At 62.8% G+C, this 57671-nt stretch carries 55 protein-coding genes and 1 pseudogene (1 of these 56 running past the window's edge); 21 read left to right on the forward strand and 35 right to left on the reverse strand.

The genetic code is table 11. The annotated features are described in order from the left end of the window. Positions 1 to 604, forward strand: a 604-nt coding sequence (locus ATN37_RS02015; RefSeq protein ID WP_218694657.1) for a hypothetical protein, incomplete at its 5' end; no start/stop codon positions are given. 353 nt (positions 605 to 957) lie between these two features. Here ATN37_RS02015 and ATN37_RS02020 read toward each other — a convergent pair. Beyond that, entirely contained in the window at positions 958 to 1302 is a 345-nt protein-coding gene (locus tag ATN37_RS02020) for a hypothetical protein (RefSeq protein ID WP_218694658.1), read from the reverse strand. Positions 1303 to 1725: 423 nt separating this feature from the next. Between ATN37_RS02020 and ATN37_RS02025 the strand changes: the two genes are divergently transcribed. After that, on the forward strand, positions 1726 to 2526 hold the full coding sequence (locus ATN37_RS02025; RefSeq protein WP_218694660.1) for a hypothetical protein: 801 nt from the start codon (positions 1726 to 1728) through the stop codon (positions 2524 to 2526). 451 nt (positions 2527 to 2977) lie between these two features. On the opposite strand, the gene ATN37_RS02030 is transcribed toward ATN37_RS02025, so the two are convergent. Continuing rightward, complete coding sequence (locus ATN37_RS02030) at positions 2978 to 4054, reverse strand: DUF3644 domain-containing protein (RefSeq protein ID WP_218694662.1); 1077 nt, start codon at positions 4052 to 4054, stop codon at positions 2978 to 2980. A 141-nt stretch (positions 4055 to 4195) separates the two neighbouring features. Next, a complete protein-coding gene (locus ATN37_RS02035; RefSeq protein WP_218694664.1) occupies positions 4196 to 5308 on the reverse strand; it encodes a DNA cytosine methyltransferase in 1113 nt (370 codons plus the stop codon). 128 nt (positions 5309 to 5436) lie between these two features. On the opposite strand from ATN37_RS02035, the gene ATN37_RS02040 reads away from it, so the two are divergent. From ATN37_RS02040 to ATN37_RS02050, 3 genes are all read left to right on the forward strand, one after another. After that, positions 5437 to 5694 carry a helix-turn-helix domain-containing protein gene (locus tag ATN37_RS02040; protein ID WP_218694666.1) on the forward strand — a complete coding sequence of 86 codons (258 nt, stop codon included), beginning with the start codon at positions 5437 to 5439 and terminating at the stop codon, positions 5692 to 5694. Between the two features lie 236 nt (positions 5695 to 5930). Next, the gene (locus ATN37_RS02045; protein WP_218694668.1) at positions 5931 to 7304 is read left to right on the forward strand and encodes an McrB family protein; all 1374 of its coding nucleotides are present in this window, start codon (positions 5931 to 5933) and stop codon (positions 7302 to 7304) included. 7 nt (positions 7305 to 7311) lie between these two features. Beyond that, a complete protein-coding gene (locus tag ATN37_RS02050; RefSeq protein WP_218694670.1) occupies positions 7312 to 8559 on the forward strand; it encodes an McrC family protein in 1248 nt (415 codons plus the stop codon). A 491-nt stretch (positions 8560 to 9050) separates the two neighbouring features. Here the strand turns inward: ATN37_RS02050 and ATN37_RS02055 are convergent, their stop codons facing one another. Beyond that, positions 9051 to 9425: a hypothetical protein gene (locus ATN37_RS02055; RefSeq protein ID WP_218694672.1), complete on the reverse strand. Its 375-nt coding sequence runs from the start codon at positions 9423 to 9425 to the stop codon at positions 9051 to 9053. A 605-nt stretch (positions 9426 to 10030) separates the two neighbouring features. Here ATN37_RS02055 and ATN37_RS02060 point away from each other — a divergent pair. From ATN37_RS02060 to ATN37_RS02075, 4 genes are all read left to right on the forward strand, one after another. Then, positions 10031 to 10252, forward strand: coding sequence for a hypothetical protein (locus ATN37_RS02060; RefSeq protein ID WP_218694674.1), 222 nt, complete (start codon positions 10031 to 10033; stop codon positions 10250 to 10252). Next, a complete protein-coding gene (locus ATN37_RS02065; RefSeq protein WP_218694676.1) occupies positions 10249 to 11157 on the forward strand; it encodes a Fic family protein in 909 nt (302 codons plus the stop codon). The genes ATN37_RS02060 and ATN37_RS02065 overlap by 4 nt, the downstream gene beginning before the upstream one ends. Continuing rightward, a complete protein-coding gene (locus ATN37_RS02070) occupies positions 11154 to 11726 on the forward strand; it encodes a recombinase family protein (RefSeq protein WP_218694678.1) in 573 nt (190 codons plus the stop codon). The genes ATN37_RS02065 and ATN37_RS02070 overlap by 4 nt, the downstream gene beginning before the upstream one ends. Before the next feature lie 463 nt (positions 11727 to 12189). Then, positions 12190 to 13170 carry a DUF4192 domain-containing protein gene (locus tag ATN37_RS02075; protein WP_218694679.1) on the forward strand — a complete coding sequence of 327 codons (981 nt, stop codon included), beginning with the start codon at positions 12190 to 12192 and terminating at the stop codon, positions 13168 to 13170. Between the two features lie 143 nt (positions 13171 to 13313). Here ATN37_RS02075 and ATN37_RS02080 read toward each other — a convergent pair whose 3' ends face one another. The 3 genes from ATN37_RS02080 to ATN37_RS02090 form a co-directional block, all read right to left on the reverse strand. Next, on the reverse strand, positions 13314 to 13508 hold the full coding sequence (locus ATN37_RS02080; RefSeq protein ID WP_218694680.1) for a hypothetical protein: 195 nt from the start codon (positions 13506 to 13508) through the stop codon (positions 13314 to 13316). A 19-nt stretch (positions 13509 to 13527) separates the two neighbouring features. Then, positions 13528 to 13701, reverse strand: coding sequence for a hypothetical protein (locus ATN37_RS32325; protein WP_256933104.1), 174 nt, complete (start codon positions 13699 to 13701; stop codon positions 13528 to 13530). 528 nt (positions 13702 to 14229) lie between these two features. Continuing rightward, entirely contained in the window at positions 14230 to 14649 is a 420-nt protein-coding gene (locus ATN37_RS02090; RefSeq protein WP_218694682.1) for a hypothetical protein, read from the reverse strand. Between the two features lie 277 nt (positions 14650 to 14926). On the opposite strand from ATN37_RS02090, the gene mobF reads away from it, so the two are divergent. Then, on the forward strand, positions 14927 to 19492 hold the full coding sequence (gene mobF / locus ATN37_RS02095) for a MobF family relaxase (RefSeq protein ID WP_193595858.1): 4566 nt from the start codon (positions 14927 to 14929) through the stop codon (positions 19490 to 19492). Between the two features lie 48 nt (positions 19493 to 19540). On the opposite strand, the gene ATN37_RS02100 is transcribed toward mobF, so the two are convergent. Next, positions 19541 to 20338, reverse strand: a complete 798-nt coding sequence (locus ATN37_RS02100) for a DUF5710 domain-containing protein (RefSeq protein ID WP_218694683.1) — start codon at positions 20336 to 20338, stop codon at positions 19541 to 19543. A gap of 100 nt (positions 20339 to 20438) precedes the next feature. Continuing rightward, a complete protein-coding gene (locus ATN37_RS02105) occupies positions 20439 to 20621 on the reverse strand; it encodes a hypothetical protein (RefSeq protein ID WP_063316347.1) in 183 nt (60 codons plus the stop codon). 90 nt (positions 20622 to 20711) lie between these two features. Here ATN37_RS02105 and ATN37_RS02110 point away from each other — a divergent pair, with 90 nt between their 5' ends. After that, a complete protein-coding gene (locus tag ATN37_RS02110; RefSeq protein WP_083059662.1) occupies positions 20712 to 21023 on the forward strand; it encodes a hypothetical protein in 312 nt (103 codons plus the stop codon). Continuing rightward, the gene (locus tag ATN37_RS02115; protein WP_193595859.1) at positions 21020 to 21340 is read left to right on the forward strand and encodes a type II toxin-antitoxin system PemK/MazF family toxin; all 321 of its coding nucleotides are present in this window, start codon (positions 21020 to 21022) and stop codon (positions 21338 to 21340) included. The genes ATN37_RS02110 and ATN37_RS02115 overlap by 4 nt, the downstream gene beginning before the upstream one ends. A 72-nt stretch (positions 21341 to 21412) precedes the next feature. Here the strand turns inward: ATN37_RS02115 and ATN37_RS02120 are convergent, their stop codons facing one another. The 18 genes from ATN37_RS02120 to ATN37_RS02205 form a co-directional block, all read right to left on the reverse strand. After that, a complete protein-coding gene (locus ATN37_RS02120) occupies positions 21413 to 21646 on the reverse strand; it encodes a hypothetical protein (protein ID WP_218694684.1) in 234 nt (77 codons plus the stop codon). Positions 21647 to 21866: 220 nt separating this feature from the next. Then, positions 21867 to 22493, reverse strand: a complete 627-nt coding sequence (locus tag ATN37_RS02125) for a hypothetical protein (protein ID WP_193595860.1) — start codon at positions 22491 to 22493, stop codon at positions 21867 to 21869. Then, positions 22493 to 22765: a hypothetical protein gene (locus ATN37_RS02130; RefSeq protein ID WP_193595861.1), complete on the reverse strand. Its 273-nt coding sequence runs from the start codon at positions 22763 to 22765 to the stop codon at positions 22493 to 22495. The genes ATN37_RS02125 and ATN37_RS02130 overlap by 1 nt, the downstream gene beginning before the upstream one ends. Beyond that, complete coding sequence (locus ATN37_RS02135; protein ID WP_193595862.1) at positions 22762 to 24525, reverse strand: type IV secretory system conjugative DNA transfer family protein; 1764 nt, start codon at positions 24523 to 24525, stop codon at positions 22762 to 22764. The genes ATN37_RS02130 and ATN37_RS02135 overlap by 4 nt, the downstream gene beginning before the upstream one ends. Next, positions 24522 to 24776, reverse strand: a complete 255-nt coding sequence (locus tag ATN37_RS02140; RefSeq protein ID WP_193595863.1) for a hypothetical protein — start codon at positions 24774 to 24776, stop codon at positions 24522 to 24524. The genes ATN37_RS02135 and ATN37_RS02140 overlap by 4 nt, the downstream gene beginning before the upstream one ends. After that, positions 24773 to 26275 carry an ATP/GTP-binding protein gene (locus ATN37_RS02145; RefSeq protein WP_193595864.1) on the reverse strand — a complete coding sequence of 501 codons (1503 nt, stop codon included), beginning with the start codon at positions 26273 to 26275 and terminating at the stop codon, positions 24773 to 24775. The genes ATN37_RS02140 and ATN37_RS02145 overlap by 4 nt, the downstream gene beginning before the upstream one ends. Before the next feature lie 7 nt (positions 26276 to 26282). Next, on the reverse strand, positions 26283 to 27869 hold the full coding sequence (locus ATN37_RS02150) for a hypothetical protein (RefSeq protein ID WP_193595865.1): 1587 nt from the start codon (positions 27867 to 27869) through the stop codon (positions 26283 to 26285). After that, a complete protein-coding gene (locus ATN37_RS02155) occupies positions 27869 to 28159 on the reverse strand; it encodes a hypothetical protein (RefSeq protein ID WP_063316339.1) in 291 nt (96 codons plus the stop codon). Before ATN37_RS02155 ends, ATN37_RS02150 begins: the two co-directional genes overlap by 1 nt. Next, positions 28159 to 30459 carry a hypothetical protein gene (locus ATN37_RS02160; RefSeq protein ID WP_193595866.1) on the reverse strand — a complete coding sequence of 767 codons (2301 nt, stop codon included), beginning with the start codon at positions 30457 to 30459 and terminating at the stop codon, positions 28159 to 28161. Before ATN37_RS02160 ends, ATN37_RS02155 begins: the two co-directional genes overlap by 1 nt. A gap of 16 nt (positions 30460 to 30475) precedes the next feature. After that, positions 30476 to 31207, reverse strand: coding sequence for a hypothetical protein (locus tag ATN37_RS02165; protein ID WP_063316337.1), 732 nt, complete (start codon positions 31205 to 31207; stop codon positions 30476 to 30478). Positions 31208 to 31256: 49 nt separating this feature from the next. Next, the gene (locus ATN37_RS02170) at positions 31257 to 31676 is read right to left on the reverse strand and encodes a hypothetical protein (protein ID WP_193595867.1); all 420 of its coding nucleotides are present in this window, start codon (positions 31674 to 31676) and stop codon (positions 31257 to 31259) included. A gap of 44 nt (positions 31677 to 31720) precedes the next feature. Beyond that, positions 31721 to 33124 (reverse strand): ParA family protein, encoded by a 1404-nt coding sequence (locus ATN37_RS02175; RefSeq protein WP_193595868.1) that lies wholly within the window; start codon positions 33122 to 33124, stop codon positions 31721 to 31723. A gap of 50 nt (positions 33125 to 33174) precedes the next feature. Then, positions 33175 to 33786, reverse strand: coding sequence for a hypothetical protein (locus ATN37_RS02180; RefSeq protein ID WP_063316336.1), 612 nt, complete (start codon positions 33784 to 33786; stop codon positions 33175 to 33177). Further along, a complete protein-coding gene (locus ATN37_RS02185) occupies positions 33783 to 34430 on the reverse strand; it encodes a hypothetical protein (protein WP_193595869.1) in 648 nt (215 codons plus the stop codon). Before ATN37_RS02185 ends, ATN37_RS02180 begins: the two co-directional genes overlap by 4 nt. A gap of 81 nt (positions 34431 to 34511) precedes the next feature. Next, a complete protein-coding gene (locus ATN37_RS02190) occupies positions 34512 to 36155 on the reverse strand; it encodes a peptidoglycan DD-metalloendopeptidase family protein (protein WP_193595870.1) in 1644 nt (547 codons plus the stop codon). A gap of 151 nt (positions 36156 to 36306) precedes the next feature. Then, positions 36307 to 38385 carry a cutinase family protein gene (locus tag ATN37_RS02195; RefSeq protein WP_193595871.1) on the reverse strand — a complete coding sequence of 693 codons (2079 nt, stop codon included), beginning with the start codon at positions 38383 to 38385 and terminating at the stop codon, positions 36307 to 36309. Then, entirely contained in the window at positions 38382 to 38882 is a 501-nt protein-coding gene (locus ATN37_RS02200; RefSeq protein WP_193595872.1) for a hypothetical protein, read from the reverse strand. Before ATN37_RS02200 ends, ATN37_RS02195 begins: the two co-directional genes overlap by 4 nt. Positions 38883 to 39093: 211 nt before the next feature. Beyond that, a complete protein-coding gene (locus ATN37_RS02205) occupies positions 39094 to 40287 on the reverse strand; it encodes an insoluble domain protein (protein WP_193595873.1) in 1194 nt (397 codons plus the stop codon). Positions 40288 to 40786: 499 nt separating this feature from the next. Between ATN37_RS02205 and ATN37_RS33100 the strand changes: the two are divergent. The 9 genes and pseudogenes from ATN37_RS33100 to ATN37_RS02245 all read left to right on the forward strand — a co-directional run. Then, positions 40787 to 40915 (forward strand): annotated as a pseudogene (locus ATN37_RS33100) (helix-turn-helix transcriptional regulator); the annotation flags it as partial. Between the two features lie 18 nt (positions 40916 to 40933). Beyond that, a complete protein-coding gene (locus tag ATN37_RS32330) occupies positions 40934 to 41203 on the forward strand; it encodes a helix-turn-helix transcriptional regulator (RefSeq protein WP_050655185.1) in 270 nt (89 codons plus the stop codon). A gap of 485 nt (positions 41204 to 41688) precedes the next feature. Further along, positions 41689 to 45327, forward strand: a complete 3639-nt coding sequence (locus tag ATN37_RS02215; RefSeq protein ID WP_193595874.1) for a WD40 repeat domain-containing protein — start codon at positions 41689 to 41691, stop codon at positions 45325 to 45327. Positions 45328 to 45384: 57 nt separating this feature from the next. Next, entirely contained in the window at positions 45385 to 46359 is a 975-nt protein-coding gene (locus tag ATN37_RS02220) for an asparagine synthase-related protein (protein WP_193595875.1), read from the forward strand. A gap of 121 nt (positions 46360 to 46480) precedes the next feature. Further along, positions 46481 to 46681: a hypothetical protein gene (locus ATN37_RS02225; RefSeq protein ID WP_128638045.1), complete on the forward strand. Its 201-nt coding sequence runs from the start codon at positions 46481 to 46483 to the stop codon at positions 46679 to 46681. Between the two features lie 334 nt (positions 46682 to 47015). Beyond that, entirely contained in the window at positions 47016 to 48215 is a 1200-nt protein-coding gene (locus ATN37_RS02230) for a replication protein (protein ID WP_256933105.1), read from the forward strand. Continuing rightward, the gene (locus ATN37_RS02235) at positions 48212 to 48631 is read left to right on the forward strand and encodes a hypothetical protein (RefSeq protein WP_193595838.1); all 420 of its coding nucleotides are present in this window, start codon (positions 48212 to 48214) and stop codon (positions 48629 to 48631) included. The genes ATN37_RS02230 and ATN37_RS02235 overlap by 4 nt, the downstream gene beginning before the upstream one ends. A 130-nt stretch (positions 48632 to 48761) precedes the next feature. Next, positions 48762 to 49025, forward strand: coding sequence for a hypothetical protein (locus tag ATN37_RS02240; protein ID WP_225330463.1), 264 nt, complete (start codon positions 48762 to 48764; stop codon positions 49023 to 49025). A 78-nt stretch (positions 49026 to 49103) separates the two neighbouring features. Next, positions 49104 to 49682 (forward strand): site-specific integrase, encoded by a 579-nt coding sequence (locus tag ATN37_RS02245; protein ID WP_202916944.1) that lies wholly within the window; start codon positions 49104 to 49106, stop codon positions 49680 to 49682. A gap of 371 nt (positions 49683 to 50053) precedes the next feature. On the opposite strand, the gene ATN37_RS02250 is transcribed toward ATN37_RS02245, so the two are convergent. The 8 genes from ATN37_RS02250 to ATN37_RS02285 all read right to left on the reverse strand — a co-directional run. Beyond that, positions 50054 to 51589 carry a class I adenylate-forming enzyme family protein gene (locus ATN37_RS02250; protein WP_011331209.1) on the reverse strand — a complete coding sequence of 512 codons (1536 nt, stop codon included), beginning with the start codon at positions 51587 to 51589 and terminating at the stop codon, positions 50054 to 50056. A 28-nt stretch (positions 51590 to 51617) separates the two neighbouring features. Continuing rightward, positions 51618 to 52379, reverse strand: a complete 762-nt coding sequence (locus ATN37_RS02255; protein ID WP_011331210.1) for an enoyl-CoA hydratase — start codon at positions 52377 to 52379, stop codon at positions 51618 to 51620. A gap of 4 nt (positions 52380 to 52383) precedes the next feature. Continuing rightward, positions 52384 to 53538: an acetyl-CoA C-acetyltransferase gene (locus ATN37_RS02260; protein WP_011331211.1), complete on the reverse strand. Its 1155-nt coding sequence runs from the start codon at positions 53536 to 53538 to the stop codon at positions 52384 to 52386. 21 nt (positions 53539 to 53559) lie between these two features. Beyond that, the gene (locus tag ATN37_RS02265) at positions 53560 to 54060 is read right to left on the reverse strand and encodes a MaoC family dehydratase (RefSeq protein ID WP_011331212.1); all 501 of its coding nucleotides are present in this window, start codon (positions 54058 to 54060) and stop codon (positions 53560 to 53562) included. Next, complete coding sequence (locus tag ATN37_RS02270) at positions 54057 to 54815, reverse strand: 3-hydroxyacyl-CoA dehydrogenase (protein ID WP_011331213.1); 759 nt, start codon at positions 54813 to 54815, stop codon at positions 54057 to 54059. Before ATN37_RS02270 ends, ATN37_RS02265 begins: the two co-directional genes overlap by 4 nt. 91 nt (positions 54816 to 54906) lie before the next feature. Continuing rightward, positions 54907 to 56067, reverse strand: a complete 1161-nt coding sequence (locus ATN37_RS02275) for an acyl-CoA dehydrogenase family protein (protein ID WP_011331214.1) — start codon at positions 56065 to 56067, stop codon at positions 54907 to 54909. Positions 56068 to 56075: 8 nt separating this feature from the next. Beyond that, complete coding sequence (locus ATN37_RS02280) at positions 56076 to 56864, reverse strand: enoyl-CoA hydratase/isomerase family protein (RefSeq protein ID WP_011331215.1); 789 nt, start codon at positions 56862 to 56864, stop codon at positions 56076 to 56078. Then, positions 56861 to 57671: the final stretch of a long-chain-fatty-acid--CoA ligase gene (locus ATN37_RS02285; protein WP_011331216.1), read on the reverse strand. The gene runs 857 nt beyond the window's last position; 811 of the gene's 1668 nt are visible here — the last part of the coding sequence; the start codon falls outside the window, past its right edge; it ends in the stop codon at positions 56861 to 56863. The genes ATN37_RS02280 and ATN37_RS02285 overlap by 4 nt, the downstream gene beginning before the upstream one ends.

Raw genomic sequence — 57671 nt, forward strand, 5'->3', positions numbered from 1 at the left:
CCCGCATCGCCGACGCAATCACCGCCCACCTGACACCGGCCAGCCAACACAAAATCCCGGCAACACCCTAAACCCACCTGAAACACTGAACGCCACACACCAAACAAGGACGGGCATGCCGAACCAGGGACACGACATCACCGTCGAAGAGCTGAACAACCTAATCCGAGAAACGGGCAGCACACTGCACTGTCGCACCACTGCCGACCTATCCCCGCCGGAAAGAGCCGAGTTAGCCAGGCTAATCCGCGAAACCCACGGCGCCGACGACGAAACCGATAGCGAAACGAACGCCCGAATCGAGCGTTTCATCGACCGCCACCTACGCGCCGGTAACCTCGTCTTCGACCGACACATCCCCGAAGACGAACTCACCGCAAATTATGCGACGCTCCACAAAACGACAAAAGCCATGCTCCACGCCATCGACGAACACGCCACCAAAATCGACATGACCAGAGGCCGCCGGAACGACCCAGACAAACGACAGATATTCGCCGCCGTTCCGATACCCGACAAAGGCATACTCCGGCGCACACACCACCGCAAACACATCGTCGCACTAGCGAAAAAAGCTGGATTCACCCAGATTCACACCTGCTGACCACAAACCCGAACTCACTGAACCTGTCAGACCCTCGAACTACCATCAAAATCGCGACGAGCACCAGGTCGCCACACTGACCCGACCGAAGCGAAAGCCAAGGTCCTGACCTGCAAGAACCCTTGCAGATCGGTCACATGTGGCGACCTGATTTTCATTCACAACCACAAACTAGAGCTACCGCGACACCAAAGCGGACGCGGCCTCCGTCGCTCCCGCACAATCACCACCCAGCCAAGCAAGTCGAGGCACTCACCTCGAGTGCTCGTCGACGGACGAAGCCCCAATCCGAGCAGAAGGGCCTGGAACACCCAAAAGCCGGGGTCCAGGCCCGTAACCTGCGACTACATCAACTACAAACGCTGTTGGCGAGCCAGCCAGAGTTTCCTGCCCAAGCACGCAACAAATACCAACAACGCACAAATAACCAATGGCACAGCATACATAAAACCTGCACTGACCAGCGCTAATGCGCCGTGGCCGACCCAGTCAGGCCCAAGAAACGTCAGCGTTTCAAAAAAGGACTGAACAACGGGCTGAATCCACGGCCAAATGCAGGAAAGCAGCAGGTCAATCGCTTGAAGCGTATGCTTGCCGCCAGGAACTACCCTTGCCCACTCTTTTTTGGACCACCAACGAGTCCAACCCATTCGGGCAGGCACATTCTGATTAATATCTTCTCTATAATCTTCTGACATACTTTCTCCTTATCGTATTGATCCAATGGAATTGGCTGTTGACCGAAAAAGCGCACATCTGTGGCTCACTCTCCATTCAATCTGGGTTTAAACCGGCCACGCTTTTCGTGACTGGGAACTCACCATAACAGCATCAAGGCGATTTCGGTACCCTTACTACGCTGACACCTAACCGCCTGACTACTGCTTTGGCATAACCGATACTCTACTGCATGAACAGCATTCTCGGGCCGCTGCCGAAATACGAAGTAATATTAAAGTTATTTACTTTGAAAGGGAAAGAATTCATTCGATAAGTAATTAAGAATGTTTATCTAGAGATGAGTGCGTCAGTGTGGCGAGAACTGCATCCACCAGGCAATGATTCGAACGTATGAGCGAGTAATGTGGGGGGAGATCGCGGAAGCTGGAGGAGGGAATCACATGGCCGCACCGTCCCCACCAGCGGAAACCTCACTCAGCAAGGCTGAGAAGCTCGAACAGCTCCGCCGAAAGATGGCGTCGATACCGGCCCGATCCGACGGAACCGAACCGGCCACACCTTCGGTGATGCTGCACCCCGTCGGCGAGCGAGAGCCGACACCCATCGTGGCCACCGCGCAGTCGACGCTTCGAATGCTCCCGGTGCCATCCCCGATGGCAGACCTACTTCCACGCGGAGGCCTTACCCGCGGGACGGTCGTCAGCGTCGACGGCGCCGCATCCGTCCTCATCGGACTACTCGCCACTGTCACCGCAGGTGGGGGACATGCCGCTGTAATAGGAATGCCAAAACTCGGACTACTTGCCGCCGCCGAGCAAGGCGCCGACCTCGCGAAAATCGGCCTCGTGCCCAAACCGGAAGCATCCGCGGTCGAAGTCGCAGCAATCCTGCTCGAAGGCCATGTCTTCGTTGTACTCGAACTATCCGGAGAATCGGTCAGCCCCTCACGCGCCCGCGCCGTGATCGCCCGGGCACGCTCGAAAGGTGCCGTATTAGCCGTAACCAACGGGCACTGGGACGGCCCGGACCTGCGCATCGAATCTCGCGTAGTCGGATACTCCGGGCTGGGGCAAGGACACGGACGTGTAACCGCGGTGCAGCTCGAAGTCGCGGCCGCCGGGAAAGGATTTCAACGGAGAACAGGGCGCATGGAGATCAGCGGCGACGCCGGATCAGTCACCTGGCGAACCATCCCCGACATCCGTACCAGCATCACCGGATCCCTGCGAGCAGCACAGTGATCAACACCGACCACTGGTCCGAGCGCTGGCCAGACCACCCCGTGATCAGGACTTACGACCCCCCAAGACCCGTCAGGTTCGATATGGGACGGGTTCTACCACTCGGACGCGGGGGAGCCGGCCGCGCCGATCGCGTGAGTATGCGCGTGAAAACCTCCGCACTATACGTATCCGGATACATACCAGCGGTTCAAAATTTCTGGATACTCCTCCACGACGGCCAATGGCTAGCTGGAATAACCGCTTACATCACCGACGCAGCCGGGAAAAATAGCGTGGAAATCGACATTCTCGTCACCGCAGATGCAATTACCGAAGTGCCGGTCACTTAGATCCTCTTTGCGCACTACGTCCGTCGTTTAGCTTCCGAACAAACGCTCTTTTCATAGGTAAGGGTTGTCGGTATCGGCGAAATTTAGCTGCCAAATAAATTGTGTGGGGGACGAACTTTCTAATTATCCGAAGAAGGCTTTGGTTTGGGTTGAATGCCAGTCACAGATTTGAACCCTTCAGCTGTCGCGCACTTCTTCTGTAGATGCTTTACGAAGGCGCGGGTGTATCTGTATGACCCCGTTGGTTCGTCGTACTCGCACCAGTCAGGGTTCGTGTGCTCGGGGTTCTTTGCACCGTTTAATGGCCTCGCCTGGAGGTTCTTCCATGCAGCAGTGAAATGGGTTTGGTTGAAGGCATATGGAACTCCATCTTGCACTTCGGCTGCCGCAGCCTTGGGCATGAGCCGCCCCAACCCAGAAACAGGTTGCTTTCGATCACGGACTATAACCTGTCCCTTGCGTCCCATCTCTTCAACCGCAGCGCGCTCTTCACTGGTCATATCGTTGTAGTGAGTGAATTGGACTGCGACAGCATCAGGGTCTTTTGGGGCAAGCTCAACCGTGGCACGAAGTCGGAATTCGTAACGAGGATCTTTCACAACAGCATCGTCGAGTCCTGCCTCGTAATTGGTTAGGAAGCCTTGAAGGTCTTTTGGAAGGGTCTTCCGGAGGCGCCGTAGTGCCTGCTCACCTTGGGGGCTAAAGGTTCCTACGAACAGTGGGATGCGTAAGCGAAGGGCAAGTGATTGTTCATCGCCGAACTGGCTGGTCATCTCATCTTCGAAGTTGAGTAGCAATGCATGGGCCTGGCCGGAAAGGTTCAGCATTAAGGCTTCGTCAGCATGTGCGTGACGGTGTTCGAGCCTGTTACGTAGACGGATGAACAGGGAGAGATTGGCACGTATGGGATCATTTTCGTCCGGCCACCGTTCGCGAAGACTGCGTTCCAACTCCCAGCACTTGGCTTCGCCGTCGATTTTCAGTAGTCGACTCTTGTATCGTTTATCCCAATAGCGGAAATCCTTTCCGTCACGGATAAACCCTGCGTGCAGCAGGTAGAGCCACGCGAGATGCATGTGTATGACGAAAGCTTCGAATGATCGCGACTCGGCGGCGTCGTTGTACATCCGAACCGCGAGGCACGCTTCTGCTGCGCTCGCGTCGAGAGTGGATTGCCAGCGGGGTGGGCGTGCCATGTTAATGATACTAACTCTGCTGACGTGGCGGCTGTGTAAGGGGCCACTTAAACTGATAAAACCGTTCTGTCTTTCGGAGAAAGCGCTGGCTCCTAGTGGAGTTTATCGGTGTTCGCTGGACGGCTGGCGCTGCATTTCGATTTAGACCGATGGAACCTCTAAGCCCAGCACTGGTCCATTTGGAGAAAAATCTTCGTACCCGAGATGAGTTCGTAGATGTTTAGCGACGGCATATCCTAGCAGTGGGGGTACGGCATTTCCGATTTGTCGATATCGGGCAGATTGAGATCCCTGCCATGGCATCAGAGGAGGGAAGGTTTGAATAGCAGCGGCTTCTTGTACGGTGATGCGCCGTAGTCTGGCCGGAACCTTCGAAACTGGAGAGCCGCCTTCCCATAATTTGGCATGATATTTCTCAACCCAAGGAATATCTTGGCCATCCAGTTGATGCTGATCGATGATGGGGGTCCTATTTCCTCCCATCGACGCCGGAAGGGTGGGAGCAGGTGCATCGAGATTCATCGGTCGCCCTTGACCGTTGAAAAGCATTCCAGCCCAAGGTGACTTCCTCAGTACTGGTTGTTTGGCAGGGGTAACGCGTGCTGTACATAGATCATCGTTGCCTTCGTCGCCCCAGCTTGGAAGGTTCGACAATGCCGACCGCACGCTCCGGACCGGGCCGTCCGATACTTCGGGCCGCGACATTGCCGGCCCGCCCAATACTCCTACGAAGAACATTCGCTCCCGCGCCTGAGGAACTCCGTAGTGAGAAGCATTCAGTACATGAAGACTCGTCGCATAGCCCATTTTTTCTGCAGCGACCGTGATCTCGTCGACGATGCCTGACCAACGTCGGTTCATCGCGAGCGCCTTTACGTTTTCCATGACGAATGCGCGAGGCTGAACTCGCTTCACAACGCCAAGAAAGTCGAAGACGTGCCGTGATCGCGGGTCGTTGGGGTCCATGCGTCCAGCCACAGAAAACCCCTGGCATGGTGGACCGCCAACCACCAAATCAGCAGATCCCTTACCGGGAAGATTTTCTATCGTGCGGATATCACCTGTCGTGACTCGGTGTTCGTGCTCCTTGAGTTGAGGGAGTCCGCCCGCCGCAGCTTCCATAGCCCGCCTGTAGGTCTCAGTTGCGTGTCCGTCGATGTCATTGGAAAAGACGGGAGCGAACCCGGCCAGCGCGAGGCCGAGGTCGAGGCCACCCGCGCCTGAATACAACGAAACGAAGGTGGGACTTGGCATCTGATCTACCTCCAGCATGTAGCGGGCTCATGAGAATATTGCATGAACTGCCAGTAATTAGAACATCTGTGACGCCGAAACGCCCAAAGGTCAGCTAGGCGCGTCGCCCGAGTCAGTAGGTTCACAGGGTGGAATTCGATCAAAAGCTGGGTCAGCTGATTGCAGCGTGGCGTTCTGGGGCAGGTCTCTCTCAGGAGGCGCTTGGTGAGGTCATTGGTCTGGACCAGGCCTCGGTCTCCCGGATGGAATCAGGCAATCGCCAGGTTTCAGTCGAACTGCTCTTGAAGATCCTCAATGCGTTGGGGTCTGACCTGGCGAGGAAATCTCAAGAGATTTCGGAGATGTTTCCCCAAAGCCAGAGTTCCTCGTTGTGGACAGGTCCCTGAGTCCAAGGCATGAGCGGACACCCAAGTTCTCGACCTAGCCGATATTTCTACAGGTCTCAGAAGTCGAAGCCGAGGATCTTCCCTCTTGCCCGAAGCGTCTGAAGCATCAATTATGATCCAGTATTCAACTACTAGTTCAGGGGTTAAGCCGTTCCAAGAAGCGGCCATAAATCACGACAGTTCAATCCTGGAGAGCCATCGCCGTGTCGCAGTGGCATCTCGACAAAAGTAAAGAGATGACTGATTTGGACAGCAAAGAAGCCTTCAACATCGGCCGCGACAAGTTGCAGCAGGCATGGGACGAAGCACAGCAGATAGCGTCCGGCCTTTCGGGGCCGTTGGCCAGCGCCGTCGCCACCGTGATGTCAGCGAAGTCGCAGAGTTCCCAACGCTATGCACTGGTCACGCAACTGTTGCTCAAGGAGGTCTTGGACGTTCCTGACTCACGTGGTTTGGTGGGCTTTGGGGACGACAAATTCAGTGCCCGAAATTTTGCCCGAAACACGACACGCAGGGTTCCTCCGATTTCTCGCCGTTTGGGCGATTCCGACGATCCCTATGTTTCCAACCCTCTACGTAGACAGCGGTTGGAAGACTCGTTACTCGACGGACGTGGTGGCGAGACGTGGCGCGCATTGTTCTCTGTTCTCGAGGCAGTTGATCAGGATCCGGCGCTGACGCATGACACCCTCGTTCACTCTCTGACATGCATCAAAGATTGGCCTGAGACAGACGCAGTCAAGAAGGTCACACCTTCCGCGCCATCAGTGGTATCCAATCTCGCTTCGCTCGAGGACGGCGCAAATCTGCCCAGTGATCTGCTGCAAGATCTGATTGAAGTTCTTGAAAGCGACCAGCCTCAGGTGATCTTGGCCGGGCCACCGGGAACATCGAAGACACACACCGCTCAGGCGCTGGCGGCCTACTTGACGGATAACAATCCCAGTCTGACTACGACTGTTCAATTTCACGCCACCTATGGATACGAAGACTTCGTGGAGGGCCTCAGACCCGAAATTGGCAAAAGCGGGCTATTGACCTTCACAGTTTCACCAGGGGTGCTACGTCAGGTCGCGGATGAGTGCATCACAGGTCAGCCGCGGGTTCTGATCTTGGACGAGATCAATCGCGCCAACCTGCCACGAGTATTGGGCGAGTTGCTGTTCGCGATCGAAAGACGAGGCGAACCCATTGATCTCCTGTATACCAAGGACTTTCGTCTCCCGGAGGAAATCGCTTTCATCGGGACTATGAACACCGCAGATCGCAGCATCCGCAGCATCGACGCGGCCGTTCGGCGCAGATTTCAAATCTTCGAGCTGCCGCCTTCGCCGTACGTCCTCGGCCAGTTCTACACATCTCACACAAACGAGGTGCCTGAACTGATCGACGGATTCATCCAACTGAACGCAGAACTCGAAGCGCTCTTGGACCGTCATCACACCGTCGGGCACACATTCTTAATGGACGAACGCGGAATGACATCCGGCAGGCTCAACCAGATATGGCTTCGCCAGATCTATCCACTGCTTGAGGAGTATCTGTTCGATATGCCTGATGAGCTTGCCGCGATAACGGCGGACCGGTTTTGGCCGTCGGTGAGAACATGAGCTGCCGATGACACAGGACCTGTACATCACAGAGTCCCTCACGGCCTATCTATCCTTGACCTCCGAGCAAGCTCGACGCCTCCAAGAGCTAGGCCGCAAACTCACCAGCCAAAGCCAACGTCAGATCGACCAAGACGACGCGGCATCGACTCGGACTGCGATCGAATGCGTCACCTCCGACGGCTCAACCTGGAAAGTGCGGGTAGCGAACGCGATCGGGGTGATCGGATTACCAGAGGCAAGGCTCGTCGTACAGCCGAAGATCCCTTTTGCCCATCTTGCCTACCTGCTTCGCGCCGGCGTGCCGACACCTCGACTGGCACAAGGCCCGATCAAGCAGGCTTCGAGTGAAAATTTTTGGGAGCTACTCGCGTCGTGGTTCCTCGGTTCACTCGAAGCGCTCTTGAACAGCGGTCTGAGCAGTACCTATGTCCCAGCATGCGACGACCTGGCTCATGTTCGCGGACGGATAGACCCGATGACGTCCGCGATGAGCTTTGCCCGCGGGCGCCTGTCGATGACGTGTGAGTATGAAGAGTTCAGTGTCGACACCCCGTTGAACCGAGTGCTTCGAGCTGCGGCGCGACTCGTGGCACGAAGTCGGGTGCTGCCCGCCAAGTTGCGCAGCCGGGCACGTCGAGCACTGATTCATCTTGACGGGGTAAGCGAGCTGCGTAGAGATGACCTCCGCATCACGCTAAATCGTGACACCTCCCGGTACGGGTCGGCGATCGCAAATGCTCACATGATCATCAAAGGCCACGGCATGGCGCTTGAAAGTGGAACACTCGCCGGCTCAACATTTCTCCTACCGACTCCCGACGCTATCGAGGACGCGATGCGCCAAAGAGTCCGTCACGTGCTCGCCGCCGAGACGACCGTCGTCAAAGGACGTAGGTCATTGGCGGGGACCTCATTGACCATCAACCCGGACCTGGTCATGAAAGACATAGCAATCGGAGACGTGAAGTACAAAATTTGGGACGGTACATGGAAGCGTCCAGATCTCTACCAGCTGACTGCCTTCGCGACCGGCTACCGCATCACCCAGGCTCTCCATATCGGATTCACCCGATCGAATAGAACCACGGATGATTTGACCGTAGGCAGCGTGAGCATTCGTTCGGTGCTCTGGCTGGCCAGCCCTGAGATAACGCCCGAACATGCCGATGAAATCTTCCAGAATGAAACGCGAACGTGGTGGAACAGCGTGATGGAATTTGCAGAACTTGAGGCTCGGAGCCAAGATTCGTAATTGCGCCTAGGAAACCGCCGCACTGTCCGCGATGGCCTCTGCAATGGGGAAATTGCACCATCGTCATGATGAATTCGTGGGTGCGACCATTCCTGCATAGATCGCGGTCGAGGAGGACCGTCGCAAACGTGGATACCACGGTGCTGGAGGCAGGCGTAGGTATTTAGGTACGACGTCGCCATTTCGTTTGGTTCTGGAGCATCAGAAATTGTCGAGAATTGATCGTTATTCGGCATCTGGTCGGCCGCGGGGATTGTGCAGGTCGAGTTTGTCGATAACCCGTGTCGAGAATCAATGTCGAATTGTTGTGGTTGCCAGGATTTCTCGACGGTATTGAGCACGATGGAAACTCGGTCGCTGGGACTGTCGATTGCATATCCGTTGGCAAGCCGGCGCGCAGCGGTGGCGCGGCAGCTATGGGCAGACAAGATTGCCTCAAGCGGACATCCTCCATCGGAGTTTCGGGTGGCCGTGGTGCTTTTGATCGAGCCTCACCACAGTGCAGGTTGCACGGGGGATCCATCGGATATGTTTCGGCTCTTACGTTTCCGTGACCGAGGGCGCACTCCTTGTGCACGTTCGATCACGTCCTGGGGGATGCCCATCTGTCGGGCTAGCTCGATGTCCGTGCGTGGGGTGATGTGAGCGGAAGCCGCAAGAGCAATTCTGAGGAGCAAGTGTTGACGGGCGCGGACACGTCCCGCATCGGAATCGCGGTCATTCCATTCGCTGAGCCATTTTGGTGAGCCTGCTTTGGGTGCGAATTCCGGTCGGCTGGCTACACGTTCGAGGAGGACGTCGAGAGAATCGAGCACCAATTCTCCTGCATCCTCGATGAGGTGGTCGTCGATACCGTCCACTCGCATTTACCCAGCGTAGACAACAACATCGGATTCGTCAGGACTTGTAGCTCGGTGTTTTGACCAGGCGCGCACGTATTGGAGTGCTCGCAACGATCTGCTGCACCATCAGAAGTGCTGGCTGGGAGCACTGTCGACCAGATGCCATGACATTCGACCGGCCACCGGTCACGTATGGCAGTATGACGATTCCTCGTGAGATGAGCGATTCCCTCCCGAGTGAAGGATGCCCCCAATCTGGTTCAGGTCGGGGGCATCACCCTATCGGGCAACAGTCTCGCAACTTACGGCGTGTCACGCCGCGGAATGGTCAGTGTCGATGAATCCACTATCCAGCGATTGCTTAGATGCTTCGACCGCAATCGAACGTATTCGGCCCGCGAATCGACCCAAATCAGCGCGATCGGGTGACCACGCGAAATCGTCGACCGAAACTCATCCCGAAACTAAATCAACCGAAACTGTCGAATAGACCGTTTTCGGTCGGTCCGATAGCATCACTCTCAACACAGAACGACGAACATGCCGCCAGTGACCTCCGACAAAGGGTCGGTGGCATCGAAACCGCAGAAACGCGTACAGCCGCAAAACGACGACCGGGGGACCAGACCATGGCGAGGCGAGACGCGATTCCGCGCAAACCCACGCGAATCCTGACCGCTGGTGAGATCGAACGGGAAATAGCAGGCATCCGCGTCGGCCTCGAAATGGGGGGCGTCCCCTTTACCGCGAAGGCGGAAGCAGCAGCGCGAGCAGTCCTGAACGGCGAAATCACCGGAGACGAAGCAATCGCCTGCGGACTCGCGGAACTGAACGCCCGCACCGCTCAGTGAACAACGACTACCACTATCCGGGCACGACGGTCCTGCGAAATCGGCTCGGATACACCGACCCTCACACGCTCGCGCAGGCCGAAGCCCTCATTGCCGCAACACGAATGGCGGAGCTGGCCGCGAATCCGATCGATGGACACTTCGACTTCGCACACCTGCAAGCCATCCACCGCCACTTACTCGGTGACCTGTACGAATGGGCCGGTGAAATCCGCACTATCGACACCGCGCCAGGCGATCTCGGCATCCTCCACGACCCACCCGCCGCCATCTCCGCCGAACTCGATCGAGTATTCACCGACATCAACAGCGGCGTCTACCTCAACCACCACAGCCACGAAGCTTTCGTCAACGACCTCGCCGGACACTGGGGAGACCTGACCAGCGTCCACCCGTTCGTCGACGGAAACTCCCGTACCCAAAGGGTTTTCTTCGACCAACTCGCCCGCGATGTCGGGTGGTCCATCGAGTGGCGCGAACTCAGCGTCGCCGCCGTCCAGGCCGCCCGCAACTTCGCCTACATCGATGGCGGAACCATCCTCGCCGACGTCCTACGACCCGCGATCAAACCCGTCACCGAAGTACCCGCAGACTCCATCGCCACCGCACCCCGCGAAACCACCATGACCTTCCCGCAGCACTGGCAGGCCATGATCGAGCACTACGACACCATGCCCGACCGGACCTACACGTGGGAAAGTCAGATCAAACATGAAGCACCACAACCAAACCCGACGCCGATCGAGATCCGGCCAACTCCCAAGCCAGCCGCTCCGGAGCGAGAACTAGCCGACCTCGACACCACCAAGTTCCACACCCACTGGAACCCCGAAATCGACCACCGGCTCATCAACAGCCGCACCATCCCACAACACAGCAGCAGACCAGAAGGACCGAGACTGTGAGCATCATCGGATACGCCCGCGTCTCCACCCTCGAACAAAACCCCGAACTGCAGCAGCACGCACTCCACCAAGCCGGCGCGATCCGCATCTTCACCGACTACGAATCCGGCTCCAAAGCGCAGCGCCCCCAGCTCACTGAATGCCTGAACTACCTACGCGATCATGACGGCGATGTCCTCGTCGTCTGGAAACTCGACAGGCTCGGACGATCCGTCCGCCACGTCATCGACACCGTCCACACCCTCGGTGAACGCGGCATCGCATTCCGTTCCCTCACAGAAGGATTCGACACCACCACCGCAGGCGGCGAGTTCCTATTCCACATCATGGCAGCCCTCGCCCAAATGGAACGCCGCATGATCGTCGAACGCACCCATGCCGGCCTCGAAGCCGCCCGCCGACAAGGCCGACACGGCGGCCGGCCGACCGTCATGACCCCCGAACGCACCGAACTTGCTCGTGCACTACGCGAACAAGGGAAAAGCCTCGACGTCATCGCCTCGACACTTCGAGTCGGTAGATCCTCCGTCAGTCGCGCCCTCACGGCCGAGACTGGGTGCACAGAATGAAACGCCGCTAGCGCGCGGGCGCAGCGACGATCCTCACACGAACCGAACAATAACCAAACCTGTGCGAGGAGCGCCGCACCTGCACCCGTGGGGGCGGCCAGTGGGAGTGCCGCACATGCACTCTGCCCGCGGAAGGTTGACGCCTGCCCTGAGGCCGGCCACCTCCGGTGTCCCCCGAAATGAGCTCCGCTGCGCTCCGCTCTGCGAAAAGCATTCATTTGTTTTCACTTCTGGCCTTCCGACTCTAATCGACGGTGACCTCCGCACAACCCCTGGCGGCGCGAGCGCCGGCCGATGGCTCCGAGAAATTTTCTCAAAGAGACTCGCTGCGCTCGAAGAGAAATTTTCCCGGCCCAGAAGTTGCACTCCGGTCCCCTCATGCCGATTCGATTCTCCTTTGCCAGAAGGCGAAAAAAATTGGCGGGGCACCCGGCCCGGCCGCTCTTACCGCAAGGGGAACGATATGCAGAATATCCGTTTGACCAGCGCCACCGACGTATTGGCTGCTATCCCGGCATTGCTCGGATTCGTTCCGGCCGATTCCGTTGTCATGGTTGCGTTGACCGAACCGGACGGAGAACCGGCCACGCTCGCTTTCGTTGCGCGCACCGACGCTGTCGGCGGCGCACCGATCGACCGATACAGCGAGGCCATCACACGCGCCAACGTCGCGGCAGTGATCTGGATTGTCGTCGGTGTCGACCACGTCGCAGCCGCCGGACTCGATCACATCGAGGAAGCACAGCGAGAACTCGACAGCTTGGGAGTTCGCAGCGTCCGGATTCTCGTTGCACAATCACTCGAGGCCGGTGCTGGATGGTTCGACATGAGCGGCCAGGAGAACGGACTCACCGAAGACCCGGCCCTGTCAGACACGAGCCTTGCACGAACGATCAACGGCCACAAAATGTCGAGCAGTCGCGCAGAAATCGAAGCCCGCTACATCGAAGATCAGGCCGCCGACATGGATGCCGCCCACGCCGCAGCGCGAGAGGAGGGCGACGAGTTCGCACAAACGACAATCGCCGAGTTCGCCGCTGTAGTACGCAACTTCGAGGCCCCGAACCTCGACCTTGCTGCCCGCGTCGGCCTATGCGCAGCGATGGACGCGAGCCATAGGGACGCGCTTACCGGAGTCGTCATGATCAGCGCCGCCGCCGCCATGGACGCCTTCACCACCACCGCCGCATACCTACGCGGAAACTACCGGGCGCAGATCCTCACTCTCGCAGGGTTGGCCGCATACGTCAGCGGAGATGGAACAGTCGCAGGAATCGCATTCGATGCGGCCCACAACATCGAGGTAGACCCGAGCAAAACGACCCTGCTACAGCTCTTGGAAAAGTCCCTCACCGCCGGAATACGGCCCGAAGCAATCGCCGAACTCGTCACCATCGGTGTAGAGGTAGCGCGATCACTGGGAGTCGACTTCGACACCGAATAGGAACGCATAAGGAGCGGCCCCGACTCAACTCGAGAGAGTCGGGGCCGCTCCCGTATGCGGTGGTGGTTGCTCGAGCATCGAGCCCTTACAACCACTGCGCCGAAGTGCCGAGACAAACAACCATCACACGCGTCGCACGTCGATCAGTTGAACAGACCCCTCGTGACATCGGGGTCAGGAAAGACGATGTCCATTCCCGTCGACGGTGCCGATTCGACGGGGAATCCTTCGACTACTGCGACGAGATCCGCATCGGTGATCACGCGCGTGTGCTTCGTCGCCTGATACGCGGCGGCCTCGATCGTCGACCGCTTACGTGGAGCGTTGTTCTCGCTCATCTCTATGCCTTTCGCTCGATCAAAAGAGTGTTGGAGTGTCGGTCCGGAGCAATGCTGCTTGTACCGCGTCCGCGTCCCAGCCGTTGCGTAGCGCTTCGCGCAAAGCCTGCGATCGAGCTGCACGCGCTGCTCGATCAGGTCCGTACCAATGCCAGCTCTGGCCCCTACCGCCGCCGCGGCCTTTGGCACTCATCCCCGCGAGATTCTGCGATTGCGTGCCCGCGACGACGTGCGGTCGGCCGGCGACGCTTGTAGTGGCCCGAACACAGATCGGGTTGTCACACACCTCGTGAATCGCAAACTCTGAATCAGCCAGCGGCCGCCCGAGTTCAAGCATCAGTGCATACCGGTGTGGCCGAACTACCCGTTGCCTACCGTCGCGCATCAACCAAAACCTGCCGTATCCGTCATCGGAAATACTGCCAGTCCAAAAATGACAATCTCGCTCGCCGGGGCCGCGCACAATGAACCGCTCGAAACGTTCACGTTCCGGATCGCCAAACGCCGGAACCGTTAGGAGGTCCGCCATCAGAGCACGCCCCTAGCGGTTGTGATGGCGGACGAGGTAGCCGCAGTTTCCCCCAACCGGGGACGGCGATTTCCCTCATATGGATGCCCGAGATTTCTGTTCCCGCTCCGCTCGATCTCAGGCAACACACAATCGGTCGCTGACACCCAACTGGGGAAAAACACGTAGGCCGACACAGGTTCGCTTATCGCGCTACGACGCCAACTTGGAAGATTCATTCGCCGATCCGGCCGAAGGCTCGACCGGTGATTCCTCGGTTGCTTTCGGCTTCATCGAACGCGCCGACCGCAGGAGCTTGTTGACCTCGGTGGTCGTGAGTCCTGTCAGTTGCGCGATGCTCGCCACGGACTCGCCGCGAGCTTTCAGGTCCGAGATGGCAAGCGCACCGTTGCGGTCCGCGTCGGCAAGCTTGGTTTCCGTCTCTTCACGGATACGAGCGATACGAACTTGCGCATCGTCCGCAATCTTCTCCCGCAACTCTTGAGCCTTGAAGAATCGGACGAGATCGTCCTCGACCTTCTTCAATCGCTCTTGCTCTTCCGCGAGACGGGCGGCATTCGCAGCGCGTGCCCGATCCCTCGCGCTGATCGTAGATGTGTTTGAGGACGCCATGTCGCAAACCTTACCGCCGGCAGCGGCGATTCGGCCATCAATAGTTTCCCGCCCACCTAACGGTTCCCGGCTCAAAAACTCGGGCCAACCAATGCAACTCCACTGAACCTTTTCACACATCACCATGTCAAACCATCTATCCACCCATATCACCCACATTTTCCAACACTTCGCTTCCCTCAGTACAGACGGTTCGTCCCTCACCAAATGCACTTCGTTTCACTCAGCCCAACCCCCAAATTCAGACACACCTCTTGCTGAATTTCAGACTTTGGGGGTGTCTGCCCTCCACCAGGCCGCCTGCGGCGACTATGGTGGCCTTGTGATGACGCTCCACGTACTGCACGCGGGCGATGGCTACGAGTACCTGACAAAGCAGGTCGCCACCGCAGACCGCGAGCTGGAGCACGGGCAAGAACTCACCGACTACTACACCGCCCACGGCACCCCGCCCGGTACGTGGTTCGGCGGCGGACTCGAAGATCTCGCACGAATGGATGCCGACACCGAGATCGCCGACCAGCATCGGATCACCGACGGCGCCACAGTGTCCGAACCTCAGATGAAGGCACTCTTCGGGGAGGGCATGCACCCCAACGCAGACCCCATGGTTGAGGAATCGATCAAGGGTGGGATGGACCCGAAGAAGGCCGTCAAAGAGGCTCGACTGGGCCGCAAGTTCCCGGACTTCGCCAACGACATCCCCCTCCTGAAGGCCCACCGCGCCGCCCTGGAGCAGTTCGCCGTCGACAACGCCCGCCGGCCCTCCAAAGCGGAGTCCGGGGCGTTGATGGAGAAGGTCGGAACCGCACTGTTCGAGGAGACACACCAGCGTTCCGCACAGGACCCGCAAGAGCTGTGGTCCTGGATTTCGGCGCAGAAGAACCGTGTCCGGCAACCCGTCGCAGGACAAGATCTGGTGTTCACACCGCCCAAGAGCGTGTCGACGATGTGGGCGCTCGCCGACGATGATCTGCGCCGCCAGATCGAACGAATCCACCACGAGACCGTCAAGGGCACGCTTGGCTGGATCGAGAAGGAAGCATGCTTCACCCGCACCGGCGCGACGAGCCAAGAGCACCAGGACACCACCGGCATGGTCGCCACCCTCTACGACCACTACGACTCCCGCGCGGGGGATCCGAACCTGCACACCCACGCCGTTGTGTCCATCAAGGTATGCACCGAAAAGGACGGTAAGTGGCGAGCTCTCGACGGTGCCACCCTGCACCGCTACGCCGTCGCGGCTTCGCAGCGCTACAACGCAGCGATCATGTCGAAAATGCACACCGAGCTTGGGTTCGGACTGACAGAGCGCAGCACCGGACGTGGTCGGCAGAACGTCGTCGAGATCGCCGAAGTGCCGCAGCAGCTGTGCGAAATGTTCTCCTCGCGGCGCACTCAGATCGAGACCCGGCGCGATCAGCTGGTCGCCGAATACCGCCAAAAGCACGACCGGATGCCCAGCGCAAAGGCGATGTACGCGCTCTACCAGCAAGCGAACCTCGACACCCGCGCCGGGAAACAGGAACCGCAAACCCTGCGCGAAATGCAGAACAACTGGATCACCCGATCTGCGCAGATCCTCGGCGACGACACAGCTGTGGGAGCCCTCGCCGAACAATGGCGCGGCGTGCAGCGCGAACACGCCGCTGGAGTGCGTGAGCACCAGGCGATGCGCAAGGCCGGAACACCGGCCGAGGAAGCGAAACGTGTCGTCGAACACCTCGAGAACGGCCGCGCAACGTGGGCGATCACCCACATTCACAGCGCCGTCGAAGCGAACTTTGCAGCCGTCTCCTTCCCCGACGAAGCCGCACGCACGGCCGCAGTGAAAGCCGTCACCGAACACGTACTGGGCGCGTCCGTGCACCTGCCGGCGGCCGAACTTCCCCCCGCACCGGAGGCTCTCAGACGCCGTGATGGTGAGTTCATCCTCACCAACCATGGCACCGCACTGCATACCTCCGCGAGCATCATCACCGCCGAACAGTTCATGCTCGACGCCACTCGGACACCGACCGCCTACATCGCGGCACAAGCCGGACTCGACAAGGTCGTTGAAAAAATCGCCCGTACCAGCGATCACCCGCTCAACGCCGGACAGCGCGAACTTGCCGAGCATTTCGTCGGCGCCGGAACGCTCCTCGCCGTCGGTGTCGGGCCCGCCGGCACCGGCAAAACGACGTCGATGAAAGCGGTCACCGACACCTGGCGCGCGACCGGACACGAAGTCATCGCGCTCGCACCATCCGCAGTTGCGGCCGAAACCCTGGGCGAAGAAATCGACGTCACCGCCCACACCCTCGCAACCCTGACGTACCCGTGGCGCGGCCTCGAAGGCCACGAACCACGCAGCCTCCCCGATCACATCGAGATCCCCGCCGGGGCGATGCTCCTCGTCGACGAAGCGTCCCTGGCATCGACCAAAGACCTCGCCGCCATCACCGAAATCGCCGCAGCCAAGGGCGCAGTGGTCCGGCTACTCGGTGACCCGAACCAGCTCGACGCCGTCGAAACCGGCGGAGCGCTGCGACTGCTCGCCGAAGAAACCAACGCACCCGAACTCACAGTCGTCGTGCGCTTCGGCAAAGACACCGAACAAGCCGAGAACTCCCTCGCACTGCGGCACGGTGACGAGAGCAGCTTGGAGCTGTTCTACTCCCGCGGATGGGTCCACGAGGGCACCGCCGCCGAGATGAAAGACGCCGCCGCAACCGCCTACCTCGCCGACATCGGCGCCGGGAAAACCTCGATCGTCATGCTCTCGACCCGAGACGACGTCCGCGAAGTGAACCTCGCGATCCAAGCGCACTACCGCGCCACCGGCACCGCCAAAGTCGGACACACCGTGACCCTGTCCGACGAACTCGACGCCGGAGTCGGTGACATCGTCCTGACCCGCAAGAACAAGCGCCGTCTGCGCACCAAGGGCGGCAAACGGCGCAACATGTTCGTCCGCAACGGCGACCTGTGGACCGTCACCGCCGTCAACGACAACGGCTCACTGAACCTGCGCAGCAAAACCCACGAGGGCATGATCACCCTGCCCGCCCGGTACGTGAAACGGAACACCGAACTCGGCTACGCCGCCACCGTGCACCGCAGCCAAGGCATCACCGTCGACACCTCCCACACCACCGTCGGACACACCACCAACCGGCCCGGCCTCTACGTCGCCACCACCCGCGGCCGCACCGAAAACCACCTGTACGTCCCCGTCGAACCCGGCGTCACCCAAGACACCGAGGGCATGCACCTGGGGTCCATCAACAACCCGGCCTCACGTGAAGTCCTCGAAAAGATCCTCGCCAACGACAACGGCCACAAAGCCGCCATCACCGAGATCCGCGACGCACTCGAGCACGCACGCAGCCCCGAACGACTCCGCGAGGCGTACCACGCCGCACACAGCAGGTTGCGCGATCGCTGGCTCGACGACGTCCTCGACCGGGCGCTGCCCGCAGCACTGCTCGCGACGATCGCCGCCGAAAACCCCGGCAGCCTCGCCGCGCTCCGCACCACTCTCGGACAGGCACACGACCGCGGTGACAGTGCCCGGCGCATCCTCAACGACGCACTCGCGTCCGGTGAACTCCACACCGCCCGCGACGTTGCGCGTGTCCTGAACTCCCGCATCGTCGAAGCCACTCAGACCGCAGCAGAAGCGGCAGCCGAGCGCTCCGACACGGCGCTCCCCCCGCTGCCCCCGCGCACCACCAACACCGACAAAGAACTCGACGACTACGCCCGCATCGTCGCCGATCGCTACGCCACCGCCCGGCCGGAACACGAGCGCACCGACGGCATCGGCGCGACCATCCGCCGGTACGACGAGACGCGGGCGCAGCTCGACACCACCCGCATCCACCGACCCGTGCGGGAAGCATTCGAACCCGAGATCGCCGAACGCATCCTCGCCGAAGCCGGGGTGCAGCGACTGGGCCGCCACCTACGTAAAGCAGCACTCGCTGGGATCGCGCCCGAGGCAGTTCTGTCTTGGCACGCGCAGCAACTCGCAGCACGGGGTGAAGACGTCACCGCCGCGAACCTGATCAAAGACATGGCACCAGCCATCACGACTGCGACCGAGAAGACGAACACCCGCTGGGCAGCCGAACACGACGACATCCTGCGCGAGCACTTCCCTCTCGCGGTGGCCGCCGCCGAACGCACCGAAGACCCGCGGTGGAACGCAGCAGTAGGCCGTATCCGCGAACTCGTCACCCACGCAGGTTTCGACGTCGACGAACTGTGCCGCACGATCGAGACCGCTGCGCACTCCACCGCACACGTCACCGGGATCACCGACGCACTCGACACCATCGCGCCGGCCGCATCAGAGCCCGTCGACCCCGCAGCGCCGCACTGGGTGCCCTCCCCCGACCTCGACGCCCACCTCGTCGACCCCACCCTCGCTGGGCAGCTGGAGACCACCTACACCGACATCGCCGCCGAACACACCGCGAACACCCGACGCATCAGCACCGACGATGCTCGCGGCAAAGACCCCGAACTGCGCTTCACCGAGCACCTCGAAGCGAGGCCCGACGACCCCGAGCTGGCAGCGCAATGGGATCGCACCGCCGCCGAGATCCAGGCATACCGCGACCGCCACAACATCACCGACACCACCTCAGTGGCCGGCGACCGGCCCGAGTACAAAGCCGACATCGCACCCTTCAACACTGTCCACCGCGACATCGACACCCTGCACGACCGCATGCAAGAGCACCGCGAAGAACAGCGGCGCGCCGAGCGGCAGCAGGCGACACTCGAGCATCACCACACCATCGCCCAACACGTGGAACACGAACAAAAACGCCGCGGACCGCGTCTGTGACAGCCGGCAGGCTGGCGTTTCGTCAGACGACAGAGGGGGCGGGTGGTCTCAGCGTGATCGCCACCATGCCGCGATCCGATCGCGCAATCTAGGTGCAGTGATCGCAGGGGTAGGACAGAGCGGGGGAACCACCGGTTGTGGTTGCCGGATTTGTGTCGCGGTGGGCCGGCCGCTTGCGATGATCCGGCGGTCGGCGGGCGCCGGAGGTCGACGAACCTGAACCCCGACGTCGGTGAGGATGCTCAGATCGAGAGCCCATTCCCCAATGGAGCGGGCTCGCCACTCATCGAACGCGGCAGCAACATGGCTCCGCGCCTGCGGACGGGTCATTCCGGTCACCGCAATCAGATGCTGCAAAGCTTGCTCTTCATTGCCTTTGATCTGCGCGAATCCGAAGTGCGTCACCTGGTGACAGGGCGTACAGAGACAGATGAGCCGGCCCAGACGTTGCACTTTGGTCGGCCAGTCGTAAGTCCATCTCTCGTGCACTTCGAGCCACCGCTGCGACGCTCGGTCTTCCGGGAAACCGCAGATCTCGCACTGCATCCCGGCGCGCCGCGTGACCATGCGGCGCAGTCTTTCCCAATCCTTCGGTTCGACGCAGTACCGGACATTGGTGAACCAACACGTATCAGGGACGAGGTCGACGAACAGACCATGACCGAGAGACCGGTCTTCACCCGGCAGGATCTCCGGAATGTCAGGGAGCGCGACCCATCGCGACAGACCTGCCATCTCGACTCGGGGCGCATACCATCGCTTGGCTGATGGATCCCACTTCGCGCCTCCGGCCTTCGCCAGATCCTTCTCTACATACGGAACATCCAGCCATATTCGACCCACCACCGTCGCTGCTCCCCTCAGCCTGCTCGACGAGCTAGACCCTACCGATCGCACATTGCCTGTCGCCTCGACGAGGCGTGCACGTGAGTGTGAAACGCCGAGCTCAGTCCGTGACCTTGAAGTCGCGGACTTCCCGGAGCGCTTCGCGTACTCCTTCGCTCCAGTAGTAAAGATCGACCAGTGTCGAGTCCTCAGTGTTGACGCGATCGATGCCGACTTCATTCACGAGGCCGAAGCCGTACTCCACGAATTCCGATTCATCCCGCTTCTGGGCAAACAGTTTCATTCGGCGAGTATCGCCAATCCCGCCGACAGGATCTGCGGCGTGTCCGAAAACTCATTGCCGTGATCCACAAAGTGAGTCATACTGTGAAACATGGATGTGAAACGGCTACCTGTAACACTAGACAGCGACGACCAAGCGGAAATCGCCGTGTTCGCCGACCCCGACCGCCTCGAAGCAGGAATCCTGCGGGAATGGGCGCAGCAGCAGCACATCACCATCCGCGACAACTCCGAGTCCGGGATCGCCCGCGCACTTCTCCGTGTGGGTGCAGAAGCACTCCGCGAGAAGGCTCTCGAAGCCGGCTATGCCGAACTCGCGAAGGATCAAGAAGAAGGCCTAACGGAACAACGAGCGCGCCGGCGCAGCTACGCCGAGCGCGTCGACCAGGCTTACGGCGAATGACGGCCGCGCTCCGCGGGCAGATCTACTGGTTCGACATGGGACACGGCGAGAAGCCGTGGGTGGTGGTCTCCAACAACGTCCGTAACCGCAACCTGAACACGGTCCTCGCCGCACGCGTGACCACCACACCGAAGCCCGGCGTTCCGACGGCCGTCCCCCTCGGAGCCGCAGATCCACTTGTCGGTTCGATCCTGGCGGACGACCTCATCCAGCTCTTCGACGACGAGATCGCCGCGAGCAGGCCGGCAGGAGCGCTCTCCCCCGCAACGGTGGTCAAACTGAACAAAGCACTCGCGATCGCACTCGGACTGCCCTAACGAACTCGCTGTACGACTGTGGCCCTCGACCTTTCCGGTCGAGGGCCACAGTCATGCAAGCGGAGGGAACTGTCACAGGTCGGTAAATCGCGATACCGAGAGCCACCGGAGCGTGAGGCCGAAACCCAGCCAGAGCACGACGAACGCGCCGACCGCCCACTGGCCTGGTGTCTCCTGCGCAATCAGCGATGCTGCGACGAACAGGGCGAGAAAAATCAATCCTGACCGGATGAACATTCCACTCATGCGTGCGAGTGACCGGATCAAAGGAAAATCCATCCGTCCGAGGGGGTCGTGCTCCTGCATGGCAGTCCACCAATCCGAATCGAGTTGTGATGCAAAGCATCCTATGAAAAAGAGGGTGTGTCCGCCACAGCACGGCGCGCAGGCCCCAGGCGGGACAACCCACGATCGCCGCAACCGTGGCGGACACGAGAAACATCAACTACCCCGAGGCCCGGACTCTCGAACGGTGGGCGAGACCGCCCGAAGGGCGTGGGGCTGTTGATGCTTCGGCTTGAGAGGGTTATTCGACGGGCCGATATGTTTCGGTGTCATCGTCGAATTCCCACCGGTCGCCGTCGATCTCGACCGCCGTGAAATCGTCGGAAGGATCTTCGGCGACCGCGCGGCCGCCGTCGATCATCTCGAGAACCTGATCCATCGTCAGCGCAGTCACCTTCCCGGCTGCGCTATCGACCAAGCCGAGGACCTGATCGATCAGCGGTGCGGGCGCGGTCTCGGGTCGAGGGTCGGTGTCGGCGGCGACGAATTCCGCGAAATCCGTGCCGATCTTCGGGTCGTTCGGCTGGTAGCCGCACTCTCCGCCACGGCATTCCTCGTTGAAGCCCATCTTGGGCAGCCGAGAGATCATCGGCCACAGCACGTGGTTGTGCCAGGCTGCCATACCGCCGTGATACGGGTTCTTCTCCAGCTGCTGGTACACCTCTCGGTGCGCCCACATCGCCGCCGTCAGCTCTTCGACCATCGGATCATGTTTGTACCAACACGATCGGATCTGCTGCCCACCGACGTTGTAGCGCCGGCGCAGCCACTCGACCCACTGTCCGAGCTCGAGCCACAGCTCCGCAGCAGCCTCGCGATCCAGGTGGCGCCAATCAGCCGGACCGGGTTGGTAGACCGGAATGCTCATCACGCACCACCTCCTTGGTGAAGCAGGCGCACCGAAGCTGCGCACGGTTCGCACGAATCACGGTGCCGCACATCCCGTAATCCGTCGGACAGAGTGAAGAGACCGTCGTTGTACGTTACTTCCGGATCGCGAACGAGGGCGCCGGCCGGGGAGACGACGATGATCGGGCGCTCGTACACCCCGCTGGAGCCGACGCCAATCCACAACGCGGAATCCCCGGGCGCCCAGTGGTCCGCGCACTCCCACGGTGAGGCCGCAGATTCGGAGCTCATAGTTCGGCTTTCGCGCAGAAGTCATCGAACGCCGACTGATTCGCCCGCACCCGCTTCGAAAGATCCGGAACATCCCACACCGATGGCAGCCGCACCTTCATCGGCCTGGCGTTGCGGTAGATCATCAGCGCTTGATCTTCCGGCATTTCACGAATTTCGTTGAGTGCCATCACCGGAACGCTGCGCGGTGCTGAACGCGGGTCCAGGCTGATGTATTCGTCGCGGCTACCCATCAACCGTGAGAGCGCCGACAATTCGCCTTCGTCACCTAGGCCTGGCAAGTAGATCCGTGCCGGGGAATCGCTCGACAACCGTTGCCCGTCGATGCGGCCCCAACGCTTCTCGTTCTGCAAGGCGCTGTGCACGAACGCCCAGATCTGGATTCCGCGGCCGCCCGAGTCCGTGATCAGATCCGGCATGTGCGGAATCGCCGCGACATTGTTCATTTCGTCGAGGACCATCCGCAACGGCGGATCGATCTTGTCGTCCTCGTTGCCCAGCCCGTGTGTCTTCGCGATGTGATAGAGCTCTGCCGAGAGCACGGTGGTGAACGCGGCCGCCGAAGCGCTGTGTCCTTCCGAGACCAGATACACGGTGTTCTTGCCCTCGGTCATCAGCGCATGCAGATCCGCGGACTCGCTGCGGGGGACGTTGATCGCGCTCATCAACTTCGGGGACGCCAACGGTTCGAGCAATCGCGCGCACGCGCTGACCACGTCATCGGAGGAGTCGGACTGTGAGTCCAAGGCTTGCTCGAGTTCGGCGTGCCAGTCCGGAAGGTCCTGCTCGAGAACATCGCGGACCAGTTGGACGTTGCGGGAGGACGCCCAGATCCGCAGGTCGATCATGTTCTTGTTCTTGACGGCGGCGGAGTAGAGGTAGCCGCGCATGAGCATCGCGGCCTTGCCGTTCCAATAGCCGGAATTGCTGGTGTCGTCCATCGGCATGGCTTGGACCAGTGCTTCTGCACGCCGCTTGGCGACTTCCGGATCCTCGCACCCGTCGAGGATCGACCACCGCATCGGATTGGGGATCGCGGTGAGCCCCTCCGGGTCGAAGACCTCGACGTGCCCGACTTCCCGGCGCTGCGCCCACGTGGAGCGCAACAGATCGCCGCGGGTCGAGGTAGCGACGACCGGGCCGACGGCGTCGGTGACACCTTTCCAGCAGACACGCCACGTCTTACCAGCACCAGTCGGTCCGGTGCAGGTCAGTCCGTCGCGGTACTGGAGGAATACGCCCTCGCCTTTGTGGTCGTACAGCTCCGCGACTCGGGTGGTCTCGACAGCGGCATCGATGCGTCGCACCGGAACGTCTTTGAGTGAGAGGCGGGTCGCTTTCGCCTTCCGGACGGCCGCCTTTTCGCTGATACCGGTTCGGGCGAGTTCGGTGCGGTCAGCGAATCCGGACTCTCGCACCCGCCGAGCGGCGGCGCGTTTCATCTGCTGCCCGGAAAAGAACAGCCCCATCCACAGGCACAACGCCGCAACGATCGCGATGGAAACCCACGTCAGTACCGGTCCGCCCGGCCGAGAACCTTCCGGCCACGCGAGTGCGGGGTCGCCCGGATTCCGGAACAGCCCTTCGAACACGTCGAGAACTCCGTACACACCGGTGGGGAGAGCGCCGCCATGACCGGACACGACACCTGAGATGTATCCGCCGGCAACGACGCTGACGACGGCCGAAGCAACGAGACTCACAAGGGGAAGCACGCCAGGCGGCACCATCGGTTGCGTAGGACGCTGAGTTGTACTCACGACTTGTCTCCTTCGATCGGGTCGGACATCACAAGCTCGGACCGCGAGAGTGTGGTGCGGGTGGATGCCGTATCGGATGTCCGGCCCCGCGGTGACAGGGGCGGCCTATGGCCGCTGGACCTGCGCCGCGCTACCAGAACCCACATCATGAGCGCGCAAGCAGCTACCGACCCGCCGACCAGAATGGTGAAGGCAACGAGCGGCGGAACAGGAAGCGTCGTCAGGCGATCCGGAGCGTCTGTGGCGATCATGCTGCCTCTCCCTTGATCACTTCGTCGGTGTTGGTGAGTTCGATTTCAAGATCGGAACGGACGTGCTGCATGAGAATCGGGTCGGCGCTGCCGTACTTGACCAGGCAATGTCCTTTCGCCAGGGACATGATGATTTCTGTCGACCCGGCCGGCAGGTGGTACATGCGAGCTGTTTCCTCTGCATCCTCGACACGGTCCTGCCCGTACAAGAAGACGATTCCGGCCTCTTTCATCAGCGCACGCGCGGGAGAGTCGACCGGGAGGTCCGAGATGTGGTGGAACGCCGAAACCGTCGAAAGACCGAGGCCGCGAGAGAGTTTCATGTTCTCGCGGAACACCTTTCCGGTCGAGCCGTCGGCGACGTGCCAGCCTTCCTCGATCAGCAGCAGCGTTTGCATGTGCTTGGCGGAGCGGGTTGCGAGAACGTTCGCGAGCCAGGTGTTGATCACGGTCATGATGACCCGCAACGCCGGCCCCTTGTTCGGGAGGGCCGAGACGTCGAAGTGCACGAACGAATGATCGAGTGCCTCGCGGACCTCCGGGGAAGTAGCGCCGTCGACGAGGCCTTTGAGGTCTCCTTCGCACAGTTCTTGCAGCGCGAGACCAGGATTGAGGCCCCAGCGGCGCGAATCCTCGGCGTGCAGTGAGCCGAAGATGTTGCCGCTGCCGGGGCTCGCTTCGAGCAGTTCCGCTGCGAGTTCGCGCAACGTCGGCTCGCGGTTTTCCGCATCGGCGCGTTCGTTGACGGACTTGAGTGCTTGGCGCACAGCTGCTTTTTCCGTCTCGACGAGGGAACGACCCATCGTGTCTTCGATGACGGCACCGACCAGCGCTTCCTGACCGGCCGGGGAAACACCGTCCGTACGTTGGGTTCCGCTGGCGATAGCCGGGTCGAGCAGATTGATCCGGACGCCGTCACCGCCGGCGAGGAATCGGATCGATCGGGCGCCCATCGCCTCTGCGATACCGGAATACTCGCCGCCCTTGTTGCCCTGCCGCTTTTTGTCGATGACGACGCACTGCCGGTTGTTCGCCAAGGCGAGTTGCCGGATGCAGAACGCGGTTTTGATCAGCGACGACTTCGCCTTGCCGATGTCGCCGACGATGGCGACGTTGATGTTCTCGATTTCCGAGCCGTAGAGCGCGAACGGGTCGGTGATCACCATCGACTGGTTGATCTTGTTCAGCCCGGTCATGAGTCCTTCGTGACGCACCGAGCGGCGCATCGTGGCCAGGTTCAGGGCTTCACCTTGCCGGGTGGTGGTCCACGCGCCTTCCGCCCGTACCTCGTACCAGCCCCACCGGTCCAACCATCGGTTGCGTTTGGGGGCAGGCCGACGGGTGGTGATCCTGTCGGAGGCGTGGACCGCTTGCGTGACTGCGACTTCCTCCGCGCCCTCGACCTGGACTTTCTTCTTCCCGAGGCTTGGTGTGAGGGTCCATCGGTTGGACTTCTTGTGGCCGCGACGGTGCGCGGTGCTCTGTTCTGTCTTCGTCATCGCCGGTTCAGCCCCTTGTCTTGATTCGAGTCCATTTGGTGGCCGCCAGTCCGCGGCCGAGAGGCAACGTCAAGAACGCGGCCACGTCGTGGCGGTTGTCCTGCCACACGATTTCTCCGATACCGCAGTTGTCGGCGGCCTGCTCCACACGTGTACCGGCGCGTAATGCGTCGTCTTCGTTTCGGCCGGTGACCGAGACGGCCATCGAATAGATCAAGCCGTGGTGTCCGCTACCGGGAAGAAGATCCTGTCGGCGGCGAGCTGATTCGGTTATCGCCACGTCGGAGGCGCCGTCGGTGGTTTTTCCCTTGCGGCTCTCCTCGATGCGCTTGGCCTCGTCTCGGGTGACGTCCTTCTTCGCGGCTTCGCGGGATTGGGAGGCTTCCACGAAATCCATGCGCACCATCACCGTGCGGATGGTCGGGGCGGCGGCGATCTCGTCGTCTCCGACGTCGGGCTCGACTCCGGTCAAGAACGGGCCGAGCCACAACGGGCCGAGTTCGCGCGGTTCGATCGCCCGCGGGGGAATCACCCCGGCCCGTGTGTGCCACGCCCCCGCGATCTCGACCGACTCGTCGCGGCCGATGTAAGAGGGCCAGCAGTTGTTCCACCGCACACCTTTGTGCGCGTCGAGCGGGAAGGTGGGGTCTTGGAATGCGCGAATCACCGCGCAGGCTCGCTGTTCGCCGTAAACCTCCACCCGGCCCATACCGGCGCGTTCGAGGGAATGCTGCGCCTTCTCCGTTTCGTCGCGAATGACCTGAGCGATACCGCCCACCAGGGCGGCATCCTTGCGGCGCGCGATGCGGGCAGCTTCGGCGAGGAACGTCGGTGACTTCGGAATGATCAGTACGCAGTACGAGCGGTGCTCCTCGACATACGGGGCGTTGCGGTCGAGGAGCTGACCGTAGGAACGGATCGCTTCGTCGATGCGCCGCACGGATTCACCGGCGGCCGAGATCATGCGCATCATCCAGTTCTCGTGAGGCGCCATGTCGGCCGGGACGCTGCGGTGCAGCAGCGCCACACCCCGAACGAACGAGGACCGCTTCGCGAACCCGGCGAGGATACGACCGAACGCAGCTGAGGTCACCGCCCACTCCGCATCACCGCGTAGACCTTCGGCCAAACCTTGCATCGCCACGATCACCGAGTAGTAGTTGTTGTCGCCCGGTGTGGTGTGTTCGAGGATGAACATGTCGTCGAGGCCGGTACCGGCCAGATCCACCGGCTTCGTCTGGTAGAGCGGGACGGGGAACTCCCACCCCGGATCGTGGTCGGGGTCGCCGAAGTTTTCGTCCCTGGCGCTGACGTAGACATGCTCACCGCGCTTGCGGCGCTGACGGTTTCGAATCTGCTTGGCTTTGCTTGCCGCATAGGACTCACGCTGCCCGAATTCGAACGTCGCACCGATGACGGCCAGGATCAACGCCAAGTCGAACCCGAGCACCCAGATGTTCTGCCCGATGACGAAGATCAGGGCCAGCGCTAGGACGAGTGTCGCGCTCCAGGCGATCAAGACCGGTTCGGCGAAAGGCAAGTTTCCTTTGCGGGCGATCTGACGCCCCAGGATCGACGTGCGTTGTTCACTCATCACTGTTCTCCGGTCACTGGTTCGGTGGCGTCTCGACGGCGGGCGGCGCGTGCGCGGACCAGCCGTTCAACGTAGGTGTCCGGTCGAGAAAACTCGGTGCTCGCGACGAACCCGGCCAACATCACCAGGCACGCGGCCGCGAGAGTCCCTACGGACAGCCCGATCATCACCGTCAGGTACAGCGGGATCGCAACTGTTCCGATCCTGGTGAGTACCACTGGATCTCGGAACTGAGCGAGACCGTGCAGTGCGGCGTCCCGGCCGAGGTAGGTGGTGCGGTGCTTTCTCATCAGTTCTCTCCATCCGCGTGTTCGGGAGCGCTTTGCGCCGAGGCGCCGGCCTTGTTCATCGCCGCGCCGGCAGCGGCCACCGCGAAGGGCGCCGCCACTGTCGCTGCACCTGCAGCTGCGCCGGCGGTTGTCTTCGCCGCGCTCATCAATTTCGATTCGGCGCTTCCCGCTTTGGCTCCGCCCTTGCCGGAGTCTTTGCCGCCGATCCCGACGGAACCGGACGAGGTTTGCGCTCCGTGGCCCGATCGACTGGACGCGTGATCGGACGATGCTGACGATGCGTCGGGGGAGGAATTGTGGCCGCCGAGGTGATCGGAGGGTCCGGTGCCGCGTCCGGGTGAGGTCGCGACGTCGGCATTGCGGGACGCAGCTCCCCCGTCGCCGCCGCCGCCCGATCCGCCTCCGGCTTGCTGCTGGTACATGCTCGCCGACGAGCCGATCATCTCGCCCGAGGCTGAGCCCGAGCTACCGAAGTCGGCGGAATCCGCAGCGGTCGGCAGGATCGGTGACCACTTGAGCAACGCGAACGGTGCCAGACCGATCATCACGAAGCACACGGCGATCAGGGCGAGTTGGCCCAGGGATTCCAATTTGCCGTCGTCGGCGACTGATCCTTGCGCTGAGACGTTGATGACGACGAATACAGCGGCCAGCAGTACGAACAGCATGGGCTTGGACAGCACGACACCGAGAAACATCATCACCGGCCGAAGCGCTTTCTTTCGCCAGGTGGGGTGCACCCACATGCCGAATGCGATACCGCTGACCACTGCGAGGACGGGAAGCGCGGCCGCGTGCATCAAGAAGCCGAAGAAGACCGAGAGCACACCGATGACCATCAACCCGAATCCGATGATGCCGGCGACGGCTCCACCGACCAGGGTTTCGTCGTTGAGAGCGCCCAGGGAGGTCGATACGTTGTTGATCACTTCGTCGGTGGTGGTGCCGATCGCGCCTACCAACGCGACCGAGATCTCGTGGGCGAGACTGATGACGAATTGGGCGATAGAGGGAGCGAAGAGCATCAGCATGATCCCGGCGGGCAAGTATCCGAAGAAGTCCTTGGCGAGTTCTTCGCCTGGGCGGCTTCCGTCGGCTGACTTGTACAGCGCGAAGATCGTGGCGATAGCCAGCACCAGGAGACCCAACCCCGTCGACATGGCGTACACAGTCAAGAACTGCGGCTCCAACGGATCGAATTCGCCGATGCCTGCCAAACCGGGCAGGACCGAATCGGTCATCGACATCGCCGAACTCTTGAATTTGTTCGCCCAGGAATCGATCACGTCCGACGGGTCTTTGACGAATGCGACCAGATCACCGAGCGGGCCGGCAACGGTATCCCACGCGAAGGTGAAACTGTCGACGAAGATCTTGCCGCCCATATAGGCCGGCGTTGCCCTCATCATCCCGCCGAGGGTCTCGCCGAGGCGGTCACTGAAACTGGTGTTCTGATCGATCCAGTTCATGGTGCCGCCGAACAGTTTCCCGACCCTGGTGTTCCATTCCGTGCACGCGAACATGTCTTCCCCAGGTGTTGCGCGCTCGCAGTTGACGAACATCGCGTGCATGCAGAGGACGCCGGGAACACCATTGCCGGCGCAGGGAGCAGTCCAGGCAGCGTCAGGCACCTTGTCGGCGTTCGGCTGCTTCTTCATCGCCGCGAGTGAGGCCGCGTCCGGTGTCGGGCTCCACTCGAAACCCCATGTGCTGGTCGTCTTCGTTGTCCACCGCGCCAGATCCTGCGCACAGGTCGGAGACGGCGGGTACATGTCCGCAGCCTCATCGAGGGGGAACGTGTTCGGATAGACGCCCTTGAGGATCGACTCGTCCGTGATGCTCAAGGCGGCCTTCTGGTTCGCCTCCACACCCATGTCGATGCCGGACATCTGTGTACCGGCGCCGCCGGCGGCGACCAGGGCGTCGATCAGAGCCGGGTTCTTCGACATCATCACCTGCGGTGCCCACATGGCGATCCGCTCGGATTCTTTTGCCGTCCAGTACATCAACCGGTTTTCGTTGTGCATGACCTGTGTCGAGTACTGGCCCATGTCGCCGCCTTTGTCCTTGCAGACTCCGGTGAACCACGAGGCGGATTTGAATTCGTCTGTGCCGGCGACGAACTTCTTCAGATCATCGGGAAATCCTTTGGGGAGTTCCTTGCCCGACTGAGTGGCATTCTGCACGCCAGGAGCCGGGTCGGTGTTGGGGACAGCAACTGGTTCCGCTGCCGCCGGCAACGCCAGTCCGAGCATCGCGAACAATGCCACGACCGCGGTCAGAATGATTTTGCGCCACATCAGTCAGGCCCCCTTTCTAGTTGACGTAGAACGTGTAGAAGCCGTTCGCGCCCGGCTTCGAAAGCGCCGAATCAGCGGCCGGGAACTGGGCATCATCTGCGGACGGGCCGCTGACGAACTTCCAGTCCTGGGCTTTCCAGTCCCCGTTCTCCCACTTCACCGTGACGGTGCTCGTCGAGTAGACGGTGAGGATGCCGACCTTGTCGCTTCCTTCACTGATCGGGCTTTGACCGACGCCCATGCCCCACACGGACACGGTGGCCGAGTCCTGGGTGAAGTCGGGGACGGTGACGATCAGTGGCACGTTGTTGACGGTTTTCCCCAGATCGGTGCGGCCGCTGGAGATGTCGATGACGGTATTGAGCGCATCGGTCGCATTCGCCGAGACAGCAACTTCTCGCAGCTTTTCGGCGTCGATCCGGCCCTGGTACGTCTGACCGTTGGCCTGGATGAAGTTCACGGCCGCGGTCTGTGCGCCGGCCTGATCGCGGGTGTATCCGGCCGGAACTCCGTCGATGGTCGTCGTCGGACCGTGGGCTGCACGAATTGCATCGGCTCCGCTCCCCTTGTTGTCATCACCACCACCGGAGGTGAGGAGCGCGATCACCAACGCGAGGAACACCACTGCGACAACACCAGTGGCGATAACGCGCTTGCGGTCAGAGAAGAACCCTGATCCGCCACCTGTGGATCCAGTCGCCGCGACCGGACGGTTGCCCGTACCTACCTGAGAAAAATCTTTGACCATGAGTTCTCTTCTTTCTCGTGAAAAATGCTGAGCTGGAGCGGAATTCGTCTCAGCCTTGAGTGACGAACATGATGGCGCCGATGATGACGGTCAGAAGTGTCAGGCCGCCGAAGGCGGTGGCTGCGGTCTTGACCTCAGCGGCGTTGTCGGTCATCTCCGAGGCGTAGCCGCCGTTCTTCGCTGCTCGCATCTTGTACAGCGCGAAGATCAGTTTCACGCCGACACCGCCCATTGCGAGTGCCCAGATGGTGCCGAGCACGCGGACCCAGACGTTCTGGAACGCAGGTCCGAGGAACTCGAGGGTGGGGGTGACCCCTTCGAACGGGTTCTTCGACTTCGGCGCGTCCTGAGCTGCGGCAGGAGCGGCGGTCATGATTGCCAGGGCGATGGTGCCGGAGGTGATGGCCGCCGCCCGACGCAGCCGGCCGCCGCTGGTGGACGGGCTCACCGGTGTGTTCTGTTCGTTCATCGTGTTCCCTTTCGATGTGGTGTCTGGCTGTGGTGCAGTGGTTTTCAATCCAGGCGCCCGCGACTTCGCGGGTGGGGTGGAGTTACCGGGCGAGGACGGAGAGGGCGGGGGTTCGGCCGAGGTTCCGGCTCGTACTCCGCGTATCGGTCCTCGTACTGCGCGACCGGTTCGGGTCGGGCTGTACGTCGAATAACTTCCGGAGGACGTTGGATCTGCTCGGGGGTGTACGGGTCGGCGTACTCGGCAGCGCGGCCGTACACGCTGGCAGCGAGAGCATCCGCGATTTCGGCGGCGACATTGGTGTAAGCCTCGATCGTGGACGGAAGGAGACGGTCGTAGACGATGCGCTCCCCAGTCGCGAACGACGGCTCGTAGGGAACCCGGATGACGTTCTCTTCCGGAAGGCCCAGTCGAGCCAGTCCCTCGACGAGTTCAGGCTCGAGGGTGGGATCGGAGCCGGGTGTCACGACAGTCAGCACGATCGCGGAGGACACCAGATGGCCGAAGCCGCGGGCGATGATCCCTTTGAACATCCGCAACGCCATCTTTGTCATGTCGAGGCGCAGCGGCAGGGGAACGACCAACAGGTTCGAGTGCTGCACGGCCCATTGCCAATTCGCGGCCACAGGTTCGTTGCCGGTGTCGATGAAGATCAGGTCCCGATGACGGCGGAGTACAGCCATGATCGCCGCGCACTCGTCCCAGCCGATGCCATGATCGCGTGAGGTCGAAGTGTCGGCTCCGAGGACTTCGTCGTGCGTGGGTTGAAGCCGCAGGAACCTGCCGAGCGCACCCGACACGGCTCCCGCAGAGGTGAGATCGCGGGCGTTCTCGAGAACATCCCAGGGGCCGACGTCGGGATCGGTGGGATTGGCCGCGCGGTCTCCGAGAGTCCCGGTGGACTGGTTGGCATCCCACGCGACAACGCCGTGGCGGTGCGAACCGAAGGTGTTGGCCAGGGTCAGGGTCGTCGAAGTCTTTCCGGCATCACCTTTGAGGCTGATCACCGAGACGACCATGCAACCGGGTAGCGGCTGCTGAACGCGGGTGACGGATTGGCGGAACCGCACCTCCGCCGAGTCAGGCTTCGGCGCCATCTTCATGCCGACCGCCGCGTTGACACGTCCGCGCCAGCCCCATGTTGCGGGGCTGTCGTCGACTTCGCTTGTCTCCCGCTCGAACCGGTAGTCGAATTCGGGTTCGTCGTTCTCTGCCAGCGCGTCCTGCCCGACCGCATACGGGTCGTCGTATCCTGCCGACTCGTCGACCAACTCGGTATCGCCGGATTCGGCGGCTGACTCGATCTGCGGGGCTGGTTCAGGAGTCTCGATCGGGGCGGTCTCGGCTTCGGGCCGAGATTGCCGACGTAGACGCTGGCCGCGCAGGTCAACGGCCTTTTCGGTGGTGTAGGTGTCCTGGTGCTCGTCGTAGGGGTCAGGAGCGCTCACGGGAGTTCCTTTCGGGGAGGGGGTGGTTCCGGGGACGTTCTTCTCGCTGGTCATAGCTTTTTAAGGTCGTCGACTGCCCACAGACCGCCGCGACTGACGACCAGGACGGCGACGATGGCGGTGTCGACGCCGACGATGGAGCCATCGGACGCAATCGCGGTCTGTTCGACCTGATACATCCGGTGCACCGCAGTCGCGGTGTCCACGGCGCCCTGGTTCGGTACCGAGCTGACCGTCGGCCAGACCTGCGCGTCCTTCGCGGCCCATTCGAGCCACTGACCGCCGGGGCTTCCGGTCGGGGTGGTTCCGGTGACATCGCCGAGGAAGCGTTCGGTGAGCAGGTCGCCGGTGCGGGCGGCCGCGTCATTGGGTCCGCGATCGTCAGCGGTATTCCAGGTGAACCAGGTGGTGACCACGGCGTCGGCAACGGCAGCCGGATCGCTGCGGTCCACGATGGCGACCTGTTCGGGCGCGTGTTCCGGAACGGTGGCCGCAGGCCGTGTGGGCTCGGCCGCCGAGGTTTCGTTCGGGGACCATTGCTGCGCCCGTGCGCCCGTCGTGGTGGACGGGCCGGTTGCGGTGCCTTCCGTGCCCGAGGAGCACCCGGCCAGGGCAATAGCGACGGCAGATGCAGCGGCGGCGGCCGCGAGGTGGCGTTTCACGACTCGTCCTCGATGAACAGATCCGACAACCGAATCGCCTGCCACGCCTGGTAACCAGGCTCTTCGCACCAGTCCACGGCCCGGTTGTTGTCGGTGATGTCGAGGTCGAGTGCAACACCGTGCTTGGCTGCCATACCGGCGAGGGAGTTCCCGTCGATCTCCGGATTGGAGATGTGCAGGAGCAACCGCACCGCGGGAACGTTCGCGTCCTCACGCGCTTTGCCGGCGAGGAATACCGCCTTACCGGCTGCGGAGTCGTCTGCCGAGCGCTGGTTGCCTTCCTTGAAGACCGTGTCGTTCTTGTGGAACGTCCCGTACCAGGCCGCGTCGTCGACCGGTCCGAGTACAGCGAAGCTGCCCCGCTCGTCACCGGCGGCGAACAGTTCCACCAACGGTGCGGTGGCGGCGGCTTCGGCGATCTCCTTCTTGCGTTTGGTCGCTTCCGCGTCGCGGAGTACGTCGTAGTCGAGATCGAGTTGTTTGACCAACTCGCGCTTGACCTTCGGCCACATGCTGCGCGAGAGCAGTTTGTTCTTCTTCGCCCACGCGCGGATCTCTGAGGAATCGCTGGTGCGCAACTCGTCAGCGGCGGCGCGTACTGCGTCGGCGGCCTGTTCCCATTCGGTGGCTGCGGATACCGTCATTTCTGGGATCTACCTTTCTTCGGGTGAAACTTCATTCCGGGGTGGTCATCGGGTTGCGATGTTCTGGTCTGGGTTGTTCTGTCAGGCAAAGCGTTTCGCTGCCAACCCGGAGGATGGTGGGGTCCAGTCGGAGATTTTGACGACATCGCCCGATTGCGGAGCTTCGACGACCTTGCCGCCGCCCATCCAGATGAAGATGTGGCCGCTGTGGGGTTGGATGATGTCGCCGGGTCGCAGGTCGGCGGGGTTGGTGATCGAGGTTCCGCGGGAGTCGTCGATCTGCATCTGATCCTGGTGAGGGAGGACCGTTCGGCCGCCCGTGGCTTGCGCCACTGCGTATTTCACCAGTCCGGAGCAGTCGAACCCGATCTTGTTGAAGTCTCCGAAACTGTCTGCCACTCCCCCGTCGCGGACGCCGCGCGTCGGTCCGTTCTCGTCGCCGCCGCCCCAGGCATACGGGGTGCCGAGCCACCGCAGTGCGGTATCGACGACGGCCGAGCCGGTGGACGGGCCGCCTGGAATCGGGCCCGCCGGGGCGGACGTATCGGTGAATTCCTCGATCGCGAACTTCTGAATGTTGGTGACGTAGCCGCGTGTTTCCTCGTTCTGGCAGACCTGGCCCTGCGACAAGGTGTTTCCGGGGCCGCAGTTGTACATGGACAACGTCAGCGGAATCAGCTCGCCTTGCAGGCGGCCGTCAGCCATCGCCTTTTTCGTCAGCTCGAGCATCTTGCAGTCGTAGGACGCCATCGACATCGCAGCGTCGGCCGGTGAGCGCATGTCGAGCTTTCCGTCCCCGTCCCCGTCCACGCCTTCCTGTGCAGCAGTTGAGGGAAGGAACTGTGCCGGGCCGTCCGCACCGGAGTCGTTGTTGTGCGCGTTGACGTTGAAGCCGCTTTCCTGCTTGAACTGCCCTGCCAGCAGCGGAGCGGTGATCTCGGGGCAGGTCCCGGCGGCTTTGAGGATCCACGGTTCGAACTCCGCAGGTACGCTGCCCGGCTTGAGTCCCCCGCCGCCCAGACTCGGTCCACCGCACCCGGCACCTGCCGGAAGTGGAGTGATAGCGGCAGCGTTGACGATCGCGGGAGACGGAACACCCGTGCCGGGCGCGGGAGCCGGTGCGGGTCCGGACGGCTCGGCAGCACCGGCGAGCCACGGTGCGGGATCGGTTGGCGTTCCGGCGCCGTCGGGAAGTCGGCCACCCTCCCAGACCTCGAAATGCAGGTGCGGGCCTGAGGAATCGGCTTCGTTTCCGACAGCGGCGATTTCCTGACCGGCGGTTACCTGATCACCGGTCTTGACCTTGATCGTCGAAGCGGCCATGTGGCCGTAGACGGTGGAAATCCGCTTCCCGTCGACGTCGGTGTCGATGATGACCCAGTTCCCGAACCCCGACGCGGGGCCGGCCTCTGCGACGACACCGGAGGTAGCGGCATAGATCGGAGTACCGAGCGGGCCGGCGAAGTCGGTACCGCGGTGCATGGAACCACCGCGAGGACCGAAACCCGACGTCAGTTGGTAGGTACCGGCCTTGAGCGGCTGCGTTTTGGTTCCCGGAGCTGGTGCCACGGATCCGGTAGTTGCGGTTGTGGGCAGGCAATCGTTGGAAGGTTTGGGATTGTTGTCCGTACCGAACATGACGAAACCGAGCATCAGGACCACTGCGACGATGACGCCGCCAGTGGCCTTGAGGCCGGTCTTCGTCGAGCTGGGTGAATCACCCATCGTCATGTCCTTGTCGTTGTGTCGTGCCGTGCCCGCCTGGGCAACGTGTGGGACCTATCGCGGCCCGAGAGGGCCGTGAGTATGAGGAGTGGGGAGGTGAACGTCAAAAGCTCTCGCCCAAGAGCGTTTTCGGTTCACCCGCCGCCGCGCGCTAGCCGCCGATCGCTTGTCGGTAGATGTCGACCATCGCGTCCAGAGCGGTTCGCTTTCCGTCGATCAACCACTGCCCGTAGGACTCGTGAACGCGGGAACCGAGGAAACTCGCTGCGGTGAATCCGGCGTCGACGACCGAGGTCAGTGCTTGCGCATCCTGGGAGGTCACCGTCGCCAGGACCGAGTTACCGAGACCGACGAAGTCGGAGTTCTGTGCCTGCGCACCCATCAACGTGGTCATCGAATCGGCCGGTTCGTGGAGCTGCTCGGCGGTCATCTTCTGCCCCGGTGTCAGGACACCGAGCGCAACGTTCGCAAGATCCACACCGATCGGGAGGAGCTGCCCGAGGGCCAGGACGTTCCCGGTTTCGGCGACCTGCCACGCGACTTCCTGGAGCTGCCCGACGTCGCGGGCGAGGCGGATGATGTCGACGTTGCCCAGCAGGTTCGCCACCAGCGCCGCCGAGGCGGCTGTGCCGGACGGATCGGGGATCAGTGCCAAGATCCGTGACACCGATTTCAGGTCGACCCCGGCCGCCATCTTCACCAAAGGCGAGAGTTGGTTGTTCAGCTCCCCCGCGACCCGGTGCGCTTCTTTGACGTTGCCGGCCAACAGATGGCCGGGAAGTATTTGCAGGTTGGCCGCAACCGCGTTGTAGTCCACCGAGGTCACACCCGAGACGACGCCGAGGATCTGGTTGATGATCGTCACCGGTTGGATCGCGGAGAGGATCGACGTGGCGGTGGTGAGTTGATCGGTCGGTGTATCCGCCAGCGGAGCCACACCGTTCGACAAGCTCTGTGCGGGACCAGTCAGACCCGCGTACGTGCCGCCGGTACCGGTGCCACCACCCGAGAGGATGCTGTTCGCCAACGTCACCACCTGGTCAGCAGCATCCAGAACCTGCGGAACGTCGACCTTGTCGAGCGCATCGACGACCGAGTTCGTGGCGGCCTCAGGAGAATCAGCCGGAGCGCTGCGCAACCCGTCGCGCGCGGCCGGGTTCGCTGCCATCCATGCCTGTGTCTGTTGGACCGGCTTGAAGGTTCCGGCCAACAGTTGCGCTTGCTGACGAACCGCGGCGACATCGACCGCCGCCGACGTCGAGGTGGGAGCGCCTGCGCTTTGCAGCTTCTCCACCGAGGTCGCCAACGCGGACGCTGCCCCTGGAGCAGCCGCGAGATCCGCGTAACCGTAGTTCGAGGTCACCGCGCCCAAGAACTCCGACGCGTTCGCGGTTCCGGCGCCTGCCGAGGTATTCGCAGTTTCGGCGGCCGCCGGAGTCGACGCCGGCTTCGCAGCCGTGTCGGTCGAGGTCTGACCTGCGACGGACGGAGTCGTTGTCGCCGAGACAGCAGTCGCGGTGGTCGGTGCCACTGTTCCGGGTGGGTTGGCAAGCACTCGTCCCAACGACGCCAAGAATGAATCCTTGCCGGTGTTGGTGTTGCAGTACTTGTCTTCCGGGTGGCAGATGTCGAAGACCCGACCCGACAGAGCGCCGTAGCCCTCGGCGGCCGGACCGGCGATGCCCTGTCCGTCGAGCTTGGGGCCGACGACCTGCGAACCGGCGGTGCCGAGCTTCGGATTGGCGAGCATGACCGCAGCGAGAACGGACGCGGCGGGAACGGGGCCGCTGCCTGCCCCGATGTTGACGGCGACGTCGTTGGCGACCTGTGCACCTTGTGAATAGCCGCCGATGACGAACTTCGAGTTCGGGCACTGCTCCATCGCGGTCGCCATTGCCTGATCACCGGCGGTCTTCGAGGCCGAGTAGGTCATGCCGGACTGCAAAAACGCTTCGGCCGGGTACGACGGATAGATGGCACGGAAGGTGTTGGGCCCGTACATCGTTTCGAGCTTCTCCCCTACCTGGCCCAACATTCCGGCAGGCTTCGACGGATCGGCGTCGGCGCGGGTCTCGGTCGTTCCGGGAGCGAAGACACCGATGTACTTGGTGCAGCCCGCCGCAGTGGACGGTGCGGCGTTGGCCAGGAGCGGTGCGGCCGCGAATCCTGCGACCAGCGTCGAAATGATGGCGAACGCCGACGCGAAGCGGGCGGTGGAAGAGATATTCATCGGATTCCTTCTGCATCAGTGATGGAGGTGATGAAATGCCGACCGTCGATCACGGCGGTGGTGATGCGCTGATACAGCGACGCGCCTTTGCCGGAGGGGCGGGTCTCGTCCAGCTCCATTGCGTACGTCCCAGCAGTCACGCCGGTCACCGTCATGCAGTAGGTCGTTCCTTCCGGCGTCGCATTGATCGCCGACTGCATGTCCGCTGCGAAGGGAGCTGCACCAGGGGTGAGTAGCGCGATCGCTGCATCGGCAGAGCGCAGCGTGTAATACGCGTGTTCGAACGCTGCGATCACACCCTCGCCGCTGTTCTGATCACCAGCAGACACCGGGCATCCGGCAGGTTCCGGAGACGGTGTAGTCGACGGTGTCGCAGCGGAATTGACGATCTCGCTGATGTTCGACGGCTCGTCGTCGGTGACCCGGCCGATGACCGACGCAGCGCCCACGACGACCCCGACCAACAACACCAGCACCGCGATCGCCAGTGCCGTCACGGCCGCGACCTGACGGCGAGGTGTCCGCGCATGCGGCATACGAGGACGACTTGGGAGGCGGACTGGGCGGGTACCAGTTCCGCCGGTCGCGCTACGTACCGCCGGTTTAGGGGTAGATCCCTTCGAGCCAAACATCGTTTCAAACTCCTTCTTCGACCAGGCAATCCATGTCAGATGGCCGGGACGGGCGTGCCCGTCCCGGCCAATCCGGCTATGCCTGTGTGCCTGCTCCGATTGCATCGCTGATCAGCTGCGATGCCAGGCCAGGGCTGGCGTTGGTGAAGAAGTCCGTGAGGGCTGTGTCGACCTGTTCGATGATCTGCTCGCCTCCGGGCTGGGCTGCGACGAAGTCTCGGGCCTGCTGGTCGATCGCGGGTGCGGCGGCGACGGTGTCGCGGACGGTGGTGGCCACTGCCTGTCCGACGGGGCCGGAGTTCTCCCAGTCGGTAAGAACGTTCTGCGTCTGAGTGGTCACGGCAGGCTGGTCGATGTCGGGGATCTGGTCGCTGACATCAACAGGTTCTCCCAATTCGCCTGCGCCGTAGGCGGTTGCGGCCGCAACGCCTGCGATGCCACCGCCGACTGCGCCGATCGCCGCTGCGGGAACGCCCAGAGCCGCTGCACCGATACCTGCTCCGGTGGCTGTGCCCACCACACCAGCAGGCACGGCACCGATCGGCGTGAGAACGGGGCTGAACAAGCCGAGGGCCGACGTTCCGCCGATGGTTCCGCCGATCAACGCGCCCACTGTTGCTGCGGGTACACCAACGGCGGCGGCTCCGGCCAAAGCGCCACCGGCACCACCGGCCAGTTGTGCGGCGGCGATGCGGCTCGCGCGGTCGACGGGGACACCGATCGAGGCGTAGAAGGTTGAGACCTGGCTTTCGATGACGGCCGAGGTGTTGTTGGTGCGGGCGAGATCGTCGTCACTCATCCAGGTCTTCTGCTCGAAGACCCAATCACCAATGCGACCCTTCTCTTTCGGCGCGATGATCGGTGCGACGATCTCGACGGGTCCGGGCAAGTGAATGTTGCCGTAGTCGATCGGTGCGACGCTGTAGTCGGCCGGGGCCGTGTAGGTGCCGGAATCATAGTCCCAGTTCGGCAGCGGCTGCGACGGAACGTTCGCGTACTCTGCGGGCGGCGGCACCCAGTAGACCGGCTCGGGTACAGGCTCGGTCGAGGGTGCAGGTGCAGGTGCAGGTGCAGGTGCAGGTGCAGGTGACGGGGCAGTGACTCCGGGCTGTCCCGGTGCAGGCCCTGTTACCCCTGGCTGCGGGGCTGCCACCGCTATCCCTGCCGTTGCGAAAGTGGCCACAACCAGAGCGGTGAGGGTGCCGGCGGCGATGACAGGCGCGGACGGTGCGCGGTGGCGACCGGTAGGTCGAGACTTGTGGTGCTTCATTGTGTGGAACCTTCCAATTGGGTTGTAAATACGGGGAATTGATGCGGACTGAGGTGGCGCTTACGCGGCCACTGTTTCCGATGCGTTGGCATCAGAAAGCGGGGAGGGGTCCTGCGCCGAAGGCAGCGAGGACCGATGGTGAGGAACAAGTGAATGGCCAACGGGGCAGACTCGGGTGCCGGGAATGCTCACCGAAATGCATGTGTGGCCCAGGCTCCTGCCGGCACACAGCGAGCCCGCCCGGCCTCGAACTTGGAGTTCACCCCACTCTTTCGTTCTCACAGCTCCCCCGATTCGTTGGATGTGTCCGGCCCAGGTGACGGCCCGAGCCGGACACAAGATCAACCTATGAGGGTCAGTCTATAACAGTCAGTTTAAAACGGCTAGACAGTAGGGGTAATCCCACGATGGCTAATCTTCACGCCTAGGTGAATCGCACCGAACACGAGTGGACGGGGGATGAGTGGGCAGGAGATCCGTTCGCGGCTTTCAACCCAACGTGCTCCGTGATCGACGGTTGGAGCGAGGATTCACTCAAGCCGAACTTGCGCGCATTCTTGGTTTGACGCCCGGCGCAGTCAAAGCATGGGAAGCGGGTAGAGGCACGCCCAAGATCGAGACACTCGTTAAATTGGTCGACCCTAGCGTGCTCGATATCGATATTTCCGCTTTGGTTTCCGTACCCAAAGGAGAGACCTTCCTTGGCGACCTTCGCACCCTGCGGCTGATCACACAGTCTCAACTTGCCGAGCGGATCGGTCTTTCCCAAACCATGATGGGTGCCCTCGAGCGCGGTGAGATCAACCTCAGCGAGGATGTCGCGGAGATGCTCGCCGCTGAGCTCGACTACTCCCTCAGCGATATTCGTTCCGCATTCAACCGCGCGAGAAGCAGACCTCCGCACACCCCTGTGTGAAGAGTGCGCGGATCGCATTCTCGATGCACCGCACGAATCGCACGCCGCGATAGGCGCGTCTTCTACCGTCATGCGGCGAACTTTTCCCGATTTTCCACACCACGGTTCGATTCCGCACCAAGCAACACGCTAAGTTTGCAGGTCCGGGCACTTCGGACAAATATTCCGCACGCGGAACTTTGTTGGGTGCGGAATTGGGGAAACGGCAGGAAAACAGTGGCGCGAGGATTCAAGTGACGGACCGGAACCAGTTCGCAGGAAGACTGAGTGCACTCTGGGCGGCCGCGAATAATCCGACGCTCAAGGCAGTAGCAGCGAGGGCGAAAGAACGTAGCTCCGAGGGTCCGAGCTACCAGCGCATCAGCGATTGGCGGCGCGGAGCCCGCGTCCCTGAAAAGTTCGAATCGCTCGAGCCTGTCCTCTGGGTACTTATATCGGCGGCGAGGGCGAAATCGATACAGCCTTCTGAGCATGGTCTGTATGACATGGCGGTGTGGAGGGAATGGTGGGCAGAGGCGCAGACCGGTAGCAGGCAAGGCCCGGACGCGTCGAAAACAGCGCCAATTGCCTGCCCATATCTCGGCCTAGCCTCGTACACAGTCACAGATCGTGACCGTTTCTTCGGACGCGAACGCAGCATCGACGAAGCTGTCTCCACCCTCCAAGGCGCCACTACCCCCGGGTTGTTCGTCCTATATGCAGCCTCCGGGACTGGTAAATCTTCGCTTCTTCACGCCGGTATCGCGGGGCGTGCAGCTACTCACGGGTTGACGTGGGGATCTACGGAACCGTGGAGCATTGAGACCGTAGACCCCGGCCCGGACCCCTTCGGCGCGCTTACCCGCATTTTCCCGCGCATACGAGAAGCCGAGTCGAGCGACGACTACCGGGAGTTGCTCGATGACTACTTCGCTGATTCCGAGAACGATGCCCTACTACTCATCGTCGATCAGTTTGAACAGGTACTCACAGCGGGTGCGAATGACGCGACCCGCGACGAGTTCATAGATCGACTCGACCGTCTCTCTCGCGTGGTCAGCTCAACGAGCACCATACGAGTTGTAATCGGCGTACGAGCGGACTTCGTGCCCGAATGCTTGCAACACGCTCCCCTTGCCGACGCTCTACAGCACAGGCAGATCGTGCTCGCGCCTATGAGCTCCGAAGAGCTGGCCGAAGCCATCAAACTGCCGGCAGCCGCCGCGAACGCTGACCTCGAACAAGGCTTGTCCGAACGAATCATCAGTGATCTCGACGCCACACGAGTAGGGCACAATCAGAGCGTTCTCCCTCTGATGTCCCACGTGCTTGAAAGCATGTGGATGCACCGTGACCCCGCCGGAAACCTCACACTTCGAGCGTATGAAGCTGCCGGAGGAATCGAAGGTTCCGTCAACCGCGCCGCCGAAAACGCCTGGAAGGTGCTCGACGCCGACGATCGTGCAGTGGCGCCGGCCTTGCTGTTGAGGTTGGTTCAGATCGGAGACGGTGCCCGCGACACCAGGAGGGCTGTACCCCGCGCCGAGCTGCTACGCGTGGGCGGCGCGGATGCCCGGAACGGCCGGGTCATCGAAGCACTCACCACCGCTCGACTACTGACCGTCGACGACGACGGACTCGTGGCCTTTGCCCATGAAGTGGTCATCGACAGCTGGAACCGGTTGCACAACATGATCAGCGCCAACAGGGCGAGCAACATGCTTCGGCAGACGTTTGAACGCGACGCGGCCGAATGGGACCGGCGAGGTCGACAGTCCGCCGACCTGTGGGCAGGCGACAGGTTGCACGATGTCATCGCGCAACTCGACGATCACCCACTGACACCGACGGCGTACAGCTTTCGCCGGGATGCAATAAGGAAGCAAGAACGACGGAAGCTCCAAAAACGGGGCGCCGTGTCCGCGATCGCAGCCTTTATCGCGGTCTTGATGATCGTGTCCGTCTTTGCGTTCCGAGCGAGTGCGCGCTCAGAGGTCCTTGCATCGAGTGCACAATTCCGAGAAGTGTTATCGACAGCGGACCGACTACAACAGTCCAATCCGTCTCTGTCGGCGCAGCTAGTTCTTGCAGCCCGCGACATGCAGCCTGCCGAGACCGCCACCGCGTCCCGAGTTCTCGCTACTCAAGATGCACCGATGGCGACGCCGGCCACCGGGCATGAAAATGCGATCTACACCGCCGCATACCGACCTGACGGCAAAGTTCTCGCGACGGCGAGTGGAGACCACACAACGCGACTATGGGATGTCAGCGATCCACAAGTCCCGACACCGATCGGATCGCCGCTGGAAGGTCACACGAGCTTCGTCACCTCAGCCGCCTGGTCCCCTGACGGTGCGATGCTTGCCACTGCGAGCGGTGATGGCACAGTGCGACTCTGGGACGTACGCGATCCGCTCTCGCCCGAGGCAATCGGCAGCCCCCTGCAATCCGCCGGCGGAACCGTGTACGTGGTGTCGTTCAGCCCAGACGGACGCACCCTCGCCGCACCGAACGACGACGGAACCACAGGGCTGTGGGACGTAAGCAACCCGCAAGCAGCGTCTCTCCTCACTCCCCCACTTGCCGGACCAGCAGGTCCCGTCAGAACAAGCGCGTTCAGTCCGGACGGGAAACTCCTCGCGGTCGGCAGCGACGACAAAACAGTGTGGCTGTGGAACGTCAGCGACCCATCGAACCCCGTAATCGCAACAGCCCCGCTCACCGGGTTTGCCCGAGCGGCGCACTCGGTCGCGTTCAGTCCAAACGGCCAACTTCTCGCCGCCGGCAGCGACGATCGAACCGCCCGCGTCTGGAACATCGGAAACCCCGCGCAACCGACCTTGGAAGGGCCGCCTCTCACTGGTCACACCGGTGCGTTGTGGTCCATCGCGTTCGGACCGGACAGTCAAACGCTCGCAACCGCAAGCTGGGACGGCACCGCCCGACTGTGGAACCTCCGAGACCCTGCCCGCCCGCGCGCCCTAGGGCAGCCCCTTGCCGGCAGTAACGGGGGCATGATCACAGTCGCCTTCGCTCCCGACGGCGCAACTATGGCAACGGGAAGCCAGGACGGCGTCCTCAGGATGTGGAACCGCCCTACATCCGTCATCGACGCCCACACCGACCGTGTCATGACGCCGAGGTTCAGCTCGGACGGATCACACATGGCCACGGGCTCTGTCGACGGCTCGCTTCAGGTGTGGGACACCTCTGATCCCGATCACCCGATCGCACGGGGACGAGTCGTAGTGCCCAACGGCCAAATCGACAACTTGCAAATGTCACCGGATGGCCGAACCGTGCTGACAACGGGCGGAAACGATCGGGCAGTGCGGCTTTGGGATGCTTCAGACCCCGACACCATCCGTCCTCTCGGCCGGCTCGACCTCGAGACCAGATACGCGTATTTGATGGCGATCACTCCAGACGGCCGCACCCTAGTCACCGGTAGCAGCGACAATTCGCTCCAGTTCTGGGACATCACCGACATCGCTGCGCCCGCACCCTTGGGGCAGCCTGTGCCGGTCCCCGGCGACCTGCTCACCAACGCAGCCTTCTCGCCGGACGGCCGAACGCTCGCGATTGCGGCGTCGGGTACCAACGACATCACGCTCCTCGACAGCTCAGATCCGAGCCGTCCCGAGATGCTTCAACCACTGACCGGGCACACGAAGCAGGCCGAATCCGTTGTCTTCTCGCCGGACGGGAAAACCCTGGCCAGCGCTGGTGACGATCAGACGATTCGGTTCTGGGACGTAACGAAGCCAAGCGAGGCGCAAGGGATCGGCGACCCCCTGATCGGCCAATCAAGCACGATCCGGTCCGTCGCTTTCGCAACCGACGGGCGGACTCTGGCTTCGGGCAGCGACGAGGGAACCGTCCAGCTATGGGACACCACAAACATCGCAGCTCCCATCAAACTCGGCGGTTCCATCGCATCCATCGGAGCCACCCGGTGGTATATCGCATTCAGTCCTACTTCCAATCACCTCGCGGCAGGTGGAGAGGGCGGCGCCGTCCGGCTATGGAATCTCACTCAGCGCGCGGCAGAAACCCGAGTGTGTAGGAACACGAACAATGTTCTTACCGACGCGACGTGGGACCAACTATTCCCTGAACTCCCCTACCGAACCACCTGCTAACTCATCCTTGGAAAGGGCACTGTGCGCTCACCGACTGCACTTCAGACCGCAACGCCAATGCAGTTCGTCGCAGACGATCACGCACTCGACGTCGATGGTTCCAGCCTCCGCACCACCGCAGACCCTGACATCGCGGCGAAGGCAATAGCCGCCGAAACCCTCGATCGAATACGAGTGGTGCTCGACAGCTACCCCGCAGATCCGATCGTGTTGCTTTCAGGTGGCGTTGATTCGATCCTCGTTGCGGCGACCGCAGTCGCCCTCGGCACCGCACCGCGTGCGATCACGATCGTCGTCGACGGGGAAACCGTCGATCGAGCACCCGCGATAGCCGCTGCCGAAGCACTCGGACTGCGGCATGAAGTTGTTGTCCTGAGCTCATCAGACGTCGTCAGCCTCGCTAAATCGGCAGTCGTCGCTCTGGGAGTCAACGAATTGTGGGAGGTCGCAGCCGCTATCCCGATCCTCGCTGCCTCTGAATTGATCCGCCGATTCAGCGCAGCGTCCCCGGCGCCGGCAGCTGTTCTCACCGGCAGCGGTGCAGATGCAATTTTTGCAGGAGGCCGGGTGATCGAGCACCCGATCGAATCCGCCGCAGCGAACCGGGCTTTAGACGAAGTAGTTCGCACCGAGACGGGAACGAACTTCGTTCGCGATCGATTGGTCCCGGATTTCTACGAACGACTGCTAGGCGACGACGCCCAAGCACTCATCCATGTATTCCAGACAGAACGGTTCTGGCAACTCGCTGAACAACTAGCGCCACCCGCTCTCTTCGGCCACGTCACTGGCGCAGCGCACGACAAACTCGCAGTCCGGCTGGCATGTGAGCGCCTGCTTCCGGAAACTGCGCAGCACCTGGCCTGGACACGTAAATCCCCTATTCAACGGTCCAGTGGCCTTTTCGATGCGCTCGCTGATGCAGCGCGTGCCCGTGCCGCGCAGCTTCCAGGAGCAACGACCTACAGCAATCCGCTCACGGAACCGATGGAGTCCGTCGCAGTCAGGCTTTTTCTAGCCGATTTACACTGAACCATATAGAGCGAACGAATTGAACCGGCGTGTCGGCTGCGTATCTCGACATTTCTGCGGGAGTATTTGCAGGCAACACAATGCCCGCGCCACCGCGCGGACGAACTGGAAGGGGCTTGTCATGGCGAGAGGTCGTCCGAGTAAAGGCGAGCGGCGTCGTGTCGAGACGCGAGTGCCCGTGGATGTCAAAGACCGCCTCACCCTGATGCGCGAAGCTCGGGGACTGACTGAGAGCGAACTCGTCGCCGACATCCTCAGCGCTGCGGTAACCCGATTCGACCCGGCCGCAGTCCACACAGAGAGGCTGACGATGACCGCCTAATGGTGACCACAACGCCGAAGATGCGGAAACCCCGCTTCGGTCTCATATGCGCAGTTGATCGCCCTTAAAACGACGATATCCCCCGGTTGACGGGCCGGGGGATTCGGATGTCGTAAGAAACGAGTTGACGCTCGGATCTTAGGGTCTTGCTGCTTTCCCCGAAGGGACTGTCTTGCGCGACAGGTCTCAGGGTACATCGCGTCCTGATGCAAAATCCATAACCGATTTTTCGCGTGTCTCAGCGATGGAGCACACGCCCGCACCCATACAGCGCCCGTACTGCGGTAGCAGCCCTACGCGGCGCCGCTACGGAACCGCTCGTACACCCCGCAGGATGCAAGGGCACCTGTACGGGCACCAGTGCCATGCCCTGACGCCGATGCTGCTCAATACGCTCGGCAAGGAAGCCGCTTGCCGGCGCTATTGCAAGGTCGCACTCGCCCTCGAAGACGGCGCATACGGCGGCATCGCCCGCTGGCGGGGCGCCCAACATTGGGTCGAGATCGTCGTTCGGTGTGCGTTCACCGCCGAATACACACGGATTCGACCGGCACTAGTCCGGTCGTCTGGCGGCGGCATCAGCCTCAAGTCCTTGCTGGCAGTTGCCACCGTCATGGCCGAAGCCGCGGACTTCGACACCGGCCGCAACTCACGCTTGACCGTGGAAACCATCGTCGAACGCACCGGCAAGAAAGAGCGGACTGTTCAGCGAGCACGACAAGCTCTCAAGCTCCTGCGCGTGGCCACCGAGGTTCTCCGCGGCCGACTCCGCACCAAGGACGAGCGGTATGCCTCATGGAGGTTCAACGACAAGGCCCGTGGCTGGGCGTCTGTCTGGGCATTGCACCTGAGCAAGCCTGTGGATAAAACCCGCATCTTGGTCGCCGGTTCCATACAGATGGCACCCCACCCCCGCAGGGGTCACTTTAAGAGCTTTACCTCTCGTAGAGAGGTACTTAATACAAAACGATCTGTGGATAAACGAGCCGCTTCGCGGCGCAAGGAGTCAAAGGGGGATGTCGAGAAGGCCGAAGTCGTCCGGAAAGGCTTGTTACTCGCATCCAAATGGCTCAGCAATCCACGAACTCCCGTTTGGGCGCGCCGGCACACCCCCCGAGGTTGGGCTCCCGCGCTGGCCGAACCAGCTGCACATGGTTGGACGGCCGCGGATCTCAACGACGCGATCGACGCCTGGAGCAAGGCCACGCGGATGGCACCGGCCCCGAAGCACCCCATCGCGTTCATCCGTTGGCTCATGAAGCAGCAGGACTTGGCCTTCGCACCACACGTTCTCGCTCAGATAGCCGCAGACCAGGAAAAAGCCGAGCGCGAACGACAGGCAGCAGCATTCGAGGCCGAACGCAACCGCTACGCATCGGCCGCATCCGAGGACTCCCCCGGCCGCCAAGCTGCCCGTTTCGTCGCCCGCCGAGCCGCCGACAGCGCCCGCATCCGGAAGACCCAGGCATCCGCGCGCGAGAATGAAACCTCGCCCGTGTGGATCACCCATCTCTCAGATCGGGGTAAGCGATGAACGGAAAACGCCCGTCCGCAAAGCCACCCGTCAAACGCCGGCCGCTCTCCCCCTGCCAGACCGTCCCCCAGATCCACGAACGGTTGCGCACCGGCGCAAAGACGATCGTCATCGACCACCGCAACGACGAACCCCTAGAACTCACCGACGCCGAGCTGCCCGACGGCATCACCATCCGCATCATCGGCGTCTCACGCGTCATCATCACCCGACTGGCACCCGAAACGAAGCGCAGCGCCCAAATCGTGGCCACCGACGCGGCACGATCCCAAATCTTCGGGCACACAACTCTCTTCGCCTACGGAAACGCCCATACCGACGCATTCGACACCACACGCGTCCGCGCAACCAACCGCGCCACAAGCAACCTCGTCGACGAGGGGGTCGGGGAGCAGATTCTCGAAATCCGGCGCTAAGGATTTACGGCAGATAGTAGCGTACTATCTGCCGTAACTCGTGAGTCGTCCTGCCGCGATGGTCGTTCCGGAGATGGGCGACTCCGGAAACTATCTGCCGTAGTGCTGAAGGGCGGTCGGGGTGGGATCGGTGAGCTCGCTACCGGCGCGGGCCGCCGGGATCCGGCTGGCGGACGCGACGCGGACCTTTCTGGGCACGATCGCGGCGGTGAACACCCGCCGCGCCTACGCCTCGGCGTTGGATCGGATGGTGCGCGACTTCGGCGCGGACGGCGATGTCGGGTTGTTGAACCCGGATCGGGTGTCGGGGTGGTTCGACTACGTGTGGGGCGACAAGGCCCCCAAGACCTACAACCTCCGGCTGACCGCGGTGTCGGCGGCGTGCGCCTACTGACGCGATCAACAGTGGCTGACCGGCGATCCGGTGTCGCGCCTGCGGGCGCGGCCGAGTGCGCCGGACAACAGCAAGGCGATGACCGCCGCCGAGGTTGCGGAGCTGCTGGGCATGGACGCGGCCCTGCGCGAGCGGGTGTTCTGGTCGATGCTGTATGAGTCCGCCGCGCGGGCGGAGGAGATCCTGAATCTCGACATCGAGGACCTGGACACCGTGAACCGATGCGCCACGGTCACCCGCAAGGGCGGCGCCCGCGAGGTGATCTATTGGCAGACCGGCACCGCACGGCCGCTGCCCCGGCTGATCGCCGGACGGAAGTCCGGGCCGCTGTTCCTGACCGACCGCAAAGCCAAGCCGTCGGTCGCCAAGACCGACACCGACAACTCGACCGGCCGCGCCCGACTTTCCTACCGCCGCGCCGCGACGCTCCTCGAGGAGCACACCGAAGGGATGCGACGCGGACCGTTCACGCTGCACCAGCTGCGGCACTCGCGACTGACCCACGCCGCAGAGAAGGGCGCTTCCACGCCGATGCTGATGGCGTTGAGCGGACACACCTCGGTGCGCAGCCTGGTCAAATACGCGAAGGTCTCCGCCGAGGCGCTGGGGCGCTGGCAGGCCGAGACCGATCCCGCTGCGCGGCGGCGCTCCCGCTGAATCTCTCAGTAGCTGACGGTGACGAGTTCCGGCGCGTGTCTGCGTATCTTGTTCAGCACCTTGACTGTTCGGCCCGAGCGCATCTGCTCGAGGGGGGCCGAAAGAGACCAATCAAGTGCGGCACCGTCGATGGGTGTGGTCTTCCGCGTCCGGGAACTCATAGCCGCTGCCGGGCGTGCGTGGTCGTGGTGTTTGTCGGATCCGGCGGGGGCACGGCCGAGAGTAGGGCCGTGAGGTCGCGCGAGACCTCGCCGGGGTTGGAACAGCCGTGGGAGATGAGCGCGCGGGAGCGCGGCTTCGGTCAGGCCGTATCGGATATGGACGGCGTCGTGGTTCCCGGGAACTCGAATGTGCCGGAGTCGTCCGTCGGTCTACGTGCGTTGCGCGGAGTCGTCCCGAATCTCACTGCGGAGAACGTGTTTGAGGATCTTGCCGGAAGGGTTGCGCGGGATGTCACGGACGATCAGATCGCGCGGCAGTTTGTAGTCCGCGACGTATTCGGCGGCGTACGTCCGCAGCTCCTCGAGGGTCACCTCGCGACCGGGAACCGGGGTCACGATCGCGACGATGGTCTCCCCGAATGTGGCGTGGTCCAGGCCGACGACGGCAACGTCCTGGACGTCGGGGTGCCCCGCGAGGGCGTTCTCGACCTCGATCGAGTAGACGTTGCGGCCGCCGGTGATGATCATGTCCTTGAGCCGGTCGACGATCGTGATGAAACCGTCGGCGTCGCGGACGGCGAGGTCCCCGGTGTGCAGCCACCCGTCTCGGATGGTCTCGGCGGTGGCCTCGGGCTTGTTCCAGTAGCCCTTCATGATGGTCTCGCCGCGCAGGATGATCTCGCCGGTCATCCCCGTCGGGACATCGTTGCCATCCGGATCGACCAGCCGGAACTCGGCATTCGTGATCGGCCAGCGTCCCGTCGCATCGGGACGGACGGCGACCTCGTCAGGCGTGGAGTAGATGCCGGTGGGGCCACCCTCGGTCGGCCCGCACAGCTGGAAGAAGCCGACGTCCGGGAAGGTCGTCACGAGTTTCGCGACCGCAGTCGGCGGCATCGGTGCCGCCCCGAAGAAGCCGAGCCGCCAGTGCGAGAGGTCGCGCCGCTCGAGGTCGGGGACCGTCAACATCATCTGATACATGGTGGGAACACCGAGGAAGACGGTGATCCGGTATCGCTCGAGGGCGTCGAGGACGGCGGCGGGCTCGAATGCCGGCAACACGACGTGGGTGGTGCCCATCGAGAAGCCGCTGAGCACGAACAGCACCAGTTCGGCGCAGTGGTACATCGGTGCCACGTGCAGGTTCCGGTCGAAGGAGTTGACGCCGAGCGAGGACACCGCGTGGCCGACCCACAGCAGCCGGTGGTGATCGAACAGCGCACCCTTCGGTTTCCCGGTGGTGCCGGAGGTGTAGATGATCATGCAGTCGTCGTCCTCGCGCACCTCGACCTGTGGGTCGCTGTCCGGCATGGAGGACGCCAGCTGGACGAAATCGTCGAAGCCGTCCGCGCCGTCCAGCGAAAGCGCCGGGGCAGCGGGCGCCTGCTCCAGCTTGGCCAGGTCCCGCACCGCCGCGACGGTGTCCCCACCGAACAGCAGCACCGACGCGCCGGAGTCCTCGAGCAGATACGCCAGCTCCCGGGCCGTGGACCGCGGGTTGAACGGGGAGACGATCGCGCCGACCTTGAACGCGCCGTACAGCGCGAGGAGGAAGCGGTCGGAGTTCGGCGACAGCACCGCCACGCGGTCGCCCTTCTGCACGCCGAGGGACAGCAGCGCGTTGGCGTACTGGTTGATTTCCCGGTCGAGCTGCCCGTAGCTGCGCTCGACGCCCTCGAAGATCAGCGCGGGCCGGTCCGGGTGGCGGCGTGCGTTCAATGTCAGTTGTCCACCAAGGGTTGCCATGATTCTCCTATGATCGGCGGGTGGTCTGCTAAGCAAATGTGGGGGGACGTTTGGTGAGGACGGCGTCGGCGCCCTCGGCGAAATCCGGTGTGCCGATGAGTTCGATCTGTCCGGCTCGTTCACGCTCGAGGGCGTGGTCGAGGTGGCCCAGGGTGGACGCGGCGAGCGCCCGTCTGGTCAGTTCGAGGGCGCGCCGCGGCCCGGCTCCCAGCGTGCCGGCGACGGCCTCGACATGGGCCGCGAGCTGGTCATCCGGCAGGATCCGGGCCACCAAGCCGGTCTGGGCGGCGTCGGTGGCGGAAAGCCGCTGCCCGAGCAGCGCTAATTCTGTAGCCCGCGCCCGGCCGATCGCCGCGGCGACGAGCGCGGTCGCGCCGCCGTCGGGCATCAGCCCGATGCTGGTGAACGACAACAGGAAATACGCGCTTTCGGCGGCGTAGGTGAGGTCTGCGGCGCAGGCGAGCGCCACTCCGTACCCGACCGCGGGGCCGTTGACGGCGGCGATGACGGGGACCGGCGCGGAGACGATGCCGCGGATCACCCGGTTCGCGGCGTCCATCACCACCTCGGGTTCCTCGCCCGTCACCGCGGTCAGATCCGCTCCCGTGCAGAAGGCTCTTCCCGCGCCGGTGAGCACGATCGCGCGGGCACCGGTCGCTTCCGCCCCGCTGATCGCGGTGTCGAGTGCGACCAGGTCGTCGACGCCGAGGGCGTTCATGCGGCCGGGCCGGTCGATCGTGATGTGAAGCAGGCGGCCGGTGCGGACGGTCCGGATAGCGGTCGGGGTCATCGGATCAGCCGAGCCGCTCGATGATGGTGACGTTGGCTTGTCCGCCGCCCTCGCACATGGTCTGCAACCCGTAGCGTCCGCCGGAGCGTTCGAGTTCGTGCAGCATGGTGGTCATCAGCCGGGTGCCGGTGGCGCCGATCGGGTGGCCGAGAGCGATGGCGCCGCCGTTGGGGTTCACCCGCTCCGGGTCGGCGCCGGTCTCCTGCAACCACGCCATCACGACCGGGGCGAACGCCTCGTTGACCTCGAACACGTCGAAGTCGTCGATGCGCATGCCGGTCCGCTCGAGTGCCCGTTCGGTGGCGGGGATCGGTGCGGCGAGCATCATGACCGGATCGGCGCCGAGCACGGTCAGGTGATGGATCCGGGCCCGCGGAGCCAGGTCGTGGCGGCGTACCGCCTCGGCGGAGGCGATGAGCATGCCCGAGGCGCCGTCGGAGATCTGGCTGGCGACCGCGGCGCTCAAGCGCCCCCCCGGCGTGAGGCTCGGCAGGGCGGCCATCTTCTCCGGTGTGGTGTCGGCGCGCGGTCCTTCGTCGGTCGTCATCTGCTGGTAGGGGAGGATCTCGGCGGCGAAGCGTCCGCCGGCGATCGCCTGCAGCGCCCGGCGGTGGCTTTCCAGGGCGTACTGCTCCATCGCCTCCCGGTCGATTCCCCACTTTTCGGCGATCATCTCGGCGCCGCGGAACTGCGAGATCGTCTCGTCCCCGTAGCGGGCCCGCCACCTCGTCGAGCCCGAGTAGGGGTCGCGCACGCCGAACGCCTCGCCCGCGGTGACCGACGACATCAGTGGGATCTGGCTCATGTTCTGCACCCCGCCCGCGACGATGAGGTCGGCGGTGCCGCTCATCACGGCCTGCGCGGCGAAATGTACAGCCTGTTGCGAGGATCCGCACTGGCGGTCGATGGTCACGCCGGGCACTGTCTCGGGCAGGCCCGCAGCGAGGGCCGCGGTGCGGGCGATATCGCCCGCCTGCGGACCGATGTTGTCCAGGCAGCCGAGGATCACGTCGTCGACCGACGCGGGGTCGACACCGTTGCGTTCGACGAGTGCGCCGATCACATGGGCCGCGAGGTCGACCGGGTGTGCGGCGGCCAGTGCGCCGCGGCGGCGGCCTACCGGGGTGCGTGCCGCGTCGATGATGTATGCCTCTGGCATTGATGTCTCCGAATCGTCGTCTCAGGTGGTCGATGGTTGACGTGTGCGCGAGTGCAGGTAGGCGTCGAGCAGGACGGTCAGCACGACGCGGCCTTCGCTGTCGACCACGGTGCTCTCGGTGGTGACGAGGGCGCGTGCCCGGTCGTCGAACTGGATGTCGTCGATGACGACGGTGCCGGTCAGCACGTCTCCTGGACGCACGGGACGGCGGAACCGCAGATCTCGGATGCCGCGCCCGGCAATGGCCGCCCAGCTGTGCCCCACTGCGTCGAATGTCAGCCGTTGCAGGATCGCCAACGTGTGGATTCCACTGGCGATCAGGCCACCGAACTGGCCGTCCTGCGCCGCCGCCCGGTCGATGTGAAACCACTGGGGATCCCAGTGGGTGGCGAAGTCGACGAGTTCGGCCTCGGTCACCGTGTGTGAGCCCAAGTCGAAACGCTGGCCGATGCCCAGGTCCTCGGCGTATACAAGGCGTGTGTGCTCATGGTGCGATCCCACCTGCACGCCGACGGGTTTCACCGCGGCGCCATGCGGATCGCGCCGTCGAGGCGGATGGTTTCGCCGTTGAGCATCGGGTTGGTCACGATCGCCTCGACCAGCTGCGCGTACTCGGCGGGGTCGCCGAGCCGGTTCGGGTGCGGCACCTGCTGTCCCAGCGAAATCTGAGCCGCCTCGGGCAGCGTGCCCAGCAGCGGGGTCTTGAACAGGCCGGGCGCGATGGTGTTCACCCGGATCAGCAGCGACGCCAGGTCGCGGGCGATCGGCAGGGTGGCGCCGACGATCCCGCCCTTCGATGCCGAGTACGCGGCCTGTCCGATCTGCCCGTCGAAGGCCGCGACCGAGGCGGTGTTGACGATCACGCCGCGCTCGCCGTCGACGGGCTCGTTCTGCGACATCGCGTGCGCGGCGAGGCGGATGACGTTGAAGGTTCCGGTCAGGTTGACCTTGACGATCTTCTCGAATTCGGCCAGCGGGAACGGTCCGTTCTTACCGACGGTCTTGACGGCGTTGCCGATGCCGGCGCAGTTCACGGTGATTCGCAGTGAGGACTCCGCGTTGGCGCGCTCGACCGCCTCGGTGACCGCGGCCTCGTCGGTGACATCCGCCGGAGCGAATTCCACGGTGTCGCCGAGAGCAGCCAGCGCATCCGTGTTCGCGGTGGGCAGGTCGACGGCGATTACCCGGGCGCCCGACTTGGCGAGGGCGGTGACGGTGGCCAGTCCGAGGCCCGAGGCTCCGCCGGTGACGAGTGCGTTGGTTCCGGTGATATGCATGAATACTCCTGACGAAATAGGTTGAGAACATCGGGTTTTTGACAAAGTGAGGTGTGACTGACGCAGTGGTGTCACTGCGCGAAGGTCAACCTCATAAGGCGCGGCCGATGAGTTCCTTCATGATCTCGTTGGTGCCGCCGTAGATCTTCTGCACGCGGGAAGCGGCGTACATCTGCGCGATCGGGTACTCCATCATGTAGCCGTAGCCACCGAAGACCTGCAGGCAGCGGTCGACGATCTCGCACTGCTTGTCGCTGCCCCACAGCTTGGCCATCGACGCGGTCGCCGCGTCGAGGGTGCCGTCGAGGTGACGCTGGATGCAGTGGTCCATCAGGGTCTTGCCGGCCAGCACGTCGGTCTTGCACTCGGCGAGTACGAACTTCGTGTTCTGGAAGTTCAGGATCGGCTTGCCGAAGGCGTGACGTTCCTTGGCGTACCTGATGCTCTCCGCCACCGCGGCCTCGGCCACCGCGACACCGCCGACACCGAGGATCAGCCGCTCACGCTGCAGCTGACCCATCAGCTGGTAGAAGCCCTGCCCCTCGACGCCGCCGAGCAGATTCGCTGCCGGCACCCGCATGTCGGTGAACGACAACTCGCGGGTGTCCTGGCCGTGCTGGCCGATCTTGTCCAGCACCCGCCCACGCTCGAACCCCGGAAGATTCTCCGTCTCCGCGACGAGCAGCGAGATACCCTTGGAACCTTGGCTCGGGTCCGTTTTGGCGACGATGACGAGCAGGTCGCAGTGCGACGCGTTCGAGATGAACGTCTTCGAGCCGTTGATCACGTAGTGGCCGCCGTCGCGAACCGCGGTGGTCCGTACGGCCTGCAGGTCCGAGCCGGTGCCGGGTTCGGTCATCGCAATGGCGAGGACGCTCTCACCGCTCGCACATTTCGATAGCCAGCGCTTCTTCTGGTCCTCGGTGGCATAGGCGGCGATGTAGTGCGCGACGATCGTCGAGTGCACGGCGAAGCCGAACGCGGTGTCGTGGGCGTAGGCGATCTCCTGCTGCACGATCGCCTCGTGGCCGAAGTTGCCGCCCCCGCCGCCGTATTCTTCGGCGATGTCGAGGCACAGCAGTCCCGCGGCGCCGGCCTTGGTCCAGAACTCGCGGTCGACCTGGTGCTGCGCGGCCCAACGGTCCTGGTTCGGGGTGGCTTCCTTGCGGAAGAACTCGGCGGCGTGCTTACGCAGCAGCGCCTGATCGTCGGTCTCCCACGGGGAGCGGTAATCGGGGAACAGCTCGCTCATGATCGGTCCTACTTTCCGGTGAATTCGGGGGCGCGCTTGGCGAGGAACGCGGCCTGGCCCTCGCGGCTGTCGGCGGAATGGATGGCAACGTGAAAGTTGCGCTTCTCGTGCTCGAGTCCTTGCGCCAGAGAGGTTTCCAGGGCCTGGAGGGCGGCATCCTTGGCCAGCGCCACCGCGAGCGGTGAGTTGGCGGCGATCCGCTGCGCCATGGCGACCGCCGCTTCGAGGGCGGTGCCGTCCGGGACGGTCTCGGCGACGATGCCGGCCGCGCACGCCCGCTGTGCGGACAGGAAGTCGCCGGTGAGCAGTAGGGCCATCGCCTTGGACTTGCCGACGGCCTGAATCAGGCGCTGGGTTCCGCCGCCGCCCGGGATCACGCCGAGCTTCACCTCCGGGACACCGAACTTGGCGGATTCGCCGGCGATGACGATGTCGCAGGCAAGCGCCAACTCGCAGCCGCCGCCGAGTGCGAGGCCCTCGACCGCAGCGAGGACCGGCTTCGGGAATCGGCCCAGGTCGGCCCAGATGGTGCCGCCCAGCGCGGCTCGATCGCCGAGCAGCGACTGGTCGCGAATGGCGTCGAAATTGGTGATGTCGGCTCCGGCGCAGAAGATCCCGCCGGCGCCGGTGAGCACGATGGCACGGATCTCGTCGTCGTGCCGAGCCGCGACGAGCTCGGTGTTCAAGGCGGTGAGCACCGCCTCGTTCAGACTGTTGCGAGCCTTGGGCCGGTTGATCTCCAGGATCAGGAGGTGGCTGTCGCGGGCCGTGCGTAGCGGGGCGTTGTCGGGGTTCATCGGACGTCCTCGTAGACGTTGGTGTGCGCGGCGCGCATGGCCTTCTTGTCGAGCTTGCCGACGCTGGTGCGGGGCAGCTGGTCCAGATACAGGACGGTCTCGGGCAATTGCCATTTGGCGAATGCATCGGCGAGCAATTCGTGGATCTCCGACAGTGGAAGTTCCTGCCCGTCGGTCGTCACGACGAGTGCTACTGGACGCTCCTGCCACTTCGGGTGCGGGACGCCGATGACGGCCGCCTCGGCGATCTTCGGATGGGCAACGAGTGCGTTCTCCATGTCGATGGAGGAAATCCATTCGCCACCCGACTTGACCACGTCCTTGATCCGGTCGGTGATCTTCAAGTAACCATTCGGGTCGATGGTCCCGACATCGCCGCTACGCCAATACCCGTCGAGGAACTTGTCGGCGTCGTCGTCGAGCTTGTGATAGCGCTCGATGATCCACGGTCCGCGCAGCAGCACTTCACCCTGACTCGTGCCGTCGTGCGGGAGATCGTTGCCTTCCGCGTCGACGATCCGGATGTCGATGCCGTTGACCGGCAAACCCTGCTTACGCTTGAGATCCCACTTCTCCTCGTCCGAGATCACACCGCGCAGCGAGGGCTTCAGTCCCCGGTTCACCGCGACCAGAGGGGTGGTCTCGGTGGCGCCGTAGGCGTGGATGACGTCGGCTCCAGTGATGTCGTGGAAGTCGCGCATCAGCGACAGCGGCGGCTCGGTGGCACCGGACAGCAGCCGCGCGCGGGAGAAGTCCGGTGCGACCGCAAGCGTCTTGATGTAGTTCATCATGGGCTGGAAGATCGCC

It is taken from the genome of Rhodococcus sp. MH15 (assembly GCF_019266045.1).
Lineage (GTDB): Bacteria > Actinomycetota > Actinomycetes > Mycobacteriales > Mycobacteriaceae > Rhodococcus_F > Rhodococcus_F qingshengii.

Excerpts from the sequence above, each read along its gene's own strand:
- ATN37_RS02020 (WP_218694658.1), bottom strand. The coding sequence starts at position 1,302 with ATGTCAGAAGATTATAGAGAAGATATTAATCAGAATGTGCCTGCCCGA.
- ATN37_RS02025 (WP_218694660.1), top strand. The coding sequence starts at position 1,726 with ATGGCCGCACCGTCCCCACCAGCGGAAACCTCACTCAGCAAGGCTGAG.
- ATN37_RS02030 (WP_218694662.1), bottom strand. The coding sequence starts at position 4,054 with ATGGCACGCCCACCCCGCTGGCAATCCACTCTCGACGCGAGCGCAGCA.
- ATN37_RS02035 (WP_218694664.1), bottom strand. The coding sequence starts at position 5,308 with ATGCCAAGTCCCACCTTCGTTTCGTTGTATTCAGGCGCGGGTGGCCTC.
- ATN37_RS02045 (WP_218694668.1), top strand. The coding sequence starts at position 5,931 with ATGACTGATTTGGACAGCAAAGAAGCCTTCAACATCGGCCGCGACAAG.
- ATN37_RS02050 (WP_218694670.1), top strand. The coding sequence starts at position 7,312 with ATGACACAGGACCTGTACATCACAGAGTCCCTCACGGCCTATCTATCC.
- ATN37_RS02055 (WP_218694672.1), bottom strand. The coding sequence starts at position 9,425 with ATGCGAGTGGACGGTATCGACGACCACCTCATCGAGGATGCAGGAGAA.
- ATN37_RS02060 (WP_218694674.1), top strand. The coding sequence starts at position 10,031 with ATGGCGAGGCGAGACGCGATTCCGCGCAAACCCACGCGAATCCTGACC.
- ATN37_RS02075 (WP_218694679.1), top strand. The coding sequence starts at position 12,190 with ATGCAGAATATCCGTTTGACCAGCGCCACCGACGTATTGGCTGCTATC.
- ATN37_RS02080 (WP_218694680.1), bottom strand. The coding sequence starts at position 13,508 with ATGAGCGAGAACAACGCTCCACGTAAGCGGTCGACGATCGAGGCCGCC.
- ATN37_RS32325 (WP_256933104.1), bottom strand. The coding sequence starts at position 13,701 with ATGAGTGCCAAAGGCCGCGGCGGCGGTAGGGGCCAGAGCTGGCATTGG.
- ATN37_RS02090 (WP_218694682.1), bottom strand. The coding sequence starts at position 14,649 with ATGGCGTCCTCAAACACATCTACGATCAGCGCGAGGGATCGGGCACGC.
- ATN37_RS02105 (WP_063316347.1), bottom strand. The coding sequence starts at position 20,621 with ATGAAACTGTTTGCCCAGAAGCGGGATGAATCGGAATTCGTGGAGTAC.
- ATN37_RS02110 (WP_083059662.1), top strand. The coding sequence starts at position 20,712 with ATGGATGTGAAACGGCTACCTGTAACACTAGACAGCGACGACCAAGCG.
- ATN37_RS02115 (WP_193595859.1), top strand. The coding sequence starts at position 21,020 with ATGACGGCCGCGCTCCGCGGGCAGATCTACTGGTTCGACATGGGACAC.
- ATN37_RS02120 (WP_218694684.1), bottom strand. The coding sequence starts at position 21,646 with ATGCAGGAGCACGACCCCCTCGGACGGATGGATTTTCCTTTGATCCGG.
- ATN37_RS02125 (WP_193595860.1), bottom strand. The coding sequence starts at position 22,493 with ATGAGCATTCCGGTCTACCAACCCGGTCCGGCTGATTGGCGCCACCTG.
- ATN37_RS02130 (WP_193595861.1), bottom strand. The coding sequence starts at position 22,765 with ATGAGCTCCGAATCTGCGGCCTCACCGTGGGAGTGCGCGGACCACTGG.
- ATN37_RS02140 (WP_193595863.1), bottom strand. The coding sequence starts at position 24,776 with ATGATCGCCACAGACGCTCCGGATCGCCTGACGACGCTTCCTGTTCCG.
- ATN37_RS02145 (WP_193595864.1), bottom strand. The coding sequence starts at position 26,275 with ATGACGAAGACAGAACAGAGCACCGCGCACCGTCGCGGCCACAAGAAG.
- ATN37_RS02150 (WP_193595865.1), bottom strand. The coding sequence starts at position 27,869 with ATGAGTGAACAACGCACGTCGATCCTGGGGCGTCAGATCGCCCGCAAA.
- ATN37_RS02155 (WP_063316339.1), bottom strand. The coding sequence starts at position 28,159 with ATGAGAAAGCACCGCACCACCTACCTCGGCCGGGACGCCGCACTGCAC.
- ATN37_RS02160 (WP_193595866.1), bottom strand. The coding sequence starts at position 30,459 with ATGTGGCGCAAAATCATTCTGACCGCGGTCGTGGCATTGTTCGCGATG.
- ATN37_RS02165 (WP_063316337.1), bottom strand. The coding sequence starts at position 31,207 with ATGGTCAAAGATTTTTCTCAGGTAGGTACGGGCAACCGTCCGGTCGCG.
- ATN37_RS02170 (WP_193595867.1), bottom strand. The coding sequence starts at position 31,676 with ATGAACGAACAGAACACACCGGTGAGCCCGTCCACCAGCGGCGGCCGG.
- ATN37_RS02185 (WP_193595869.1), bottom strand. The coding sequence starts at position 34,430 with ATGACGGTATCCGCAGCCACCGAATGGGAACAGGCCGCCGACGCAGTA.
- ATN37_RS02190 (WP_193595870.1), bottom strand. The coding sequence starts at position 36,155 with ATGGGTGATTCACCCAGCTCGACGAAGACCGGCCTCAAGGCCACTGGC.
- ATN37_RS02195 (WP_193595871.1), bottom strand. The coding sequence starts at position 38,385 with ATGAATATCTCTTCCACCGCCCGCTTCGCGTCGGCGTTCGCCATCATT.
- ATN37_RS02205 (WP_193595873.1), bottom strand. The coding sequence starts at position 40,287 with ATGAAGCACCACAAGTCTCGACCTACCGGTCGCCACCGCGCACCGTCC.
- ATN37_RS02215 (WP_193595874.1), top strand. The coding sequence starts at position 41,689 with ATGGCGGTGTGGAGGGAATGGTGGGCAGAGGCGCAGACCGGTAGCAGG.
- ATN37_RS02220 (WP_193595875.1), top strand. The coding sequence starts at position 45,385 with ATGCAGTTCGTCGCAGACGATCACGCACTCGACGTCGATGGTTCCAGC.
- ATN37_RS02225 (WP_128638045.1), top strand. The coding sequence starts at position 46,481 with ATGGCGAGAGGTCGTCCGAGTAAAGGCGAGCGGCGTCGTGTCGAGACG.
- ATN37_RS02230 (WP_256933105.1), top strand. The coding sequence starts at position 47,016 with ATGCAAGGGCACCTGTACGGGCACCAGTGCCATGCCCTGACGCCGATG.
- ATN37_RS02235 (WP_193595838.1), top strand. The coding sequence starts at position 48,212 with ATGAACGGAAAACGCCCGTCCGCAAAGCCACCCGTCAAACGCCGGCCG.
- ATN37_RS02245 (WP_202916944.1), top strand. The coding sequence starts at position 49,104 with ATGACCGCCGCCGAGGTTGCGGAGCTGCTGGGCATGGACGCGGCCCTG.
- ATN37_RS02250 (WP_011331209.1), bottom strand. The coding sequence starts at position 51,589 with ATGGCAACCCTTGGTGGACAACTGACATTGAACGCACGCCGCCACCCG.
- ATN37_RS02255 (WP_011331210.1), bottom strand. The coding sequence starts at position 52,379 with ATGACCCCGACCGCTATCCGGACCGTCCGCACCGGCCGCCTGCTTCAC.
- ATN37_RS02260 (WP_011331211.1), bottom strand. The coding sequence starts at position 53,538 with ATGCCAGAGGCATACATCATCGACGCGGCACGCACCCCGGTAGGCCGC.
- ATN37_RS02270 (WP_011331213.1), bottom strand. The coding sequence starts at position 54,815 with ATGCATATCACCGGAACCAACGCACTCGTCACCGGCGGAGCCTCGGGC.
- ATN37_RS02275 (WP_011331214.1), bottom strand. The coding sequence starts at position 56,067 with ATGAGCGAGCTGTTCCCCGATTACCGCTCCCCGTGGGAGACCGACGAT.
- ATN37_RS02280 (WP_011331215.1), bottom strand. The coding sequence starts at position 56,864 with ATGAACCCCGACAACGCCCCGCTACGCACGGCCCGCGACAGCCACCTC.